64 protein-coding genes, 1 tRNA gene and 1 pseudogene (2 of these 66 cut by a window edge) are annotated in these 53,510 nt (G+C 68.2%); 39 read left to right on the forward strand and 27 right to left on the reverse strand.

What is annotated here, in order from left to right; translation table 11 throughout:
- From cysS to J2753_RS00565, 3 genes are all read right to left on the reverse strand, one after another.
- Positions 1 to 598 carry the beginning of a cysteine--tRNA ligase gene (cysS, locus tag J2753_RS00555; RefSeq protein ID WP_209489412.1) on the reverse strand. Its footprint begins 881 nt before the window's first position, so only the first 598 of its 1,479 coding nucleotides appear in the window; it begins with the start codon at positions 596 to 598; its stop codon lies off the left edge, out of view.
- A gap of 66 nt (positions 599 to 664) precedes the next feature.
- Entirely contained in the window at positions 665 to 1,174 is a 510-nt protein-coding gene (locus tag J2753_RS00560; protein ID WP_209489413.1) for a DUF7523 family protein, read from the reverse strand.
- Between the two features lie 111 nt (positions 1,175 to 1,285).
- On the reverse strand, positions 1,286 to 1,834 hold the full coding sequence (locus J2753_RS00565) for a DUF7524 family protein (RefSeq protein ID WP_209489415.1): 549 nt from the start codon (positions 1,832 to 1,834) through the stop codon (positions 1,286 to 1,288).
- 123 nt (positions 1,835 to 1,957) lie between these two features.
- On the opposite strand from J2753_RS00565, the gene J2753_RS00570 reads away from it, so the two are divergent.
- Entirely contained in the window at positions 1,958 to 2,104 is a 147-nt protein-coding gene (locus J2753_RS00570) for a hypothetical protein (RefSeq protein WP_209489418.1), read from the forward strand.
- A gap of 15 nt (positions 2,105 to 2,119) precedes the next feature.
- Here J2753_RS00570 and J2753_RS00575 read toward each other — a convergent pair whose 3' ends face one another.
- Together J2753_RS00575 and J2753_RS00580 are read right to left on the reverse strand one after the other, a co-directional pair.
- Entirely contained in the window at positions 2,120 to 2,515 is a 396-nt protein-coding gene (locus J2753_RS00575) for an OsmC family protein (RefSeq protein WP_209489420.1), read from the reverse strand.
- A 55-nt stretch (positions 2,516 to 2,570) separates the two neighbouring features.
- Positions 2,571 to 3,293, reverse strand: coding sequence for a metal-dependent hydrolase (locus J2753_RS00580; RefSeq protein ID WP_209489422.1), 723 nt, complete (start codon positions 3,291 to 3,293; stop codon positions 2,571 to 2,573).
- A gap of 99 nt (positions 3,294 to 3,392) precedes the next feature.
- Between J2753_RS00580 and J2753_RS00585 the strand changes: the two are divergent.
- The 10 genes and pseudogenes from J2753_RS00585 (at position 3,393) to J2753_RS00630 (ending at position 14,319) form a co-directional block, all read left to right on the forward strand.
- Positions 3,393 to 3,960: pseudogene (locus tag J2753_RS00585) on the forward strand (IS6 family transposase).
- Between the two features lie 202 nt (positions 3,961 to 4,162).
- Positions 4,163 to 6,070: an ABC transporter substrate-binding protein gene (locus tag J2753_RS00590; RefSeq protein ID WP_209489424.1), complete on the forward strand. Its 1,908-nt coding sequence runs from the start codon at positions 4,163 to 4,165 to the stop codon at positions 6,068 to 6,070.
- 202 nt (positions 6,071 to 6,272) lie between these two features.
- On the forward strand, positions 6,273 to 7,247 hold the full coding sequence (locus tag J2753_RS00595) for an ABC transporter permease (RefSeq protein ID WP_209489425.1): 975 nt from the start codon (positions 6,273 to 6,275) through the stop codon (positions 7,245 to 7,247).
- On the forward strand, positions 7,247 to 8,467 hold the full coding sequence (locus J2753_RS00600; RefSeq protein WP_209489427.1) for an ABC transporter permease: 1,221 nt from the start codon (positions 7,247 to 7,249) through the stop codon (positions 8,465 to 8,467). Before J2753_RS00595 ends, J2753_RS00600 begins: the two co-directional genes overlap by 1 nt.
- Positions 8,464 to 9,510, forward strand: a complete 1,047-nt coding sequence (locus J2753_RS00605) for an ABC transporter ATP-binding protein (protein WP_345777175.1) — start codon at positions 8,464 to 8,466, stop codon at positions 9,508 to 9,510. The genes J2753_RS00600 and J2753_RS00605 overlap by 4 nt, the downstream gene beginning before the upstream one ends.
- Positions 9,503 to 10,849, forward strand: coding sequence for an ABC transporter ATP-binding protein (locus J2753_RS00610; protein WP_209489431.1), 1,347 nt, complete (start codon positions 9,503 to 9,505; stop codon positions 10,847 to 10,849). Before J2753_RS00605 ends, J2753_RS00610 begins: the two co-directional genes overlap by 8 nt.
- A gap of 165 nt (positions 10,850 to 11,014) precedes the next feature.
- Complete coding sequence (locus tag J2753_RS00615) at positions 11,015 to 11,371, forward strand: DUF7471 family protein (RefSeq protein WP_209489433.1); 357 nt, start codon at positions 11,015 to 11,017, stop codon at positions 11,369 to 11,371.
- Entirely contained in the window at positions 11,368 to 11,880 is a 513-nt protein-coding gene (locus J2753_RS00620; RefSeq protein ID WP_209489435.1) for a winged helix-turn-helix transcriptional regulator, read from the forward strand. The genes J2753_RS00615 and J2753_RS00620 overlap by 4 nt, the downstream gene beginning before the upstream one ends.
- 68 nt (positions 11,881 to 11,948) lie before the next feature.
- Complete coding sequence (locus J2753_RS00625; RefSeq protein ID WP_209489437.1) at positions 11,949 to 13,259, forward strand: DUF7405 family protein; 1,311 nt, start codon at positions 11,949 to 11,951, stop codon at positions 13,257 to 13,259.
- Positions 13,252 to 14,319, forward strand: coding sequence for a DUF7350 domain-containing protein (locus tag J2753_RS00630; protein ID WP_209489440.1), 1,068 nt, complete (start codon positions 13,252 to 13,254; stop codon positions 14,317 to 14,319). The genes J2753_RS00625 and J2753_RS00630 overlap by 8 nt, the downstream gene beginning before the upstream one ends.
- Positions 14,320 to 14,356: 37 nt before the next feature.
- On the opposite strand, the gene J2753_RS00635 is transcribed toward J2753_RS00630, so the two are convergent.
- Positions 14,357 to 15,424: a DNA-3-methyladenine glycosylase family protein gene (locus tag J2753_RS00635; RefSeq protein WP_209489441.1), complete on the reverse strand. Its 1,068-nt coding sequence runs from the start codon at positions 15,422 to 15,424 to the stop codon at positions 14,357 to 14,359.
- Positions 15,425 to 15,892: 468 nt separating this feature from the next.
- Here J2753_RS00635 and J2753_RS00640 point away from each other — a divergent pair, with 468 nt between their 5' ends.
- Entirely contained in the window at positions 15,893 to 16,726 is an 834-nt protein-coding gene (locus J2753_RS00640; RefSeq protein WP_209489443.1) for an MBL fold metallo-hydrolase, read from the forward strand.
- Positions 16,727 to 16,746: 20 nt separating this feature from the next.
- On the opposite strand, the gene J2753_RS00645 is transcribed toward J2753_RS00640, so the two are convergent.
- A complete protein-coding gene (locus J2753_RS00645) occupies positions 16,747 to 17,427 on the reverse strand; it encodes a carbonic anhydrase (protein ID WP_209489445.1) in 681 nt (226 codons plus the stop codon).
- An 88-nt stretch (positions 17,428 to 17,515) separates the two neighbouring features.
- Between J2753_RS00645 and J2753_RS00650 the strand changes: the two genes are divergently transcribed.
- Positions 17,516 to 18,004 (forward strand): hypothetical protein, encoded by a 489-nt coding sequence (locus tag J2753_RS00650; RefSeq protein ID WP_209489447.1) that lies wholly within the window; start codon positions 17,516 to 17,518, stop codon positions 18,002 to 18,004.
- Here the strand turns inward: J2753_RS00650 and J2753_RS00655 are convergent.
- A complete protein-coding gene (locus J2753_RS00655) occupies positions 18,001 to 18,621 on the reverse strand; it encodes an METTL5 family protein (protein WP_209489449.1) in 621 nt (206 codons plus the stop codon). The two genes, J2753_RS00650 and J2753_RS00655, sit on opposite strands and share 4 nt — an antisense overlap.
- On the reverse strand, positions 18,622 to 19,017 hold the full coding sequence (locus J2753_RS00660; RefSeq protein WP_209489451.1) for a hypothetical protein: 396 nt from the start codon (positions 19,015 to 19,017) through the stop codon (positions 18,622 to 18,624).
- A gap of 198 nt (positions 19,018 to 19,215) precedes the next feature.
- On the opposite strand from J2753_RS00660, the gene J2753_RS00665 reads away from it, so the two are divergent.
- The gene (locus tag J2753_RS00665) at positions 19,216 to 20,178 is read left to right on the forward strand and encodes a transcription initiation factor IIB (protein ID WP_209489452.1); all 963 of its coding nucleotides are present in this window, start codon (positions 19,216 to 19,218) and stop codon (positions 20,176 to 20,178) included.
- Between the two features lie 41 nt (positions 20,179 to 20,219).
- Here the strand turns inward: J2753_RS00665 and J2753_RS00670 are convergent, their stop codons facing one another.
- On the reverse strand, positions 20,220 to 21,983 hold the full coding sequence (locus tag J2753_RS00670; RefSeq protein ID WP_209489454.1) for a flippase activity-associated protein Agl23: 1,764 nt from the start codon (positions 21,981 to 21,983) through the stop codon (positions 20,220 to 20,222).
- 175 nt (positions 21,984 to 22,158) lie between these two features.
- Between J2753_RS00670 and J2753_RS00675 the strand changes: the two genes are divergently transcribed.
- From J2753_RS00675 to J2753_RS00705, 7 genes are all read left to right on the forward strand, one after another.
- On the forward strand, positions 22,159 to 22,455 hold the full coding sequence (locus J2753_RS00675; protein ID WP_209489456.1) for a hypothetical protein: 297 nt from the start codon (positions 22,159 to 22,161) through the stop codon (positions 22,453 to 22,455).
- A 52-nt stretch (positions 22,456 to 22,507) separates the two neighbouring features.
- Complete coding sequence (locus tag J2753_RS00680) at positions 22,508 to 22,963, forward strand: universal stress protein (RefSeq protein ID WP_209489458.1); 456 nt, start codon at positions 22,508 to 22,510, stop codon at positions 22,961 to 22,963.
- A gap of 52 nt (positions 22,964 to 23,015) precedes the next feature.
- Positions 23,016 to 23,363, forward strand: coding sequence for a 2Fe-2S iron-sulfur cluster-binding protein (locus tag J2753_RS00685; RefSeq protein WP_209489459.1), 348 nt, complete (start codon positions 23,016 to 23,018; stop codon positions 23,361 to 23,363).
- Positions 23,364 to 23,371: 8 nt separating this feature from the next.
- On the forward strand, positions 23,372 to 23,998 hold the full coding sequence (locus J2753_RS00690; RefSeq protein ID WP_209489461.1) for a rubrerythrin family protein: 627 nt from the start codon (positions 23,372 to 23,374) through the stop codon (positions 23,996 to 23,998).
- 74 nt (positions 23,999 to 24,072) lie between these two features.
- On the forward strand, positions 24,073 to 24,258 hold the full coding sequence (locus J2753_RS00695; RefSeq protein ID WP_209489463.1) for a hypothetical protein: 186 nt from the start codon (positions 24,073 to 24,075) through the stop codon (positions 24,256 to 24,258).
- A gap of 249 nt (positions 24,259 to 24,507) precedes the next feature.
- The gene (locus J2753_RS00700; protein WP_209490743.1) at positions 24,508 to 25,239 is read left to right on the forward strand and encodes a DUF2797 domain-containing protein; all 732 of its coding nucleotides are present in this window, start codon (positions 24,508 to 24,510) and stop codon (positions 25,237 to 25,239) included.
- Positions 25,240 to 25,291: 52 nt separating this feature from the next.
- Entirely contained in the window at positions 25,292 to 26,017 is a 726-nt protein-coding gene (locus J2753_RS00705) for a ribosome assembly factor SBDS (protein ID WP_209489465.1), read from the forward strand.
- 110 nt (positions 26,018 to 26,127) lie between these two features.
- Here J2753_RS00705 and J2753_RS00710 read toward each other — a convergent pair whose 3' ends face one another.
- Complete coding sequence (locus J2753_RS00710) at positions 26,128 to 26,463, reverse strand: FUN14 domain-containing protein (protein WP_209489467.1); 336 nt, start codon at positions 26,461 to 26,463, stop codon at positions 26,128 to 26,130.
- Positions 26,464 to 26,825: 362 nt separating this feature from the next.
- On the opposite strand from J2753_RS00710, the gene uppS reads away from it, so the two are divergent.
- On the forward strand, positions 26,826 to 27,755 hold the full coding sequence (gene uppS / locus J2753_RS00715) for a polyprenyl diphosphate synthase (protein ID WP_209489469.1): 930 nt from the start codon (positions 26,826 to 26,828) through the stop codon (positions 27,753 to 27,755).
- On the opposite strand, the gene J2753_RS00720 is transcribed toward uppS, so the two are convergent.
- Positions 27,752 to 28,426 carry a hypothetical protein gene (locus tag J2753_RS00720; protein ID WP_209489471.1) on the reverse strand — a complete coding sequence of 225 codons (675 nt, stop codon included), beginning with the start codon at positions 28,424 to 28,426 and terminating at the stop codon, positions 27,752 to 27,754. The genes uppS and J2753_RS00720 overlap by 4 nt on opposite strands.
- 57 nt (positions 28,427 to 28,483) lie before the next feature.
- Positions 28,484 to 29,092, reverse strand: coding sequence for an undecaprenyl diphosphate synthase family protein (locus tag J2753_RS00725; protein WP_209489473.1), 609 nt, complete (start codon positions 29,090 to 29,092; stop codon positions 28,484 to 28,486).
- Positions 29,093 to 29,214: 122 nt separating this feature from the next.
- Here J2753_RS00725 and J2753_RS14330 point away from each other — a divergent pair, with 122 nt between their 5' ends.
- The 3 genes from J2753_RS14330 to J2753_RS00735 all read left to right on the forward strand — a co-directional run bounded on the left by J2753_RS14330 (position 29,215) and on the right by J2753_RS00735 (position 31,516).
- Complete coding sequence (locus J2753_RS14330) at positions 29,215 to 30,567, forward strand: DUF92 domain-containing protein (RefSeq protein ID WP_321168760.1); 1,353 nt, start codon at positions 29,215 to 29,217, stop codon at positions 30,565 to 30,567.
- A complete protein-coding gene (locus J2753_RS14335) occupies positions 30,564 to 30,974 on the forward strand; it encodes a GNAT family N-acetyltransferase (protein ID WP_321168761.1) in 411 nt (136 codons plus the stop codon). Before J2753_RS14330 ends, J2753_RS14335 begins: the two co-directional genes overlap by 4 nt.
- A gap of 68 nt (positions 30,975 to 31,042) precedes the next feature.
- Positions 31,043 to 31,516: a hypothetical protein gene (locus J2753_RS00735; RefSeq protein WP_209489476.1), complete on the forward strand. Its 474-nt coding sequence runs from the start codon at positions 31,043 to 31,045 to the stop codon at positions 31,514 to 31,516.
- Here J2753_RS00735 and dnaG read toward each other — a convergent pair whose 3' ends face one another.
- From dnaG to J2753_RS00765, 6 genes are all read right to left on the reverse strand, one after another.
- Entirely contained in the window at positions 31,517 to 32,851 is a 1,335-nt protein-coding gene (gene dnaG / locus J2753_RS00740) for a DNA primase DnaG (RefSeq protein ID WP_209489478.1), read from the reverse strand.
- Positions 32,852 to 33,009: 158 nt separating this feature from the next.
- Positions 33,010 to 33,384: a hypothetical protein gene (locus tag J2753_RS00745; RefSeq protein WP_209489480.1), complete on the reverse strand. Its 375-nt coding sequence runs from the start codon at positions 33,382 to 33,384 to the stop codon at positions 33,010 to 33,012.
- Between the two features lie 36 nt (positions 33,385 to 33,420).
- Positions 33,421 to 34,419, reverse strand: a complete 999-nt coding sequence (locus J2753_RS00750) for an ornithine cyclodeaminase family protein (RefSeq protein WP_209489482.1) — start codon at positions 34,417 to 34,419, stop codon at positions 33,421 to 33,423.
- A gap of 65 nt (positions 34,420 to 34,484) precedes the next feature.
- On the reverse strand, positions 34,485 to 34,709 hold the full coding sequence (locus J2753_RS00755; protein WP_209489484.1) for a hypothetical protein: 225 nt from the start codon (positions 34,707 to 34,709) through the stop codon (positions 34,485 to 34,487).
- A gap of 173 nt (positions 34,710 to 34,882) precedes the next feature.
- On the reverse strand, positions 34,883 to 35,284 hold the full coding sequence (locus J2753_RS00760) for a DUF3054 domain-containing protein (protein ID WP_209489486.1): 402 nt from the start codon (positions 35,282 to 35,284) through the stop codon (positions 34,883 to 34,885).
- A gap of 55 nt (positions 35,285 to 35,339) precedes the next feature.
- Positions 35,340 to 35,930: a class I SAM-dependent methyltransferase gene (locus tag J2753_RS00765; protein ID WP_209489487.1), complete on the reverse strand. Its 591-nt coding sequence runs from the start codon at positions 35,928 to 35,930 to the stop codon at positions 35,340 to 35,342.
- A gap of 76 nt (positions 35,931 to 36,006) precedes the next feature.
- Here J2753_RS00765 and J2753_RS00770 point away from each other — a divergent pair, with 76 nt between their 5' ends.
- From J2753_RS00770 to J2753_RS00790, 5 genes are read left to right on the forward strand one after another with little or no spacing between them, the layout of a single operon-like run.
- Positions 36,007 to 36,666 (forward strand): GNAT family N-acetyltransferase, encoded by a 660-nt coding sequence (locus J2753_RS00770; RefSeq protein ID WP_209489489.1) that lies wholly within the window; start codon positions 36,007 to 36,009, stop codon positions 36,664 to 36,666.
- 47 nt (positions 36,667 to 36,713) lie between these two features.
- Positions 36,714 to 37,694 carry a flap endonuclease-1 gene (gene fen, locus J2753_RS00775; protein WP_209489491.1) on the forward strand — a complete coding sequence of 327 codons (981 nt, stop codon included), beginning with the start codon at positions 36,714 to 36,716 and terminating at the stop codon, positions 37,692 to 37,694.
- Between the two features lie 49 nt (positions 37,695 to 37,743).
- Positions 37,744 to 38,028: a hypothetical protein gene (locus tag J2753_RS00780; protein ID WP_209489493.1), complete on the forward strand. Its 285-nt coding sequence runs from the start codon at positions 37,744 to 37,746 to the stop codon at positions 38,026 to 38,028.
- A complete protein-coding gene (locus J2753_RS00785; RefSeq protein ID WP_209489495.1) occupies positions 38,025 to 38,399 on the forward strand; it encodes a hypothetical protein in 375 nt (124 codons plus the stop codon). Before J2753_RS00780 ends, J2753_RS00785 begins: the two co-directional genes overlap by 4 nt.
- The gene (locus tag J2753_RS00790; RefSeq protein WP_209489497.1) at positions 38,396 to 38,986 is read left to right on the forward strand and encodes a DUF7504 family protein; all 591 of its coding nucleotides are present in this window, start codon (positions 38,396 to 38,398) and stop codon (positions 38,984 to 38,986) included. The genes J2753_RS00785 and J2753_RS00790 overlap by 4 nt, the downstream gene beginning before the upstream one ends.
- On the opposite strand, the gene J2753_RS00795 is transcribed toward J2753_RS00790, so the two are convergent.
- Complete coding sequence (locus J2753_RS00795; RefSeq protein ID WP_209489499.1) at positions 38,987 to 39,445, reverse strand: hypothetical protein; 459 nt, start codon at positions 39,443 to 39,445, stop codon at positions 38,987 to 38,989.
- 83 nt (positions 39,446 to 39,528) lie between these two features.
- Here J2753_RS00795 and J2753_RS00800 point away from each other — a divergent pair, with 83 nt between their 5' ends.
- The 6 genes from J2753_RS00800 (at position 39,529) to gatE (ending at position 44,445) form a co-directional block, all read left to right on the forward strand.
- Positions 39,529 to 39,804 carry a BolA family protein gene (locus J2753_RS00800; RefSeq protein ID WP_209489501.1) on the forward strand — a complete coding sequence of 92 codons (276 nt, stop codon included), beginning with the start codon at positions 39,529 to 39,531 and terminating at the stop codon, positions 39,802 to 39,804.
- 54 nt (positions 39,805 to 39,858) lie between these two features.
- A complete protein-coding gene (locus tag J2753_RS00805; protein ID WP_209489503.1) occupies positions 39,859 to 41,268 on the forward strand; it encodes a class II fumarate hydratase in 1,410 nt (469 codons plus the stop codon).
- A 52-nt stretch (positions 41,269 to 41,320) separates the two neighbouring features.
- Positions 41,321 to 41,719, forward strand: coding sequence for a type II toxin-antitoxin system death-on-curing family toxin (locus J2753_RS00810; protein WP_209489505.1), 399 nt, complete (start codon positions 41,321 to 41,323; stop codon positions 41,717 to 41,719).
- Between the two features lie 32 nt (positions 41,720 to 41,751).
- Entirely contained in the window at positions 41,752 to 41,922 is a 171-nt protein-coding gene (locus J2753_RS00815) for a hypothetical protein (RefSeq protein WP_209489507.1), read from the forward strand.
- 122 nt (positions 41,923 to 42,044) lie between these two features.
- Positions 42,045 to 42,443, forward strand: coding sequence for a hypothetical protein (locus tag J2753_RS00820; protein WP_209489509.1), 399 nt, complete (start codon positions 42,045 to 42,047; stop codon positions 42,441 to 42,443).
- Between the two features lie 55 nt (positions 42,444 to 42,498).
- Entirely contained in the window at positions 42,499 to 44,445 is a 1,947-nt protein-coding gene (gene gatE / locus J2753_RS00825; RefSeq protein ID WP_209489511.1) for a Glu-tRNA(Gln) amidotransferase subunit GatE, read from the forward strand.
- Between the two features lie 21 nt (positions 44,446 to 44,466).
- On the opposite strand, the gene J2753_RS00830 is transcribed toward gatE, so the two are convergent.
- Positions 44,467 to 44,952, reverse strand: coding sequence for an Lrp/AsnC family transcriptional regulator (locus J2753_RS00830; protein WP_209489513.1), 486 nt, complete (start codon positions 44,950 to 44,952; stop codon positions 44,467 to 44,469).
- Positions 44,953 to 45,148: 196 nt separating this feature from the next.
- On the opposite strand from J2753_RS00830, the gene J2753_RS00835 reads away from it, so the two are divergent.
- Positions 45,149 to 46,081: a DMT family transporter gene (locus J2753_RS00835; RefSeq protein WP_209489515.1), complete on the forward strand. Its 933-nt coding sequence runs from the start codon at positions 45,149 to 45,151 to the stop codon at positions 46,079 to 46,081.
- A 13-nt stretch (positions 46,082 to 46,094) separates the two neighbouring features.
- Here the strand turns inward: J2753_RS00835 and J2753_RS00840 are convergent, their stop codons facing one another.
- From J2753_RS00840 to J2753_RS00855, 4 genes are all read right to left on the reverse strand, one after another.
- Entirely contained in the window at positions 46,095 to 46,958 is an 864-nt protein-coding gene (locus J2753_RS00840; RefSeq protein WP_209489517.1) for an RNA methyltransferase, read from the reverse strand.
- Positions 46,955 to 47,533 (reverse strand): hypothetical protein, encoded by a 579-nt coding sequence (locus J2753_RS00845; protein ID WP_209489519.1) that lies wholly within the window; start codon positions 47,531 to 47,533, stop codon positions 46,955 to 46,957. Before J2753_RS00845 ends, J2753_RS00840 begins: the two co-directional genes overlap by 4 nt.
- Positions 47,534 to 47,649: 116 nt before the next feature.
- Positions 47,650 to 49,869: a PAS domain S-box protein gene (locus tag J2753_RS00850; protein ID WP_209489521.1), complete on the reverse strand. Its 2,220-nt coding sequence runs from the start codon at positions 49,867 to 49,869 to the stop codon at positions 47,650 to 47,652.
- 340 nt (positions 49,870 to 50,209) lie between these two features.
- Positions 50,210 to 50,283, reverse strand: a tRNA-Lys gene (locus J2753_RS00855).
- Between the two features lie 99 nt (positions 50,284 to 50,382).
- Between J2753_RS00855 and J2753_RS00860 the strand changes: the two genes are divergently transcribed.
- Positions 50,383 to 51,831, forward strand: coding sequence for a DHH family phosphoesterase (locus J2753_RS00860; RefSeq protein WP_209489523.1), 1,449 nt, complete (start codon positions 50,383 to 50,385; stop codon positions 51,829 to 51,831).
- Between the two features lie 188 nt (positions 51,832 to 52,019).
- Here the strand turns inward: J2753_RS00860 and J2753_RS00865 are convergent, their stop codons facing one another.
- Entirely contained in the window at positions 52,020 to 52,310 is a 291-nt protein-coding gene (locus J2753_RS00865) for a PRC-barrel domain-containing protein (protein ID WP_209489525.1), read from the reverse strand.
- Between the two features lie 86 nt (positions 52,311 to 52,396).
- Here J2753_RS00865 and J2753_RS00870 point away from each other — a divergent pair, with 86 nt between their 5' ends.
- Positions 52,397 to 53,137, forward strand: coding sequence for a proteasome assembly chaperone family protein (locus J2753_RS00870; RefSeq protein WP_209489527.1), 741 nt, complete (start codon positions 52,397 to 52,399; stop codon positions 53,135 to 53,137).
- Between the two features lie 6 nt (positions 53,138 to 53,143).
- Here the strand turns inward: J2753_RS00870 and J2753_RS00875 are convergent, their stop codons facing one another.
- Positions 53,144 to 53,510, reverse strand: the 3' portion of a protein-coding gene (locus J2753_RS00875; protein ID WP_209489528.1) for a hypothetical protein. The gene runs 155 nt beyond the window's last position; the window shows 367 of its 522 coding nt (coding positions 156-522); its start codon lies beyond the right edge, outside the window — the gene reads right to left on this strand; its stop codon occupies positions 53,144 to 53,146.

Raw genomic sequence — 53,510 nt, forward strand, 5'->3', positions numbered from 1 at the left:
TTCGGTGCTCTTCGACCGCATCGGCGTCGACGCCGTCGGCCTTCCAGAGTGCGAAGTCTGCGGGGCTGCGCTTCTCTTCCCGCTCCTCGGGGTCGCCCTGCTCCTCGACTTCCTCGATCTCCTGGTTCGAGAGTTTGCCGTACTCCGGGAACTCGGCCACGTCGAAGTAGACCGAGCCGTTGGACTCGTAGGCGTACCCGCGCTCGACCAGCGTCTCCACGAGATCGACGATCTCCGGAACGTGCTCGGAGACCCGGGGGTAGACCTCGGCGCGTTTGAGGTTCAGGTCCCGCATCCGCGAGAGCACCTCGTTCGTGTAGTGGCCGGCCACGTCAGTCTCGCTGTCCCACTCCTCGCGTTCGCCGACGCGGGCAGTGATCTTCTCGTTCACGTCGGTGACGTTCTCGACGTGGCGCACGTCGTACCCCTCGTGGTCGAGCCAGCGGTGGAGGATGTCGGCCTGCGCCCAGAGGCGCGCGTGGCCCAGGTGGGGGTCGTCCGAGACCGTCAGCCCGCAGACGTACAGCAGGACCGAATCGCCGCTCGGTTCGAACGCCTCGCGCTCGCCCGAGAGCGTGTCGGTCAGCGACAGAGTCATGCAGAGGGCTTCTCCGGCCGGCGGTTTCAAGGCGTCGGATCCGGCGCTGCCGGCGGCCTCCGGCGCTTAGACCGGGACGTTGGCCAGCGCGTCCTCGACGGCCCGGAGCGCCGACACGCCCGCGCGACGATCCACGACGACCAGCAGCGTCCCCTCGGCGACGGCGGCGGCTTCGGCGTCGATGTCCTCGGCGTCGAGGCGGCCACAGACTGCCGCGAGCGCGGCCACATCCACATCGCCCGTTGCGAGCACCGCTGTCATCGACCCCGCGTCCGGAACGACGGCGGCACCGCCGATGGAGAGGAGGACTTCGGTGTCGTCGCCGGCCTCACTTGCAGACTCGGCGTCCTCGATCACACCTACGCCGCTCTCCATCCGGACGCGGGCGTCCGCGTCGCGCGTCTCGAACTCGGGAAGGTCGTCGGCGAACCGCCGGAGCGCCGTGGCGACTGGCTCCGTCTCGCCAACGTCGAGGAACGCGGCGGCGGCAGTGTAGTTGACGACGCCGGCCCGGAGCGCCTGTAGAAGGAAGGGATGGTCGCGGACCGCTTCGCGGGTCGCGGCTGCGGTGGACATGTCTGAGCGTGACCGGGGCGGCGCCAAAAGTCCATCCACCTGCGGGCGTCCGGTGGCGGGTGGCGCAGTGACGGCGCCACCGTGGGTTGCAACTCACCAGCGAAAGAAGCGTCAGGCCAGCGCGATCACGACCCCGACGACGGTGATCAGCGCGACCAGCGCGGCGGCGGCGACGACGATCTGACTCTGGATACTCACCGCGACGATGGCGGCCGCGAGGAGCGCACCGACGGCGAGCGTCAGTAGCCCGACCGTCTCCGCATCCGGCGGCCAGATGCTGGGGTCGGGCTGTGGTTCCGCGAGCCGCTCGTCGACGTCCACGCCGAGGCTGTAGCCCTCCGCTTCGGAGGGTTCGACCCGAACGTTGACGGCCGTGGTTTCGGCGCCGTAGCCCACCGAAATCGTTAGCTCACCTGAGACCGGCTCCTCGACTTCTCTGGTGTCCACCCGGACATGGCCAGTCGCGCCGCTTCCGACGAACGCGTCGCCGTCGCGGATCCGAGCCACCGCCGAGAGCGCCTCGTCCAACTGAACGTGGACGTGCGAGCCGTCGCCGTGGTTCTCGATGGCCACGTCGAACGACTCGTCGGCGACGAACGACGCCGGCGCGTCGATGCCGCGCGGGCGGCCCCGGTTCAGGTGGACTGAGAGAGCCGACACGTCGGTGGGTGTGCCCCCCGGGAGCAAAAAGCTTCACCTCCCGCTACCGAGAACCGGCCGTAGATCGCCGCTCGTGGCGGTTTGGGCAAAGACTTATACCCTCTCCAACCCGAAGCCGTGAGTATGGGTAGCAGTCCCACACCGCCCGTCGTTCGTGACGAACCGTCCCGTAAGCACGGCCCGGACCTGTCGGCCGTCGGTACCGACCTCGTCATCTGCGACGGCGAGGCGATGACCTACGGGGCGTACCGACGGGGCCGGGAGGAGTAGCGGCGTTCTGCCGCGCTAGAAGGCGCCGCCTTCGAACGTCGTTTCTGCGTGGAGGTCGGTCTTGAGCGCGTCGTGGACCTTACAGAGGTCGAACGCGCGGTCGATGGCCTCCTGGCCCGCTTCCTCGCTCACGTCGGCCTCGACGGCGATGTCGAACTGGATCGCGGCCAGTTTGTCGTCGTCGTTGAGGTCGCCCGTGATCGAGAGTTCGATCTCACCCAGATCGCCCACGTCGCGCTGCTGGGCGCCGACGCGGAGCGCCGGGACGTAGCAGGCGCCGTAGGAGGCGAGCAGCGACTCCAGCGTGTCGGGTGCGGACTCGCCGCCGGGGTCGATGTCGACGGAGAAATCGCGGATCTCGGTCGTGGATTCGTAGCCGGACTCGGAGACAGTAGTGACCTGTTTGCTCATCGCGACCGGGAGTTGGGCTGGTCGGGGCCTAAATCTTGCTGCCCCGGCCGACCGATCACTCCGCCAGCGTGTACGACTGGTCGCCGTCGAGGACGACCACGTCGGCGTCGCTACCAGTCGCCTTCACCTCCCGGACGAACTCGTCGGTGTCGATCTCGATGGGCGGGAACGTGTCGTAGTGCATCGGGAACGCGGTGTCAACGTCGAGCCAGTCGACCGCGACGGCGGCCTGTGCCGGCCCCATCGTGAAGTGGTCGCCGACCGGCACCGCGGCGGCGTCGGGTTCGAGGAACGGCCCGATCACGTCCTTCATCTCGGAGTGCAGCGAGGTGTCGCCGGCGTGGTAGAACGAGATGGAGTCGGCGTCGTGCTCCTGTGTCGGCTTCGTGTCGCTGACGACGAACCCCGCGGGCATCCCCCCGGACGCGCCGTAGCCGGTGTCGATGCCGTTGGAGTGGTCCGCACGGACCATCGTGACGAACGCGTCACCGAGTTCCACGGTGCCGCCGAGGTTCATCCCGGTCGACTGCTCGATCCCGTAGTTGTCGGCCAGATAGCCCGTGATCTCCGGGGTCGCCACGAAGTGGGTCCCCTCGAAGCGGTCGGCGTCGCCGATGTGGTCGGCGTGGCCGTGAGTGATGAGCACGTGGTCCGGGTCGAGCCCCGCCGGATCCGTGTCGGTAAACGGCGTGTCGAAGAACGGATCGATCAGCAGCTCCGTGTCGTCGACGGTTACGCCCCAGGTCGAGTGACCGTACCACGTGAGTTCGAAGGTCATGCGGTCGACAGTCGGGCCGGAGGCGCCGTGAATCTTGTCCCCGTTTCGGCGGCGGTGTTCAGATAAGGATGAAGAGTGAGGCGGTTCGTTTTCTGAGTGATATATGCCCGAAACGACCGCCTCGACGGGTGTTTGAGCAGGATCGAGTTAGGTTTATGAAACGAGAAGCAACACCGACGGAGTTTATGAAGCTCGGTGTCCAGCTCCATTTGCGAGGGCTATGCCTACCGCTTGACCTCCGCCTGAAGACGGAGGTATGCGCTATTGGTCTCCATCACTTTCGAATACCGCCTCAATTCTCGGTGAATCCGGTGTTGGCCGAGCTCAGTCTACTGCTCACAACTGGGTTCACAAGGCCGATGTACAGCCGGAAGACGGTCGAAATCCGGATCACGTCGCAGTTGACGAGACGGTGAGCGGACTCAACGATGAGCAGTGTTGGCTGTACGCTGCTGTCGATCCGGAAACAATTTGCCGCATACAAAGTTCGAACCGGTTAGAAACGCTTTAGATACGAAAACATGGAAATCTGAACAGCGTCGAACGTGTCTTTCGCGAGGTAAAACGGAGAACCCTACGTTTCTCGAACTGTTTCAGCAACGCCGAGACAGAAACTGCAGACGAGTGGGTGAGATCGTTCCCCTTCGCATGGAATCGGCTTATCTGAACACTACCCCGCGGCGACGCCCGCTCCGTATTCAGCAACGCCCGACCGGCTGGTGATCGGACCAAACACGCTGAGTGTGTATTTGTTGCCTACCACCATGAAAAATAAAGCGTATCGAAGTTTGGGTCGGCTACCTTTGGGTAAAGAGACCATGGTACTAAGCGACAAGTTTATCATCAGCATGCAATAATACGAGAGTCACATGTCTGACCCGTTCGGACGACGTGGAGACGACAAGAACTCGACTATCGACCGCCGCCGTTGGCTCCAAGCCGTCGGCGTCGCTGGCGCAGCCGGGATGGCCGGCTGTACCGGTGGTGACGGCACCGACACCGAGACGACCACCGAAACCACCGAGGGGAACGCGCTCGGGACTGAGACCGCGACGCCCTCCGGTGAGCAGGATCTCCCGGAGGTCGGCGGGACCTACCGAACCGTCAGCAGCAGTCCTGCCGAGACGCTCAACCCCCTCTACAACACCGAAAACGGCGCGGGGAACCTGATCGGCTACGCGCTCGACATGGGGTACACGTTCAAGCCGGGCAACGAGGTGATGCCCCAGCTTTACGACCTGACCACCGAGGACGGTGGGAAGACGTGGACGGGGACGGTTCGTGAGAACCTCCAGTACAGCGATCCCTACGGGCAGGTCACCGCTGAGGACTTCGTCTATCAGGTTCAGGAGCTCCACCAGGCCGACTGGGCGTCGACGGCAGACTCCAGCGCCTGGCCCAGCGAGGTCACCATCGAACAGACCGGCGAGCTCGAGTTCCAGATCACGCTGCCGAGCGCGAACCTGCTCTACCCGCAGACGTACGACCCGCTGCTCTACCCCATCCCGAAGGACCTCATGCAGCCGTACGTCGAGGAGCAGGACGACGCCGGCCTGCAGGAGGATCAGGAGCTGCTCAACCTCGAGTTCACCGGGAACCTCGGCGCGTACACGCTCGAAGAGTGGAACCGCTCCAGCGGTCAGACGTACAGCCGTAACGAGGACTACTACCTACAGGAGGCGACCGACCAGTTCGCGCTCTTCGAGAACGCCCCCTACTTCGAGAGCCTCGAGAACTCCGTCGTGCAGGAGCAGGCCTCCCGCCTCGGCGCGCTCGAAACCGGCGAGACCGACGCCGCCGCGGTCCCGCCCGAGCGAGTCCAGGAGTTCGACAACCTCGAGAACGTCGATGTCTACCTCATCCCGCAGCCGTACAACGAGGTCTGTGTGTACAACATGCGGGAGAACGGATGGAACGCCGGTCCGGGTAACCTCTTCCGTGAGAAGAAGTTCCGCCAGGGGCTCGGCTGTGCCGTCGACAAGCAGACCCTCGTCGAGGGTGTGTTCCGTGGCTACGCCAACGTCGAATACACGTGGCAGCCCCGTTGGTCCCGCTGGTACCCCAGCGACGCCGACATGATGGAGTTCGGGACGGGCGACCTCTACGGCTCCGAGCCCGCCCAGAGTCGCATCGAGGAGGCGATCAGCAACGTCGACCACGAGTACAGCTACGACAGCAACGGGAACCTCCTCAACCCCGAGGGCGACCAGTGTACGATCACGCTCTACCACAGCGCCGGCCAGAACACCGAGCGCTCGATGGCGGAGTTCATCGGCCAGGAGTTCGAGGACAACGCCGGGATCGCCGTCGAAGTCAACGCGATTCAGGGCGCTCAGTTCTCCCAGGAGTACTGGCAACAGGAGGTCCCCGAGAACGCCGACGACCTCGAGTGGTCCAACGGCTCGTACAACGCCGGTCCGCGTGACGTGGCCACGAGCGCGAACGCGTGGGACATGACCGTCGTGTTCGGCCTGAACACCTACCCGCTCAACCCACTCGCCGGCGAGGTCTTCTTCCAGAAGGACTCGTTCTACAACCCCTACGGCTACTACCCCTCCTGGGACGCCAAGGATCTGTTCGAGCAGGCGAACAACGCCGAGAGCCCCGAGGAGCTCGAGGAGATCTTCGGCGAGATCTTCGTCAACATCGCCGAGGACCAGCCCATGGCGATGCTCGCGTTCCCGAGCGGCCGAACCGGCTACTCGTCGGACATGGTCGGGCCCGCGGAGAACTTCTTCAGCGGCTGGAACTTCCCCGGCTGGTACCGAGAGGAGTAAGCCGCAGCCGCGGGCGTTTTTTGCGGACGCGGCGGGGTCGTCCATCGAAACACACATGGGATAAACATCCCATATCGGATAACACCGCTCGGTAGTTGCCACTCATACACACAGTGATGGCGGCCGGCGCGACGCAGACGGGAAACGGGCAGCCGAACAGACGGATGGAGTTTACAACATACACATGAGGTCGCGATAAGCAATGGGAATGGAATGGTACATCGTCCGACGGGTCGCGTGGGCGGCCATCGTGACGTTCATCATCGTTTCGGTCACGTGGGGGCTGATGGCAGCGGCGCCGAACCCCGAAGTCCAGAAAGCTGCCACACAGGCGGCGATGGACGGCGAGGACCCGGCCGCAGCCGCCGATCTAGCGAGACAGCGCGCACAACTCGACCGACCGCTCCACGAGCGATTCATGGACTACGTCGTCGGGGTCTACACGCTCAACTGGGGCTGGTCATCAACTCGGAACCAGCCAGTGACGCAGGCGCTGATTGAGTCACTCCACTACACCGTCCAGTACTCCGTGCCGTGGACGATCCTGACGGTGTTGATCGGACCGCTCGTTGGGCTGTACTCCGCCGCGAACCAGTACAGCTGGAAGGACCATGCTGCGACTGGCTTCGCGTTCTTCGGCTACGCGATCCCGAACTTCTTCTTCGGGATCATACTGCTGTTGTTGTTCGGGGTACAGTTACGATGGATCCCGATCGTCTACAACACTGACGTTGCGGTGTTCAGCGTCGAGAACGCCATACAGCTCAGCGTCCCCATCTTCGTGTTGGTGACGGGCTCTATCGGCGCCATCATGCGCGTCTCGCGTAACGAGTCCGCGGAGTACACGAACGCCGACTTCGTGAAAACCGCGAAGGCGAAAGGTGTCTCCACCTATCGGATCTACTTCCGGCACGTGCTTCGGCCGACGATGGTGCCACTGTCGACGACAATCGTCGGCTACCTGCTGGCGCTGTTCACGGGGTCGTCCCTGCTGGTGGAGGTCGTGTTCGGGATCCCCGGACTGGGGCGAACGCTCTACGACGCGGTGATCGCACAGGACACGAGCCTCGTGCTCGGTTCGGTCCTGTTTTTCACCTTCGTCGCGACCATCGGGAACCTGATCCAGGACATGGTGTACACAGTGCTTGACCCGCGTATCAGCTTCGAGGATCGATAATGGCGGCGGACAAACAGACGTTCGACGAGGTCGACTGGGGACAGATCACCGGCGAGTCCGACCGTGAGCTCTCGCCGAACTTCCTGATCCTGCTGGCCGGAACAGCGATGTTACTGCTGATCGCCGCGTTCGACTACTTCTTCGTCACCGGGACGTACGACGCGGCGATCGGGATGGACTTCGGGAACCAGTACACCCCGACGTTCGACATCATCGGCTGGGGGTACGACGTGACCCAACTCGACTGGCTGTTCGCGTTCTCCCTGCTGCTGTTCGGGGCGTACGTGGTCCTCCCGCTTTACCAGAACCCGCGGATGAGCAGCTACTACTGGCGGGAGATGAAGCGGAACCGGCCGGCGATGGTCAGCCTCGGGTGGCTCATCTTCATCTTCGTCATCGGCGTGCTCGGCCCGGTCGTGATCGCCGCGCCGCGGGCCGACCTAGCCGTGCAGTACCAGCCGCCGGTGCTGCTCTCTATCGACACGGTCTACCCGATCCGCTGCGTGGGCCCCGTGATCAACGGCGCCTGCCAGGGGACGCTCCAGTACCCCCTCGGGACGACCGGGGACGGCAAGGACATCTTCAACATCATCGTCTACGGGATGCAGATCAGCATGAAGATCGGCTTCATCGCGACGCTGATCGTCGTCTCCATCGGCACCGCCGTTGGCACCGTCGCGGCGTACGCCGGCGGGCTGGTCGACGAAGTGCTGATGCGCTACGTCGACGTCCAGCAGTCGTTCCCGACGTTCATCCTCTACCTCCTGATCCTCTACATCTGGGGGGCGAGCCTGTTCCTCTTCGTCGTCCTCTTCGGGCTGTTCGCCTGGGAGGGGACCGCACGCTACGTGCGGAGTAACGCGCTCGCCAAGACGGAGGAGGAGTACATCAAGGCCGTACAGCTCAGCGGTGCGAGCACGTACCGGATCGTCCGGGCGCACATCGTGCCCAACACCGCGAGCAGCATCATCACCGACATCACGCTGCTGGTCCCGACGTTCATCCTCGCCGAGGCGCAGTTCGCGTTCCTCGGGCTTGGTGACTCGACGATCCCGTCGTGGGGCGTGCTGATCGCGGCGGGTCGCTCGGACCTCGCCTTCGCCCCGTGGATCACGCTGGCGCCCGGGATGTTCCTGTTTTTCACCATCCTGGCGTTCAACTTCCTCGGTGACGCGCTGCTCGACGCGCTGAACCCCGAAGCGGAGGCGGAGTCAGAATAATGTCCGAAGAACCACTACTCACGGTCGAGGGACTCACGACGGAGTTCACGACCGACAACGGCGTGCTGACGGCCGTCGACGGTATCGACTTCGAAATCGAACGCGGGGAGACGCTCTGTCTGGTCGGCGAGTCCGGGTCCGGCAAGACCGTCGCCAGCGAGTCGATCACCCGGATCGTCCCGACGCCGCCCGGCGAAGTCACCGGGAGCGTCACGTTCGACGGGCAGGAGATCATCTCGATGAGCGAGTCCGAACTCAAGGAGATCCGCGGCGGGCGGATCGCCCACGTGTTCCAGAACCCACAGGACGCGCTCAACCACTGCTACACGGTCGGCTGGCAGATCGTGGAGGCGATCCAGACCCACGAACCCAACACCAGCAAGCAGGAAGCCCGCGAGCGCGCGGTCGGCCTGCTCAACGACGTCGGCGTCGCCAACGCGGCGGCCCGACTCGACGACTACCCACACGAGTTCTCCGGCGGCCAGAAACAGCGCGTGATGATCGCGATGGCGCTGGTCACCAATCCGGACCTGCTGATCGCCGACGAGCCGACGACGGCGCTCGACGTGACCGTCCAGGCGCAGATCCTGAACCTCCTCGAGGAGCTGCAGGAGGAGTACAACATGTCCATCCTGTTCGTGACCCACGACCTCGGCGTCGTCGCGGGGATCGCGGACCAGGTGGTCGTGATGTACGCCGGGAAGGTGATGGAGCGAGGCGGCGTCCACGAAATCTTCGACGAACCCTCGCACCCCTACACGCGCGCGCTACTCGAGTGTCTCCCCGGGAAATCACGGTCGGCGGAAGGGATCCCGGGATCGCTCCCCTCGCCGATCAGCCCCCCGGACGGCTGTCGGTTCGCGCCGCGGTGTGACTACGCGGTCGAGGAGTGCCGTGCGGGCGACCAGCCACCCGAGGAGCCGCTCTCGGAGAGCCACGCTGTCTCCTGTGTCCACTACCAGCAGGGGTACGACCCTGCCGTGATTCGCGAGGAAGTCGTCCAGGAGGACGGCGCAACCACCGGAGGTGTTTCCAGTGACTGACGAACCGCTGCTCTCGGTCCGAAACCTGAAGAAGCACTACCCGATCACCGAGGGAATCCTCTCGAAGCAGGTCGGCGCCGCCAAGGCCGTCGACGGCATCAGCTTCGACATCGAGGAGGGCGAGACGCTCGGCCTCGTCGGGGAGTCCGGCTGTGGGAAGTCCACCGCCGCCTCCTCGATCATCCGCCTCGAAGAGGCGACCGACGGCGAGGTTATCTTCAACGGCGGCGGCCGACAGGGCCGCACCCGGAATCAGGACGGCAGCCACCCCAACGACATCACGCAGTTCGAGGACGAGGAGCTGAAGGCGTTCCGCCGGGACGCCCAGATGATCTTCCAGGATCCCTCCTCCAGTCTGGACCCGCGGATGACCGTCGGGAGTTCGGTCGCGGAGATGCTGCTGGTCCACGGGATGACCGACAAGGAGCGCCGCCGCGAGATCGTCGAGGACCTGCTCGAACGCGTCGGCCTCGAAGCGGAGTACTACGACCGGTACCCCCACGAGTTCTCCGGCGGCCAGAAACAGCGCATCGCGCTGGCCCGCGCACTCGTGCTCAACCCCGAGTTCATCGTGGCCGACGAGCCGGTGTCCGCGCTCGACGTCTCGATCCGCGCGGAGATCCTCTCGCTGCTGAACGACATCCAGGAGGAGTTCGGGCTCTCGATGCTGTTCATCAGCCACGACATGAGCGTGGTCCGGGAGGTCTGTGACCGGGTCGCGGTGATGTATCTGGGCGAGATCGTCGAGATCGGCGACACCGAGGACGTGTTCTCGGACCCACAGCACCCCTACACGGAGGCGCTGCTGTCGGCGATCCCCACCCCGGACCCGACGCTGGACCGGGAGAACATCGAACTCAAGGGGACCGTCCCCAGTCCGATCAGCCCGCCCTCGGGCTGTCGGTTCCACACGCGGTGTCACAAGGTGATCCAGTCCGGCGAGTACGATCTGGAACAGTCCGACTGGCGCGCGTTACTGACGTTCCGGGACAAGGTCCAGACCGGCGAGATCGACCCGTCGAGCATCCGCAACGCGCTTTCGGGTGAAGATATGGATCCGTCGGACGTCGACGACGAGACGGTGAAAACCCAGCTCAGAGTCGAGTTCGACCTGCCCGAGACGCTCTCGGACCGGGACGCGGAGTCGACGCTCCAGACCGCCATCGACGCGCTGGCGGAGGGTCGCATCGAGGACGCGAACGAGGAGCTCTCGGTGTTCTCCACGCCGTGTGAGAAAGAGGAGCCGGCCGAAACCGACCACGGCAACGGCCATCTCTCCTCCTGTCTGCGAAACCAGTCCGCGGCCGAGCGGGCCGAACCCGCCCCGGCTGACGACTGAGCCGCCTCAGTTCTTTCCGTTCTCCACTGCCGTTCGCACCGTCTCGGCAGTGACCGGCATATCGACGTGATCGACGCCCGGGAGTGCGTGGACCAGCAGGCGCCTGGCCGCGACGGTTACCCGCGGATCGAGAGGCGTATGCCCCCGGGGTCCCAAGTGAGGCCGATGATCGACGGCGTCCCACTGGCCGGCACCCACGGACAGGACCCGGTCGTGTTCGCGCTGCTGACCCTCGCCGGGATGCTGGCGGCCGTCGTCGCCGGCGTCGCCATCGCGGCGTTCGTCCGGCGGCGCTCGCGGCGCTACCTGCTGGTGGCGCTCGCGCTGTCGACGCTGGTCGGCCGGAGCGCGGTGGGACTGGGCGCCTACGGCGGCATGATTGGGCCGAGGCTGCACCACCAACTGGAGCACGGCCTCGACGCGGCGATGGCCGCGCTGGTGATCGCCGCCGTCTATCTGGTCGGCCGACCCAACCGCACGGAAGCCGCTCGCGCGGGCGGCGACGGGGAGGGGCGCCGATGAACGAGACCCGCGAGCGCCTGCTGGATCACGTGCGCGACCATCCCGGCCGCCACGCCAGCGCGCTGGGCCGGGAGTTCGACCTCGCGACCGGCCAACGCCAGTATCACCTCCGGCGCCTGCGACGCGACGGCGCCGTCGTCGCCGACGAGCGCCACGGCCGCACGCACTACTTCACGCCGGGCTACGACGACCGCGAACGCGAACGGCTGGCGCTGGCTCGGCGGGAGACCTCCCGGGCGGCACTCGCGGCGCTGCTGGCCGCCGGGGAGACGCCGGCCGCCACCCTCGCCGAACGGCTGGACGTCGCCCGGAGCACGCTCTCCTACCACGTCGACCGCCTCCGAGACGCCGGACTGATCGCTGAGCGCCGCGACGAGCGCGGCCGGGTCCACCTCTCGCTGGCCGACCCCGGGGCGACTCGCTCGCTGCTGGCGACCGTCGAGCCGTCGACGCCCGACCGACTGGTCGACCGCTTCACCCGACTGGTCGACGAGCTACTCGACGGGTAGGCCCCCTGAGTCGGAGGTTTCGAGAGGCGCACCAGAACCCACTTTCCCCTGGCTCCCCAGCCCCGGGTATGAGCGACTCATACGGTATCGACCGGCGGGAGTTCGTCAAGGCCGCCGTCGCCATCGGCGGGGCGTCGGCGCTCTCGGCCTGCCTCGACCGCGGCCCCGAAATCGACGTGCCGCGGGGCCCCGAGGACCCCGCGTCGGCGTTCCCCGAGCGCCAGCACGCGTGGAACGCCGCGCTCCCGACCGACGACGCCGGTAACAACCACCACCCGCGCCACCGCGTGCTCCTTCCACTCTCCTATGGCGACGGGATGCCGACCGACGCCGAGCGCGAGACCGTCGAGGCCGCGCTCGCGGGCCTCGAGCGCGCCTACGAGCGCTCGGCCGCGGGCCTCCTGCTGACGGTTAGCTACTCCCCCTACTACTTCGACCGGTTCGACGAGAGCCTCCCCGAGAGCGTCGACCTGCCCGAACCGCGGGCGCTCGCGGATTTCGAGGACCCCGACGCCGACGACATCGACGCCATCGTCCACCTCGCCAGCGACCACGGCGAGGTGGTGATGGGCGCCGAGGAGGCGCTGAAAGGCGAGGTGGACGAACTCAACGGCGTCTCCCAACCCGACGCGTCGCTGACGGACGTGTTCACCCTCGGCGAGCGCCGGACGGGATTCATCGGCGACGGCCTGCCCGCCGAGAACCAGGACGTGGACGGCGTTCCCGACGACGGCCCCGTTCCCGAGGACGCCCCGCTGTACATGGGGTTCGAGTCGGCGTTCCAGGGGAATCAGCCGGGCGAGGACCGCGTGACGATCCAGTCGGGACCGTTCGCGGGCGGTACCACCCAACAGCTCTCAACGCTGACGCTCAACCTCAAGCAGTGGTACGAGCAGGACAGCCGGGACCAGCGCGTCTCCAAGATGTTCTGCCCGCACCACGCCAGCGAGGGGACCGTCGAGGGCACCGGCGAGAACCTCGGCACCGACCCGCAGATGGACGACTGCGGCGACCCGACCGAGACGGCCCGGAGCGAGGGCGTCGTCGGCCACGGCCAGAAGATGGTCGACGTGCGCGAGGACGACGCGCCGATCATCCTGCGGCGGGACTTCGACTCGACCGATCAGGACCGCGCAGGCGTCCACTTCCTCTCGCTCCAGCGCACCATCGAGGACTTCGTGACGACGCGCGAGGCGATGAACGGCGATGACGTGGCCAGCAACTCCGCGGTCGGCCAGCGCACCAACAACGGCATCCTGCAGTACATCGACACCGTGCGCCGGGGGAACTTCCTGATACCCCCCCGCTCGCTGCGCGCGCTCCCGCCCGCGAATCCCGCGGACGACGCCGCAGAGAACGCGGAGGTGGCTCATGCATAAGTCCCGCCGGGCATTCCTCGCGGGGGTCGGCGCCGCCGGCGCTGCGGGGCTGGCTGGCTGTAGCGGCTTCGAACTCCAGTCGGGCAACCGGGAGCCGCCACTGGTGGAGAACCGCCCCGACGGCGTCTACGTCCCGACCCACACCGAAGGAATGGGGATGGCGTCGATGCAGAGCGACGGGGGGTACAGCTGTGCGCTGACCTACAGCTTCCCCCACCGCTTCTGGACGATCACCGGCAGCGACACGACGATGGTGGAGGTCGGGAACAGCGACGCGCTCCACCTGATGCCCATCGTCTGGCACAGCGAGACGGGGATCGTCCCCTCGGACGTGAACCCCACCGTCGACATCAGCCGGGACGGCGAGTCCGTCGTCGACGGCCTCAGCCCGTGGCCGATGCTGGCCCAGCGGATGGGTTTTCACTTCGGCGATAACGTCGAACTCCCAGAACAGGGCGAGTACGACGTAACCGTCTCCATCGGCGAAGGCGGGAACCGCCGGACGGGGTCGCTCGCGGACGCCGGCGCCGCCGAGTTCGAGTTCACGCTCGACTACCAGCTTTCCGAACTCAATGACCTCCCCTTCGAGGACATCCCGCCCGCGAGACAGGGGACGCTGGGCGCGGTCCAGCCGATGCAGATGGATATGGTCCCGCTGATGCAGGCCCCCACCGAGGACGAACTCCCCGGGACGGTCCGGGGGACGGCCGAGAGCGGCGACGCCCAGTTCGTCGTCACCACCATCGACGACGCCGGGGCGTTCGGCGACGACGCGGACCAGCAGCATCTGGCTGTGTCGGCGCACACGCCGTACAACCGCTACCCGATCCCGCTGATGTCGCTCTCGGCGACGGTGACTCGCGACGGCGAGACGGTGTTCGACGGCTACCTCAACGAGTGGCAGGACGGCGACCTCGGCATCCACTACGGCGCGCTGCTCGATACGGTCAAGGAAGGCGACGAACTCACGATCACCGTCGACTCGCCGCCGCAGGTCTCGCGCCACGAGGGGTACGAGACCGCCTTTTTGAACATGTCCGACGCGACGCTAACGCTCTGAGACGCCGCACTGACCATCGCCGACTGTTACCGGCGAGTCACTCCCCGTCGGTCCGGAGGTGGTGGAACACGTACGTCTGGGCGTAGCCCGCGTAGGCGTCGGCGCCGCTCTCGCCGAACACCTCGTCGCGCTCCGGTAGGTCGCCACCCAGTTTCTCGCGGATGGCCCGCGAGGTTTCGGCGTAGTTGCCGCCCTCGCAGTCGGGGAAGTAGTCGCCGATAGCGGTCTGGATCCACGTGTCCAGCGGGATGGCCTGCAGGTAGCCGAGCGCGAAGAGGGCGACGCAGTCGGCCACCTTGTCGCCGACGCCGACGAACTGGGTGAGCGCGTCGCGAGCCTCCTCGTAGGGGAGGCCGCGTGCGTCAGCGGGATCTGCCTCGCCCGTGGCGACCATCTCGGCGGTGCGCTGGACGTACGGCGCGCGGTAGCCCAGACTCAGGTCCCGCAGTTCCTCCTCGGTGGCGGCAGCGAGTGCCGCCGGAGTCGGGTAGGAGTAGAGGGTACGGTCGCCCACTGCGACGGGGGTGCCATACGCCTCCCGGAGCGCGTTCTGCATCCCGAAGATCCGGCTCACCCGCATCTGTGCCGAGCAGATAAACGTGATCAGGCAGGGAAACGGCGGGTCGCGCGGGAGCCGCATCCCGGGGTAGCGCTCGAACGCCCGCTGGAGTAGCGGGAGGTCGCCCGTGGCCTCGTAGATGGCTTCGAGGTCGTCGTCAAGGCGGAGCAGGTGCGTGAGAATCGCCTCCCCGTCGACTGATTCGGTGGGCTCGGCGGCGCCGGCGGCGTCCACGTCGGCGGGGACCGCGCCAGCCTCCCACTCCAACGTCCCGCCGTCGACGTGATCGGACTGCGTCCGATCGGCAGACGAGCGTCGCTCGTCGACGCCGCCGATCTGGCGGACGCGGACGACGGTCGGCAGGTCGGTGAGTCCCGGCGTCGGCGGGAGTACGGTCTCGTACCACGCGTCGCCGCCGTGGGCGGCCGACTCGGCGTAGCCGTCGCCGTCGGCGCGCTCCCAGAGGTACGTCTGGCCGCTCTCCAGCGTCGACTGGAGGTCGAACGGTCCGGCAAGCGAGGCAACGTCGATGCGACCCGACTCCATTACCCGAATTTCGGCGACGGGTGGGTTTCCCCGTTTCGATAGCGACCCCAGTCGCGGGGCGTGACCCGCGGGGACCTCCGTGTCGTCGCGAGGGAACTCATGCCCCGACTGTGCGACGTCGATCACCGCCGCAGCGGTTCGTTCCGCGCGCGGGTCGCGCGTCGCGGGGCAGCCACGAGAGCACGAGGCGGAAACAGCCGAAGGCGGCGCCGAGAAACGTGCGTTTGGTCACTCGGTGGCGATCCGAACGGCCCCCTCAAAAGCCTCGCGACGGCTCAACCGCCGTACAGGCGGCGACCCGCGCCGTCGGCGACGGCGCCGGCAGCGGTCTGCATCGCGTGGCGCATCTCGGCGAAGGCGGCAGTGCGGCGTGTGGCGGTGTTCATGCCACCGGCTGACACGGGCGAGCCTTGAGTATCTTCGGGGGGTGTCACAACCGCTATGGGGCGGGCGCTCGGAGCCGAACCCATGATCACGAGCGACTGGGGCGACTGGCTCCCGCGCGCAATCGACGCCGCGGACCCGGAGAGCGTGGCGGTCTGGTACCTCGGCTGCAACGGGTTCGTAGTCAAGGGCAGCAACGGGACGACGCTGTTCGTCGACCCCTACCTCGGCACCGGCGACCCGCCGCGGACGGTGCGGATGATCCCGGTGCCGTTCGACCCCGCGGACGTCGTCGACGCCGAGGCGGTGTTCGCGACCCACGAGCACAGCGACCACGTCCACGGCGAGTCCCAGGCGCCGATCCTGGAGTCGACTGGCGCCCCGTTCGTCGCGCCGGACGCCTCGCTCGCGGCCGCACGCGAGGACCAAGGTTGGGAGGATCGCTGGGACCTCACCGACGAGCAGTTCCGCGAGGTCAGCGAGGGCGACGTACTGGAGATCGGGGAGTTCACCGTCCACGTCGTCGAGGTGAACGACCCCGACGCCGAACACCCAGTGGGTTACGTGTTCGAACACGACGAGGGCACCGTGTTCCACCCCGGCGATTCGCGCCCGGCCGACTCCTTCGCGGCGCTGGGCCGTGAGTTCGACATCGACCTGGGCATTCTCGCCTTCGGCACGGCGGGGATGATCCCGGACAAGCAGACCCGCGAGCCGACGTACACGAAGTGGTACAACGACGAGGGCGAGGCCGTCGAAGCCGCCAGCGCGCTCCGACTCGACCGCCTGCTCCCGAGCCACTGGGACATGTGGAAGGGGCTCACGGCCGACCCGACTGCGCTTCACGAACACGTCGCGTCGTTCGAGCATCCGAAGCGGCTGGATCTGGTGGAAATCGGCGACCGCGTCGATCTCTGAGGCCGTCCCGTTACTGTCGATCAGTACGTCCAGCGACGCTGGACCCGCGAATCGATCTCCGGGTGGCGCTCCCGGAGTGCGTCGGGATCGGTCTCGCCGTCGACGTTGATCACGTGGACCTCGCCGCGCTTCCCGTCGTAGGCGTCCTGGAAGTCGTAGACCGCACCGACGGCCTGCACCGATTCGGGCACGTCCTCGCTCTCCATGAGGAACTCGACCTGGCGGTCGACGTTGTACTCCACGAGGTGGTTCACGGCGTCCTCGCGGGCCAGTTCGTCCGGCAGCAGATCGACGCCCGGTTCGAGTCCCGGCGCGAGCAGGTCGAGACAGTGTTCGATGCCCGGCGGCTCCGAACTGCCGTCGGTGAGTTTGTCGTACGTCGCCGTCACCGCGCCACAGCCCGTATGGCCGACGACGACGGCCACGTCGGTGTCGGTGTGGGCCAGCGGGTAGAGCACGTCGCCGGAGACGCGCGGCCCTTCCTCGGTGCGCTGGACGACGCGGTTGCCGATGTTGCCACAGCTGAACTGCCGCCCCGGCTCGTCGTTGCCCCAGAGGTGGTCCTGGAGCACCCGGGAGTCAGAACAGCAGACGGTGACCGCCTCGGGGTGCTGTTCGTGTTCGAGGCCGTCGAAGCGGTCGTCGAACGCGTCGGCGTGCCCGGCGTTACGGTCGAGCATGGCGAGGAACGTCTCGTCCATACACCCACCCGCGGGCGCGTCCCGAATAGCTCCGACGGTCCCCGCCGGGGGCGAAACAGTTAGGCCATTGACCTGAGTACGGACGTGCGTGGCAGACGGTCCCCGACAGCTGACCCGGGCCGTCGTCGCGCTCGTCGGCGCGACGGCCGTCGTCAGCGCCGAACTCGCCGGGCTCGCGCTCTCCACGCGGCTCTCCGTGGCCACCGCCGACGGCGCCCTCCCAGGCTCCGTCCCGCCGGTCCCGGTTCTCGCCGTCAGCGTCGCCGCCATCGGAACGGTCGTCGCCGTCCACCGGCACACGAGCGAAGGTAAGCGACTCACCGGGTCGGGCGCGGCACTGATCGTAATCGCCCCCGTCACCGCGTTCGGCGGCGGCTGTGGGTTCGCCGGCGGCGGCGTGACGATGTTCCGCAGCGGCGTCCGGCTAGCCGTCGCCGTCGGCGAGTGTGTGACGTTCTTCAACGGCGCCCTGCTGGTGCTCGGCTACGCGCTACTCGCGGCCGGGCTGTGGCTCGCGGCCGAGGAGCTACGGCTGCCGAACATCGCCGGTCTGCGGTCGCCGAAGCTCTCGGATTAGTCCCACGCGATCCGGAACAGTTCCACGTCGATCTCCTCGCGCTCGCGCTCGTGATGCTCGTAGAGCCGCGGCACCTCGAACGCCGCGGCGAACGCGTGGGTGACCTCGCCGCCCTCGTCGGCGGCGAAGGACTCGACGAACGACTGGCTGCCGGCGTTGTGGATCGAGTAGGAGACCGAAGAAACGGACGCAGCGGTTTCGAGGAACGCCCGGTCGGCCCCCTCGTTGCCCGTCCGGGCGCCGAAGGGTGGGTTCGTGACGACCGTCGACACGGAATCCTCGGGCAGCGGCGCCCGGGTAGCGTCGCCACGCACCCAGTCAACCGGCGTCTCGGGTTCGACCGCGCGCTCGTTCTCGCGGGCGGTCGCGAGCGCGTCGGCGTCGCGTTCGAGGCCGAGCACGCGAGTGGGTGCGCGGCAGGCGGCCGCGAGCGCGAGCATGCCTGTCCCGGTGCCCAGATCGAGCACCGACCGACCCGCGATGTCGCCCTGTAGGTCGGCGAGGTGGAGAAGGTGTGCCGCCAGATCCGGCGGCGTCGGATACTGTTCGAGTTCGATGTCGGGGTCTGAGAACCCCGCGAGCCCGTGAAGTCGTTCAGCCAGCGCCCGCTTGCCCATTCAGGCCGAAACGTCGAGGCCGTCGACCGAAAGGGTGACGCCTTCCCGACGGGCGCGCTCCTCGAGCGCCGAGAGCGCCGGGCGGACCTTCTCGGCGTTGCTCAGGTCCTCGATTTCGACGCGGACGACGCCGACGCCGAGGAACGCGCCCGCGCGGACCAGATCCCGCAGGCGGTCGGCCTCCTCCTGCGTGGCGATGGAGCAGTCCTCGGAGAAGCAGGCCTCGACGGAGAGTTCCGCGGGCTGGTAGCCCTCAGCGGCGAGTTCCGCTTTCAGCTCTCGCAGGTACTCCGGCGCGGTCGTCGACAGCGACGACGCGGTGAGTTCGACGGGTTCGACGTTCGACGGGCGACAGGCCGCAACCGCGGTGTCGACTCGTGAGGGGCTCGTGCTCATACACACCCATAGCCACTGGTTATTCAAAAAGCTTTCTCAATACGCAGTAGTAATCGCGCGTCGGCGGTGGCCGGCGCGGAGACGTGTCGGCCCGCCATCACCGCCCGAGAGCCACCCCGACGCCCGCTACCGGTTCGATTTGTGTTCCGATAGAGGACGAAAAAAGCCTTATCTGTCGCGGTCACCAGAAACCTTTTAATGGAACGTCCGAGCCGGGAGCGACAGCGGGAGTCCGAATCCGAGGACGAGTCCGAGTCGGCCGAGGAGATACTTACCTGCCCGGAGTGTGGTTCCGACGAGGTCGTCACGGACGACGATCAGGGTGAACTCGTCTGTGACGACTGTGGGCTGGTGCTGGACGAGCGCCAGATCGACCGCGGGCCCGAGTGGCGCGCGTTCAACCACTCCGAGCGCCAGAGCAAGTCCCGCGTCGGGGCGCCGATCACGGAGACGATGCACGACCGCGGGCTGACGACGACCATCGACTGGAAGGACAAGGACGCCTACGGGCGCTCGCTCTCCTCCGAGAAGCGGAGCCAGATGCACCGTCTGCGCAAGTGGCAAGAGCGGATCCGGACGAAGGACGCCGGCGAGCGCAACCTCCAGTTCGCGCTCTCGGAGGTCGACCGGATGGCCTCCGCGCTGGGCGTCCCGCGCTCGGTCCGCGAGGTCGCGTCGGTGATCTATCGGCGCGCGCTCAACGAGGACCTGATCCGCGGGCGCTCCATCGAGGGCGTCGCCACCGCCGCGCTGTACGCCGCCTGCCGGCAGGAGGGGATCCCGCGCAGCCTCGACGAAGTCGCCGAGGTCTCTCGGGTGCCCCAGAAGGAGATCGGCCGCACGTACCGCTACATCTCCCAGGAGCTCGGGCTCGAGCTCAAGCCGGTCGACCCCAAGCAGTTCGTCCCACGGTTCGCCTCCGAACTCGGCCTCAGCGAGGAGGTGCAGTCGAAGGCGACCGAGATCATCGACGTGTCGGCCGAACAGGGGCTGCTCTCGGGGAAATCCCCGACCGGCTTCGCCGCCGCGGCCATCTACGCCGCCTCGCTGCTCTGCAACGAGAAGAAGACCCAGCGCGAAGTCGCCGACGTGGCCCAGGTGACGGAGGTTACTATCCGGAACCGCTACCAGGAACAGATCGAAGCGATGGGCTTCCGCTAGACTCCCGCGGACGCTCGTTTTCTCGGCGCAGCGTTCTCGGTTCAGCCGCTCACGAACACGACCAGCCGTCGGTTCGTCAGCCCCGTGGTCACCTCGTAGCGCTCGTAGCCCGATAGCTGCCGGCTCAGCGTCGCAGCGTGAGCGGGTGACGTGACGACGACCGGCGGGGCTGGCTCGGCGACCGCAGCGGACGAGGCGACGCTCGCAGTCTCGGCGTCGGCGCGCTCGGCGTACCACGCGAACGGGAGGCGCGCAGCGAACGCCCCCCGGTCGGCTGCGGGCACGGGCGGGCGGTCCAGCGTCGCCTCGTCGGCGACCGCGAACTGCTCGCCGACGTAGAGCACGTCCGTCCCGCCGTTGGCGGTGATCGCGACCTCCATCGCGGCCACCACGTCGTGCAGGTCGGCGTCAGGCTGTGCGTAGCCCGGCAGCGAGTCGTCAGCCGCGGGCGCGTCGTACACCTCGCCGGCGACGACGGCGCCGGTGTGGATGCCGACCCCGGAGAGCAGCAGCACCGCCGCAGCCACCCGCGCGGCGTCGCCGGAACGCTCCGCGCTCCGGCTGGCGAACGAATCGCTGCGCGATTCGTCAACGTCGCCGGCGTCGACGGCCGCCGTCGCGTGGTTCCAGAGCGCTGCGAGGCCGACCGCTGCGGGCACGGCCGCGGGTGCGAGCACGTGGACCGCCACCCACGGCTCGCTCACCTCCGTCGCCATCGGGTAGATCAACAGGCCCGCGCCGGCCCAGTAGGTGGCGAACGCGACCGCGGGTCGGGAGCGGCCGGCGTAGCGCTCGCGGAAGAACCCATAGACGGCGAGGCCGACAACCGGGAGCGCCGCCGCCACCAGCACCTCGACGTTGTCGGCGACAAAGGGGAGCAGCGCGTGGTCGTTGGCGTGCGTCGGCGGCGCGTGGCGGCCGAGCACCCGAACCGCGAGAAATCGCTCGAGGGCGCCGACCGTCCCCGCCTCGAGCGCGGAGAGCAGCGTCGCCGGCCGGGCGAGGTCGATCCAGCCCCGCGGGACGTAGAACACCAGCGCCACGCCGACGGCGACGAGGACCCCCCGGATCAGCGCGACCTGTCGGTCGACGAGCCACGAGACGACGTTGTGGGCGCGCTCCCGGACCGCGACCGGGTCGGTGCCGCGGATCCGCGCCTCGTCGACGGTGAGCACCGCCGCGAGCAGCCAGCAGATGATCGTCGCGAGCACGAACCCGGAGGTGGTGAGCGCCAGACCGAACGCCCCCGCGGCGGCGTAGAGCGAGCGGCGGTCGCCCCGGTGGCGCCAGCGCAGCGCGAAGCCGACGGCCACGAGCGAGAACGCGGCCAGCGGGAGGTCCCCGCGCAGCACACGGGAGTAGTAGAGTAGTGGCGGCGCCAGCGTGAGGAGGATGGCGAGCGAAACCGTCTCGGCGTCGGAGAGGCCGATTCGTGGTGGATGTTCGGCAGCGTCGGAACGGGATGGTCGTCCCAAGTCCGCCGCGCCGTCGACGACCAGCGTCGCCCGGCGGAACAGCAGCGCGGCCAGTGGGAGCAGCCCACCCACGAGCGCGACGGGCACGCGCGCCGCGGCGTCGCTGGTCAGGCCCAGCGAGAACAGCCAACGGCCAACGACGTAGAGGAACGGCCCGCCCGCGACGGGGCGGTAGGCGTAGACGCCGGTGTCGAGCGAGCGCAGCGTCCAGTAGCCCACGCGGGCCTCGTCCCAGTGGAACGGCCGGGCCCCGAGGCCGAGAACGCGGGCCAGCACCGCGAGCGCCGTCAGCGCGAGGACGGCCCGCTCGATCCGGTCGAGTCGGCGCATGCTCGTCCCTGCCGCGCGCTGTGGCATGAAGGTTCGGAAGCGGCACCGCCGCGAGGGAACGTTCGGAAGCCGCACCGCCGCGAGGGAACGTTCGGAAGCCGCACCGCTGCGATCAGCAGCTCGGCGACCCGCCCGCCTTCGGAACCCCCTTCCGCGCGAAGCCGTATCTCCGGCTATGAGCGTGCTCGACTCCCTGCCGGATCGCCCGCTGACCGATGCCGAACTCGCCTCGTTCAACCGTTCGGACGCGCTCGATATCGCCGTCGACGTGGCCGACCGCGATAGCCCCGACGACGGCGGGATCGTCGGCCTGCTGCTCGCGACCGAGGACTGGGTGAAAGGGCTGGCGTACGACGACGTGGAGGGCGAGGGCTGGCGCGTCGTCGAGACGACGCCGCTGGGCGACGACGAGAACGAGCGCTACGAGGGCATGCGGGCGGGCGAGGCCGCGGTACGGGACGCGCTCGACTGACGCCTGCCGAACCGGGGTTTCTAACCCCTGCCGCTCGCAACCCCTGAACGAGATGTACGACGACATCCTCGTTCCGACCGACGGGAGCCCCGCCGCGACCGCCGCCATCGAACACGCCGTCGACCTCGCGAAGACGTACGACGCGACGATCCACGCGCTGTACGTCGTCGACGCCAGCGCGTTCTCCTCGATCGAAGCCGGCTCCGAACTCGTGATCGACGCGCTCGAGGAGGAGGGCCAGCGCGCCGTGGAGGAAGTCACCGACGCCGCCGCGGAGGTGGGCGTCGACGTGGAGACCAACGTCGTCTCGGGCACCGCCTACCGCCGCATCCTCGACCACATCGACAGCGAGAACGTCGACCTCGTCGTGATGGGGACCCACGGCCGCAGCGGCGTCGAGCGATTCCTCCTTGGCTCGGTCACTGAACGCGTCGTCCGTACTGCCGACGTACCCGTGCTCACGATCCGCCACCAGGACGAGGAGGAGCAAGCAGCGGAAGCGGAGTAGTCGCGAACTCAGGCATAAACCCTTTTCTCGACTCCGCACCCAGCCCCGGAGTATGACCGAGCACACCGTGGAGTTCGTCGGCACCGGCGAGACCATCGACGTCCCGGAGACGCGTCCGATCCTGCAGGTCTGTATCGAGGAGGGGATCGCCCAGGAGTACTCCTGTCGCGTCGGGATGTGTCTGGCCTGTTCCGCCGAGATCATCGAGGGCGAGGTCGAGCAGACCATCGTCGAGCAGCGCGCGCTGACCGAGGCGGAGGCCGAGAACTACGCGCTGACGTGCATGGCCCGGCCAAAATCCGACCTCAAACTCGACCGCGGGAGCTACCCGCCGAGCATCGAGGACGCCGAGGCCGACGCCGCCGACGGCGCGGGCGCCGCGGCCGACGACGACGACTGATCGGCCAGATGGACGGCGCCACGCTCCGCAAGCGAGTCGTCGCCGACAAGCGGGACGCGCTGGCACGTCTCGCCGATTCTGAACTCCTTCTCGCCCTCGCTGACGGCAACCCGTCCCCGAGACGGGTGCTCGAAGCCGCCGCGGACTCCGAGCACGCCGCCCACCGGACCTTCGCGCAGTGGGCCGAGGACGAGCCAAACGACCACGCACGCGACCTGTTCGAAGCCGTCGCGGCGCGCGAGGCAGAGCACCGCGAGCGCGTGCTGGCGGCGATGGACGGGGAGTACGAACCACGGGACGGCGGCGCACTCCACCGCTATCTCCGCGGGCGCGAGGGTGCGGTCGTCCGAACGGCCGCGGGCACGCTTGGCCGCGGCCTCGTCGCCGATCACGCGCACGCGCAAGTCATCTCTTACTTCGAGGAACGCGGCGACTCGGCACGCGCCTCACTGTTCCGCTTGCTCCGTGAGGAGACCGAGGCGGGCACCGAGCGCGGCCTGGATCTCCTGGAGACGCTCTGTGCGGACGAAACAGATCGGGCGGACGCCCACGGCGTCGCCGGCTACACCGTGCAGATCGCCGTGGACGACTACGCCGACGCCCTGGAGCGGGGGCGCGGCGACGCCGGCCGGTGATCCCGGCGTTGTAGCTGCGTACGACCCAGCCCAACGTTGAAAAGCCTCGGCACGCAACTGCGAGCTTAGAGGGTATGAGCGTGGGATTACTGAGTTCTCTCTCGGACGCGATCTCCGGTGGGTCAGACGGTGACGACGACGTGTTCTCCTATCAGTGCGCGTCGTGTGGCACCGAGTTCGACCTGCCCAAAACGCGCATGGTGGGCGTCCGCTGCCCGGACTGCCGGTCGATGGACGTCCGCGACGCCGACGAGCGCTGATCGCGTCGACGGCCGATCCGACGTTCGCTTCTCCGTTTTTCCGCTCTCGATAGCCGCAGCACCGGGGCGCCGAGTCGGGGGGGCCGCGATGGACAGCCATATGCGGGCCGATAGCCAAGACAGCGTGTGCAGTTCGTGGGCTACGACTCGGGCGACGTCGACGAGAACCAGAGGCTCTCGTCTGCCAGGGAGGGACACTGTCCCTCGGGCAACCGGAAGCCGGCGGCTTCCGGTGACAACCAGAACGCTTTGCGTTCTGGTGACGGCGACCTCCTCCTCGCCGATGATGGCGAGGTCGAGTACGTCGATCTGACGCCCGGCACCGAGATCGCCTACACGCTGGGAGAGCGCCACTGCGCCGGCATCGTCGACGACGACGGCCACACGGCCTGCGGCGCCGACGGCGCCCCCTACTGCGACCAGCACAGCCACGTCTGGGTCTGTGCACGGTGTACCGGCGACTGTCTCAAAGACGAGATGGACTGCTTCGAGGACCACGCCGTCTACCTCGCGGCGTTCGCCCCCGACACGTTCAAAGTCGGCGTCACCCGGGAGTGGCGCCTCGAAACTCGCCTGCTGGAGCAGGGTGCCGACCGCGCGGCCCACATCCGGACCGTCGACGACGGCCGCGCCGCACGGCGGATCGAGGCCGGCATCGCCGAACGCATCCCGGATCGCGTCCGTGTCCCCACGAAGATCGACGGCTTCGGGCGGCACGTCGACGAGGCGGCGTGGCAGGAACTTCTCACGGAGTTCGACCCCATCGAGACGTTCGAGTTTGACTACGACCTTGACCTCTCGGGCCGGCCGGTGAGCGAGACGATGGCGACCGGTACCGTTCGCGGGGTGAAAGGTCGGGTTCTCTTGTTGGACCGCGGCGGCAGCACCTACGCCGTCGACCTGCGACGGCTGGTCGGCCACGAAGTCACCGAGGGTGCCACCGACCGCGAGATGCAGTCGAGTCTGGGCGCGTTCGGCTGATTGGCGTCCCCGAGGGCGACTGTTTAAGGGGGCGGCCGTGGAACCGGTAAACATGATTCCGCTCGACGAAGCCGTCACGGCACGGCTGGAGTCCCACGGCGAGCGCTTCGAGGTGCTCATCGACCCCGACGCGGCCCTCGAGATGAAGCGTGGGGAGTTCGAGGGTGACCTCGAGGACGTGATCGCCGCCGAGGACGTGTTCGAGAACGCCTCGCGGGGCGACCGGCCCGCCGAGAGCGCGCTCGAGGAAGTGTTCGGCACGACCGATCCGATGGAGATCGTCCCGAAAGTCGTCGAACGCGGGGAGATCCAGATCACCGCCGAGCAGCGCAAGGAGATGGAGGAACAGAAGCACAACGCGCTGGTCAACAAGATCGCGCGGAACGCGGTCAACCCACAGATGGACAACGCGCCCCACCCGCCCGAGCGCATCGAGCGCGCGCTCGAGGAGGCCGGCTTCTCCATCGACCCGATGGAGCCGGTCGAGGCACAGGTCGACGACGCCCTCGACGCGCTGCGGCCGGTGATCCCCATCCGCTTCGACGAGGTGACCGTCGCAGTCAACGTCCCGCCGGAGTACGCCGGGAGCGCCCAGGCGAAGATCCGGCAGTACGGCGACCTCGAACGCGAGGAGTGGCAGGCCGACGGCTCCTGGATCGGCGTCATCACGTTCCCCGCGGGGATGCAGAACGACTTCTACGACATGGTCAACGAGGAGACCAGCGGGGAGGCCGAGACCAGCATCGTCCGGGAGAAAGACGACCTCAAGACGCGCTAACCTCCGGGCGAACACACCGCCCTCCCCCGTATTTTTCGGGCAGCAGCAGGACTCGAACTCGAAGGTGTGGCAAAATTCGGCGGGCAGAACCACCTTCGGTTTCCGACCGATCAGGCGCGACGCCAGCCGACGTAGAAGCCGCCGGTGAAGCCGGCCGAGACGGAGACGGTCGAGAGGATGGTCTGGAGCCACGACGGCGGCGTGCCGGCGGCGGCGTCCTGTCCGGCGCCGACGATGCCGGCGGTGAGTCGGTCCCAGTCGACGGTGAGGATGCCGCGGGACTCGAGGAACTTGAACAGGGCCATCTCGATGCCGACGAGTACGGCGATGATCTTGGCGACTTTCTTGGCGGCGAACCCGATCAGCGCGCCGACGAGCGCCCCGGAGCCGGCTTCGACGCCGAGCTGCCGGAAGTCCAGATCGAGCTGCAACACGAGGGGATCCATAGCGGCTACTGGGTCGCTCGGCGTTAAGACGTTTGTGGGCCGGCAGCGAAAAATTAAGTCGCGAGTAAGCCCGCCCTACCCGAAAAAGTCGTCATCACAGGGGAAAGTTCAGTGATAGCGATGGTGGCGAAGTTCCATATCTCGACCCGACGGTCGCTGTGGTCACGCGCCGCCGCCGTTGCCCACGGCCACGGCGAAGTCTCCGCGGCGACCGCCATCGCGGTCGCCGGTCGCAAGCCGCGTCCTCGGTACGTCACACGACGGCGGCGTCAAGTTCCGTGCAGCGACTCGACGGTCGCTGCGGTCACGCGCCGCCGTCGGTCGTCACAAGACTCATACGCGGCGCCAGCCCACAAACAGCCATGAAGCAGTGGGTCAACCGTCAGGTCACCCGCGCCTACGAGCGGCTCCTCCGACGCGAGGGAGCAGGTGGCCCTTCCCACGTCGCGATCATTCAGGACGGCAACCGACGCTACGCCCGCGAGCGCGGCGGCGACGCCGCCGAGGGCCACCGGGCCGGCGCCGAGACGACCGAACAGGTGCTCGAGTGGTGCCAGGATCTCGGCGTCAAGGAACTCACCCTCTATGCGTTCTCCACGGAGAACTTCAAACGCCCGCCCGAGGAGCGTGAACACCTCTATGACCTGCTCTGTGAGAAGCTCACGAGCATCGCCGACAACGAGCGCATCCACGAGAACGGCGTCGCCATCCGCGCTATCGGCGAGATCGACCGCCTGCCCGAGCGCGTGCGAGGGGCCATCGACTACGCCGAGGCCGAAACGGCCGACCACGCGTCGTTCCGGCTGAACGTCGCGCTGGCCTATGGCGGTCGGAACGAACTCCTCCGGGCCGCTCGCGACGTGCTCGACGACGTGGATGCTGGCGATCTCGACCCCGACGCCATCGACACTGACCTCGTCGACGACCGACTCTACGGCCGGGAAGTCCGGGACGTTGACCTGATCATCCGCACCGGCGGCGACGAGCGCACCTCGAACTTCCTGCCGTGGCACGCCAACGGCAACGAGGCCGCGGCGTACTTCTGTGCGCCCTACTGGCCGGCGTTCTCGAAGATCGACTTCCTCCGGAGCATCCGCACCTATCAGTCCCGTGAACGCTCGTGGCAACGCACCCGCAGCGAGCGCGGGGCCGCCATCGTGCGCGCCGTCGCCGAGACGGAGTTCGAAGAAGCCCGGGGCGTCGCCGGCCGCCTGCGCGAGAAACTCCCCGGCGCGGCCGCCGCGGAGATCGACGCCGAACTCGACGCTCGGGGCACCGAGTCGGCTGATTAGGTCAGGAGCCGCGCGAACCACGTCCGGACGCCCGGTGCGCCAGAATCAGACTCGACCGCGACCGGATCAGTCGCCACGTCGAGGCTCGTCCGCTCGCTGCCGTTTTCGCGGGTCCAGACGATCGTTCCGGAGTCAGTCGACTCGGCGTCACCGTGGAGGTCGTACCCCGCCGGCGCGCGGAGCGTGAATCGGTCGGTGCCGAGGTAGCGCGGCCCCTCGCCGCCGATAGCGAACGGGCTACTGGGCCCCTCCGGCGTTAGCGGCGTGAACACGACGGCGCCGACGTGACGCTCGGTCGCGCCGTCGTCACGGTAGCGGACGATGAGCGCCTCACCGCCCATCTGACTCCGCACCTGCTCCGGATCAGCGATACTCCGGCCCATCGCCTCGTCGACGACGGCCCGGCGGAGCGACCCGTTCTCGGCGAGTACGTCGCTGCCGGCGGTGAGTTCGACTCGTGCTTCCCACGCCGTGGTGCCGTTCTCGTGGATCGACACCGTGAGTTCGCTCTCGCCGGCGGCGACGGCGGCGCCGTCGACAGTCGTGTCGACCGAACAGACGCCACAGACCGGCGTCGGCGGCGCCCGCGCGTCGGCCACCGGAACCGCGGCGACGGCGGCGAGCGCGAGGAGGAGGACAACCGCGATCAGGGGGAGGCTGCGGGGACGCATAGCTGGCAGTTCGTCGGCGCGACCGTAAAGTTGCCCCCGGCTACTTCCCGCCCCCAACTACTCCCCGAACCGACGCTGGCGGTCCTCGAACTCCCGGACGGCCCGGAGGTAGTCCCGCTTCCGGAAGTCCCGCCAGTTCACGTCAGTGAAGTAGAGCTCCGAGTACGTCGACTGCCAGATCAGGAAGTCCGAGAGCCGCTCGGCGCCGGTCTTGATCAGCAGATCCGGCTCCGCCGGGAACACGAGGTGGTCGGTGACTGTCTCCTCGTCCACGTCCTCTGGATCCAGGTCGCCCGCTTCCACGTCCTCGGCCATCTCCTGGACGGCGCGGGCGAACTCCCCGCGCCCGCCGAGGCCGAGGTTGATCCGGATCGGCGCGTCCGCGCGCTCGGCGTCGTCGGGCCCCCGGACCGCGACCGGTCGGGGGGCGTCGATAGCCTGTAGCTCCCGTTTCAGCGTCGGGACGACCGCCTCGTCGAGCACCGACACCGAGACGGTGACCCGCTCGGCGCCGTAGTCGAACGCCCAGCCGAGCGTGCGCTTGAGGGTTTCGTAGGCGCCCTGCTCCAGCAGGTCGCGCTCGGTGAGCACCAACGCGACGTGTTCGGGGCCGTCGGCGTTAGCGAGGCGGTGGCGGAGGGCGAGGTAGGCGTCGTACGCTCCCACACCCCTGATTGCGCTCGTGCGCTCGAAAACCCTTCGCTGCGGCGGCCTCGCCGGATCACCACCAGCGGCAGGGGTCGGTGGCTGTCGGGAGCGTTAAGTACGCGTCGGGGGTAGCCGGCGACGTGAATCGGACGCTCAAGCGCGACACGGGGTTCGCCGCCGTCTCCCTGCTCGCGCTCACCGCGCCGGTGCTGGGCTGGGCGACGGTGCTCCCGTTCCTCGCTATCGCGGGCGCCGCGGCGTTCCTGATCGAGGAGGGCCCCGCCTTCGAGCTGTTCGCCCGGCCGCGCGACTGGCAGTCCGGCCGACTCTACGGCCTCGCGGCGTTCGCGCTGTCGGCGGCCGTTCTCGCCTTTCTCGCGGCGCCGCCGCCCGCCGTCGCCGCCACCTACACCATGCCGCTGCCGGCGTTCGCCGCGAGCGTCGTCACCGTCGGCGTCGGCACCCTCGGCGCCACCGCACTCCGCGAGCGAGTCGACGAGGCGTTCATCATCATTTCGGCGTTCGCCGTTGCCGGCTTCGTCGCCGCGCTGCTGGCGCAGATGCTCGTCGTCGCCCTCGGGAACTCCCCCGTTGGCGTCGGTAGCGTCGACGCCGTCGGCCTCCCGACCGTGACGTTCCACGCCGCGCTGGCGGCGCTCGTGGGCGCGCTGACTCGCTCGCTGCTCTCGGCTGACGACCGCGCGGCAGCGACGTTCGCCGTCGGCGCGTCGATGCTCGTGATCGGCGCGCTCTCCCAGCCGGTCCACATGGTCGACGTTGGGCTGGCGCTGGGCGTCGCCCTCTTTTTGGGCATCGTCACCTACGCCACCGGCACGGCCTCCGTCGAGGGGATGCTCTCGGGCGTGCTGCTCTGCCTGGTCACTATCGTCCTCGGCGGGCCGGGCTGGTTCGCGCTCCTCCTGACCTTCTTCGGTCTCGGCACGCTCTCGACGAAGTTCCGCTACGAGGACAAAGCCCAACGCGGCGTCGCCGAGGAGAACGAGGGCGCCCGAGGGTTGGGGAACGTGCTCGGCAACGCCGCCATCGCGCTGCTGGCAGTGGTGGGCTTCGCCGCGGCGGGCGACCTCCCGGTCGATCCGGACCTGTTCCGGGTCGCGTTCGCGGGGTCGCTGGCGGCCGCGATGGGTGACACGCTCTCCAGCGAGATCGGGGGGCTGTTCGACAAGCCACGGCTGGTCACGACCGGCGAGCGCGTGCCACCCGGCACTGACGGCGGCGTCACCTGGCAGGGCGAACTCGCCGGACTCGTCGGCGCCGCGCTCGTCGGTGTGTTGGCGAGCATGCTGCTCGCCGTCTCCGCGCCGATGCCGTGGCTCGTCGCCATCGTCGCCGCCGGCGGTCTCGCGGGGATGACCGTCGACAGCCTGCTGGGGGCGACCGTCGAGGGCGACCGCATCGAGAACGAGACGGTGAACCTGCTCGCGACGCTCGCGGGCGCGCTGGCGAGCGTGCTGCTCCTGTTGCTCGCGTGATCCGGGACGCCCGCCCGGCCGACCGGGCCGCCATCTCCCGCCTCCAGCAGCGCCTCCCTGAGCCGGCGCCGGAGCTACTCGACCCCACCGCCGGCGGCGAACTGCTCGTCTCGACAGCCGACGGCGCCGTCGTCGGCTACCTACTCTGGTTCCCCGGCGACCCGACCTACGCCGCGGAGGTGGTCGTCCACCCCGACTACCGTCGGGAGGGCCGGGGGCGCGCCCTGTTCGAGGAGATGTTCGACCGCACGCCCGAGGGGACCGCCATCGAACTCCGCGTCGCTGCCGAGAACGAAGGGGCACAGCGACTCTACGACGAGTTGGGCTTCGAACGCGTCGCTGTGGAGCCAGACGCCTACGATTTCGGGGCCGGCTACCGGCTTCGCGCGGTCGTCGACGGCGACTGAGGGGGCGCCCCGGCGGCCAACCGCCCGGTACCAATACGGTGGTGGAGCTACCAGTAGTGTGTGAACCCATGCCGAAGAAGCCAGCCGACTCCCGGGCGGTGCGTTACCTCTCGGAGCACGGCCCTTCGCCGCGGGAGGAGCTCCCGGTCCAGAACCTCGCGAAGAACGTCCGCGCGCTCGTCGGGACGCTCAACATCTCCGGGGGGCCGGGCGGCGGCGGCTCCACCGCGGGCGTCGCGGGGGGGCTGACCGGCATCGCCTACCTCCGCGAGGACCACGACCTGCGGGAGGTGCTAGAGGCGTGGCTGGCCGAGAACGAGCCACAGGTCCAGCAGATATCGTCGGACTCGGTGCGGCGGCGCCTCCGCGCCTCGGTCCCCCACAAGCAACGCGATGTGGTCAGCGAGGTGCTCTCGGAGGCGGGCTACGAGGTTGACTACACCGACCGGGGCGGCAAACAGACCGAGCCGTTCGAGTGCAGCCTCTGTGGCGAGTCGGTGCCCGACATCGCCTCGCACCTGCCGGAGTGCCCGGAGGGCTGATCAGGCCAGGAAGCCGTCGACGGCCCGGACGTGCGGGAGCGCCGGCTGTTTGACGAACTCCCCGGTCTCGCGGGCGACGGCGTGCTGCAGGTCGCGCTCGGCCGCGGCGTCCAGCGTACGCTGGTCGAGTTGGCCGTCGAGCACGAGCGCGTGCGCGCCGTCGCTGTCGTCGACGGCCTCGTAGGCCCGCCCCGCGGGCGCCTCGTGTACCGTCTCCAGGTCGTCGTCGAGCAGTCGGACGATACCCGCGTGCGTGCCGACGACTTCGCGGACATGGTCGCCAAGCGTCGGTGCCGCCGCGGCCTGTTCGCTCTCCGCTTCCGTCTCGTTCTCCGGTTGGACCGGCTCCGCTTCGTCGGTCCCTGCCGCTGGGGCGTCCGCGGCCGTCTCGTCCTCCGTCTCGGTCACCTGATCGCGCAGCGACGCCTCGCCGCCGACGACGGGACTGGGGCCGTCGGTTCGGGCGGCCTCCTGGGCCGCGCCGCCGGTGGCGACTTCCCGTGCCGACTGCGGGTCGGCGGCGTCGCGGGCCTCGATGTACACCTCGTAGGGCGTTTTCTCGCGGAGCGCCGCCAGCAGTTCCCCGCGCTGGAGTTCCTCGACGGATTTCCCCTCGGGCGCGAACGCGACGAAGTCCACGTCGCCGACCTGCCCGAGTTCGCGAAGGATGAGTTGGCCGCCGCGGTCGCCATCGAGGAACGCGGTCGTGGTGCGATCCTGGGTGAGTTCCGCCACCGCCTCGGGGACGTTGGTTCCCTCGACGGCGACGGCGTTCTTGACGCCGAAGTCGAGTAAGCGCGAGACGTCCGCCCGCCCCTCGACGACGACGATGGCGTCGCTGTCCCTGATGTTCGGGCCGGCGGGGTAGCCCGCGTACTCGTCCATCTCGCCGACGCGGACCGACTCGCGGACCTCCTCGTGGAGTTCGTCGCTGGTGAGGACGCTCTCCTCGAAGGAGTCGGCGAGCAGTTCCTTGGCGCGCTGGACGACGATCCGCCGTTTGGCGGCGCGCACGTCCTCGATATCCGTGACTTCGATGCGGGCCTGACAGGGGCCGACCCGGGAGATCGTCTCCAAGGAGGCCGCGAGGATGGCCGTCTCGACCTTGTCGAGCGAGGAGGCGATGGTCACGTCGCCGAACGACTGCCCGCCCTCGGTTTCGACGCTCACGTCGATCCGGCCGACTTTCGAGGCGTCCTGTAAGTCCCGGAGGTCCATCTCGTCGCCGAGCAGGCCCTCCGTCTGTCCGAACACGGCGCCGACGACGTCGCTCCGTTCGATGACGCCGTCCGCCGATAGCTTCGCGTGGATGAGATATTTGGCTGTGTCTTGCATGGTGAACTGCCCCGGTACGGGGCTGAATGGTGATAGTGAACGGCGGCAGCGCCGCCGTGTGAAAACAGGCGACACGACAGGATATAGCTGTCGTCGCGCGGATCTGTCGGGGCGGACGAGGCGGCGTTCAGCGACACCGGGAGCAGCACGCTGTGTCGCTACGGGGCGACCGTCGCCTCACCGAACAGCGGTATCGAGAGCAGATAGAGCAGCACCGCGACGGCGCCGGCGACGGCGGCGAGGCGCCGCCCCATCCCGTCACCGCGGGCGACGACGACGCCAGTAACCACCAGCAGCGCGGCCTGGACCACGGTCTCGGCATGGCTGGTCTGAAGGCCGAACGCGCCGCGGAGCACGCCGACGGTCAGTACCAGTGAGACGGCCGTAAGCGCCGCGGCGACACCGACGGCACTGGGTGAGTCCGTCGCATCTCGAACTGCCAGCGTTAGGCCGACGTTACAGAGCGTCCGGAGGGCGACGATGGCGGCGAGGACCCCCGGCGCGGTCCATCCCGGGAACAGCCAGTCGAACATGCCCTGAGTTCGGGCCGAGACGAGAAAAACGTCGGCCTACTCCCCTGTCAGCGCCTGACTCGCCGGCGAGAAGTCGACTGTCTCGCCCAGTCCCGCCTCGACGGCCTTCTCGTAGAGCAGGTACGCGGCAGCGACCGTCTCGATGCCGGTGCCGCCGGAGTCGAACACCGTGATCTCTTCGTCGTCGGTCCGACCGTCGGCCTCCCCGGCGACGACCTCGCCGAGTTCGGCGTGGATGTGGTCCTCGTCGACGACACCCTCCTCAAGTGCGTGGATGAACGATCCGGCATCGGTCGTCGCGCGGGCCCGGAGGTCAGGGACGTATTTCGCGCGCTCGATGGTCGTCGTGTCGAGTTCGCGCTTGTCGGGGTCGTACTGGCCCATCGCGGTGACGTGCGTACCGGGTTCGAGGTCGTCACCGTCGAACACCGGCTCCGAGGCCGTCGTCGCAGTGATGACCACGTCCGCACCCTCGACGGCGGCCGCCGAGGAGGCGACGGCGGCGACGGCGGCGTCGAGTCGCTCGTTCATCTCGCCCGCGAAATTCTCGCGGGACTCCTTGGTCGGCGAGTAGACCCAGACAGTCTCGAGGTCGCGGATTTCCGCGGTACAGCGGAGTTGGCCGCGTGCCTGTGCGCCCGAGCCGATGATGGCGACGCTGTCGGCGTCCTCGCGGGCGAGTGCGTCGACGCCCACCGCGCCCGTGGCGCCCGTCTTGAACGGGTTCATCGACGCGCCGTCGAGCATCGCGAGCGGTTCGCCCGTCTCCGCGTCGAACAGCGGCGTCGTGAACCACGCGTCGCGCTCTGCGAAGCCCGCACTGTACATGTAGCCCCCCATCGCGCCCGTGTCGGGCAGGACGGCGGCGTAGGTGGTGAGCATCCCCGGCGGGTCCGCGTTGCCGAGTTTGGTTCGTGGTTCGGCGGCGGCACCCTCGCCGCGCTGTCGGTAGCCCTCGCGGACGGCGTCGACGTACGCCGCCGGGGCCGCGAGGCCGTCGAGTTCGTCACTGCGCAGGAACAGCGTCTCGGTCATACACCGAAGATAGGCGGCGAGCGTGTAAAGGGTGTCTGCCGCCACCCGACGGTCGGCCGAACCAATCAGTCGGAATCGGTTCGTCGCGAGTCCGGGTGGGCGTCGACGCTCCGGCGCTCGCCCACGGTCGGCGCGCGCACGAACAGCGCGTGAGCCACTACGAGCGCCGCCGCCCCGCTGCCGACGAACAGCGCCGACAGGAGGGGGATCCCGTACACGGACAGCGCCGTCGTCACGCCAAGCAACACCCCCGGAATCAGGACGAGTACGTAGTCGTAGTAGCAAACCATGATACAGTTGGCAGTTACGCCGCGTTCGTCTTAATTGTTTTTGCGTGAGGTGGCTAGGGGCCACCTGTGCGGTTCAGCAAAGGCACACGGAACCGCCGCTGTGAATTCTCGGAGCGTATGAGCCGGCGAGCGACGCGCTCCCGACCGGGAGAACATGGAGAAAATCACCCGCCTCAGCGGAGTTTGAGCGCGACGAACCGCCAGCCGCCGATGGCGAGGGAGCCAGTGGCCAGCATCACGAGGAGGAAGATGCCCAGGTCCGTGGAGAAGGTGCTCTGGAACGCGCCGCGGAGGACGACGCCGATGCCCGCCGCCGGGATCCACGACCGGAGCGCGAGCGGGACCGACGCCTTCGCGGACTCTGCGGCGCCGGCGGAGTAGGCGCCGACGAGGACGCTCATCAGCGCCCACCCGATCAGGAACGGCGCGGCGGTCTCGAGTAGCGCGACCGGCCCCGTCAGGGACTGGTGACTCGTCATGCCGATAGCGATCACCGCGAGGATGGCGATCACGTCGCCGACCGCCAGCGGCGCGGCCGACCGGTCGACCCGCTTCGAGAGGAACCACTCGCTCATGGCTCCGGCTTTCGCCTCCTCCGTAGTCACTCCTTCGCTCCGCGCTCGCGGGCGCTCACTCGTCGGACACGCGCCCCGCGACCGTGTACATGGTCCCACGGTCGAGCACGCGCGAGTGGAGGCCCGCACGGGTGAGCTGTTGGGCCGCAGCGTCGACGGCCACGAACTGCGAGGCCATGCCGAACAGCGCCTCGGCGTTCGCGATCACGCGGCCGGGACGGGTCGTCGGGTCGAAGTCGCGGATCACCACCACCCCGCCGGGCGCGACGACCCGCGCGGCCTCCGCGAGCGCTGCCTCGCGATCCGGCAGGTGGTGATAGGCGTCGACGACGACGGCGGCATCGACAGCATCGTCCCGCAGCGGCAGGCGGCCGGCGTCGCTCCGAACTGTCTGGAGCCCGCGGGCTGTCGCGCGGCTGAGCATCGGCGCCGACACGTCGGCAACGATGGGTTCGTACTCGGGCGCGAGGGCCGCCGCGACCCGCCCTGTACCGCCAGCGAGGTCCAGCACGCGCTCGACAGGCCGATCCGCGAATCCGAAGGCGTCGGCCGCCCAGCCCATCCGGGGCGGCCACATCAGTGCGTCGTAGAGCCGGGCACCGCGGTCGAAAAACCGCACGTCGCCGCGGCCGAGCCAGCCGGTCATGGGGTCGTAATGGGCCGACGGCGGGATAAATCCATCCGAGCGAACCCTCATAAGCGTCCAGCCGTTTGGCCTACGCATGGAGTTCGCGCTGCTGGGCTGGCCGGACGCCGGGCCGACGCTCCGGCTCGACTTCCGGGAGTTCAGCTACGCGGGGAAGTTCGTGATGAGCAACACGGGGAAAGCCGTCGCGCGCGACCCCGACGGGCCCCGAGAGGCGCCGCCCAGCGTCGACGCCGACCTGGACCGTGCCGACCCCGGCAGCGACGAGGACCCGTTCGAGCGCGACGTGGTCGCCGCCGCGGCGTTCAACGCCGACCGCACCGATCCCGGCGTCCTCTGGATCCGCTACATCACCACTCGCCACGACCGCCGGGGAGAGGGGATCGGCGCCCGACTCGCGGCGTTCGTCGCCGAGCGCGCCGAACGGCAGGGGTTCCGTCGCTGCCGCATCGCGGTCAACAACCCCTTCGCCTACCACGCCCTCTACAAGGCCGGATTCGTGTTCACCGGGCGCGAGACGGGGCTCGCGGAGTTAGTACTCGAGCGCCCCGGGCAGCGCGACGCCGCCACCTACCAGTGCGGGCTGGACACGTTCCGCACTGACGAGGAGCGCAACCTGAGCGACGAGGAGGACGCGTTCCTCGGCCGACTCACCGACGCCGCGGCGCCGGATCTCGTGGCAACGCCGGCGGGCGGAGACGCCGACAGCGACGCCTCGGAACCGGCCTCCCACTGAGCGGCCGGAACCTCCACCTTCAAGCCCGACGGTCGGCTAGCCGACCCATGGGCAACGCGGATCTTCGCGACGTCGCGGTCATCGAGGACGTCACCTTCGACTCGCTGTCGGGGAGCGTCGTCGCCGTCGACGCGCACAACTGGCTCTACCGGTATCTGACGACGACGGTGAAGTTCACCGCCGACAGCGTCTACACCACCGAATCGGGCGAGGAAGTCGCCAATCTCGTCGGCGTCGTCCAGGGGCTGCCGAAGTTCTTCGAGGCCGACGTGACCCCCGTGCTGGTGTTCGACGGCGGCGTCACCGAACTCAAAAGCGAGGAGGTCGAGCGCCGCCGCGAACAGCGCGAGAAAGCCGAGGAGCGCCGGCAGGAGGCCGAGGCGGCCGGCGAGTCCGTCGAAGCCGCGCGGCTGGAGGCCCGGACCCAGCGCCTGACCGAGACTATCCACGAGACCACCCGCGGGCTGCTGGACCGCCTCGACGTGCCGTACATCGAGGCGCCCGCCGAGGGCGAGGCGCAGTGTGCGCACATGGCCGCCGTCGGCGACGCCGACTACGCCGGCAGCGAGGACTACGACACCATGACGTTCGGCTCGCCGCGAACGCTCCGACAGCTCACCTCCAAGGGCGCGCCCGAACTGATGGACCTCGAGAAAACCCTCGAGAAACACGACATCACCTACGAACAGCTCGTCGACGTGGCGCTGCTGATGGGCACCGACTTCAACGAGGGCGTCAGCGGCTACGGCCCCAAGACCGCGGTAAAGGCTGTGAAGGAACACGGCGACATCTGGGGGGTGATGGACGCCGAGAACGTTTACGTGGAGAACGCCGACCGGGTTCGGGAACTCTTTTTCGACCCGCCGGTCACCGACGACTACGACCTCGACCTCGATATCGACCCCGACCTCGACGCCGCCCGCGAGTACGTCACCGAGGCGTGGGAGGTCGACCCCGACGAGGTCGAACGCGGCTTCGAGCGCATCAAGGAGTCGCTGGTCCAGACCGGGCTGGACGACTGGACGTAGCGGTGCCGAACCCCGGTACACTTATCTATAGCGGGTATCAGCTTCCGCTATGTTCGTCGAGCGCGCGCTCACCATCTCGACCACCCTCGCCCTCGCCGGCTCGTTCGTCTTCTCGCTGATCGCTGCCCGAGGGTTCTGGGACGCGCCGTTCGGCAACGTGCTCCGACCCCTCCCGATCGCGTTCGGTGGGTTCCTCACGGCGGCGCTCCCCACCGCGCTTGGTGTGCCGGTGCCGCTTGCCTACCGCGTCGTCGTCGCCAGCGGCGCCGTGCTCGCCGCGTTCGTCGCCGCCGCTGAAGGGGTCGTCCTACTCTCGGGGTGGCGGCAGGTATGACCGGGGTGACGCCGCTGGGGCTGCTCGCGCTGCTCGACGCGCTGACGCTGCTGGTGACCAGTGCACTGTTGCTCTACCCCGTCGTGCGCTACTCGACCAACGTCGCCCACCCGCGCGGCACCCTCGCGCTCTCGGCTGCCTTTTTCCTGCTGACCGTCGCCGCCGTCGACGCCGTACTGTACGGCGCGAGCCTCCGGCTCTCGGCGGTCGTGCTGCTCGCGTCACTTGCCTCACTCGTCGGCACCGCGGCGTTCGCCCGACCGTTCCTCTCGCTGCCGGCCCGGCCCGGCGACACCGGCGCCGACGCCGGCGACGACGCCACGGAGCCGGCGCCGTTCGAGTCCCAGTTCGGACAGGAGGGTGACCGATGAGCTTCTCCGTGGAGATGGGGCTAGGGCTCGCTCCCGAGTCCGAACAGGGGGTGAGCAGCCGAGCGGCCTCGCGGACCGAGAGCGCGACCGCTTTGCAGCCCGGCGCCCAGACCCTGCTGACGATGCCGTCAATGAGCACCGGGCTGTCGCATCTCCCGGACGCCGCCGGCGAGAACCTGCTCGTCGTCTCGCCGTGGGCGCCAAGCCGGGTCGAGAGCGCGCTCCGGGACCACGAGCTGCCCGTCGGGAACTGCGGGCTGATCCCGGTCAACGGCTCGCCAGTGACGTACGACGGGCCGCTCTGGACCACCGACGCCGTACCCCCGTCGGACCTGACGGGGCTCTCGATGCGCTACTGCGAGGCGATGCGCCACGTCGAACCCGGCGAGGGCTGGGTGCTGATCGACAACGCGCAGGTGCTGTTGATGTACGCCGACGACGAGCGAGTCGGGCGCTTGCTCGGGCGCCTCACCCAGCAGGCCCGCGAGCGTGAGGTGACCGGCGTGCTCGCGGTCGACCGTGGGGCGGTAGCGATGGAGACGCTCGCGCGGCTTCGCAACCTCGTCGACGCCGTCGTCGAACGCTGATTACGGCTGCTCGAACGCGACCGACAGCGCCGCGTCCGCCGACGATGCCGTCAGTGCGATGGCGACCGCGGCGTCGACGCCGTCCGGCTCCCGAACGATCTCGAAACAGTCGATCCGGATCACGTAGCGACCGTCGTCGACAGTGCCGCGCAGCACCGGGCCGGTGCTCGTGAGCACGACGTACGGCGGCGCCGGCACGGGTCTGGCGGGCAGTCGGTCGCCCGCGGCCTCGACGGCGTCGGCGAGCACGCGCGGGTACGTTCCGAGGACGCCGCGGTCCTCGAGTTCGGCACGGAGCGGGGCGACCAGCGCGTCGCGGTCGGTCGTCGCCGGCCGGCCGTCGTCGAGGCGTGGCCAGTCGGCCGCCACTGCGTCGGCGGCAGCGAGGGTTGCGTCGATGGTTGATTCGTGGGCCGCGAGCAGCTGCTCGCGCGCGGCGGCCGCGCGGTCGGCGGGCATGGCCGTCGCTGGGACCGGGGGCGGCTTGAGCCTACCCTTCCCCCACCGACTCGCTTTTCCGCGTCGCCCACCGGGAGTCGAGTATGACCCCCGACGAACTCGAGGAACTCATCGAGGACGGTATCGAGGACGCCGACGCGACGGTCGACCTGCCGCGGGCCCACCACGACCGGAACCATCAGGACGCTCACTTCGCCGCAGTCGTCGTCTCGCCGGCGTTCGAGGGCGAAGGGCTGGTCCAGCAACACCAGATGGTGTACGACGCCGTCGGCGAGGCGATGACCGACAGCGTCCACGCACTGGAAATCGAGACGTACACGCCCGAAGAGTACGAGGCACAGGAAGCGGCCGAGGAGTAGATCGCCGACGCCGACACCGGTGGGTTTTACGCCGTACCGCCCGACAGAGCGCGCATGAGCGAGGACTACCGGATCGAAGAGGACAGCCTCGGCGAAGTGCAGGTACCTGCAGACGCCTACTGGGGCGCCCAGACCCAACGCGCGGTGCAGAACTTCCCCATCTCGGATACCGTGTTCGGCCGACGGTTCGTCCGCGCGCTGGGCATCGTGAAGAAGTCCGCCGCGCGGGCGAACCGCGATCTGGGCCACCTCGACGACGAAACCGCCGAGGCCATCGTCGCCGCCGCCGACGAAGTGATCGAGGGCGAGCACGACGACCAGTTCCCGGTCGACGTGTTCCAGACCGGGTCGGGCACCTCCTCGAACATGAACGCCAACGAGGTGATCGCCAACCGCGCCGCCGAGATCGCCGGCGCCGAGGTGGGCGACCGCGTCGTCCACCCCAACGACGACGTGAACTTCGGGCAGTCATCCAACGACGTGATCCCGACCGCGATGCACGTCGCCGCGCTGGAGGCCCTCGAGAACGATCTCGTTCCCGCGCTCGAAGTGCTCGAAATCGAACTCGAGGAGAAGGAACGCCTGTTCGACGGCGTCGTCAAGACCGGCCGCACCCACTTGCAGGACGCTACGCCCGTCCGACTCGGCCAGGAGTTCGGCGGCTTCCGCACACAGGTCGAGAAGGGCCGCGAGCGACTCGACAGCGTCCGCCCGCGACTGGAGGAACTGGCGCTGGGCGGCACCGCGGTCGGGACGGGGCTCAACACCGACCCCGAGTTCCCCGAACTCGCCGCGGAGTACATCGCCGAGGAGACCGGCCTCGGCTTCCGTGAGGCCGACAACCACTTCGAGGCACAGTCGGCCCACGACGCCATGAACGAGGCCCACGGCGCGCTCCGTGTGATCGCCGGCAGCCTGAACAAGATCGCCAACGACCTCCGCCTGCTGGCATCCGGCCCGCGGAACGGCCTCGGCGAGATCGAGCAGCCGGAAAACCAGCCCGGCAGTTCGATCATGCCCGGCAAGATCAACCCCGTCGTCGCCGAGGCGGTGAATCAGGTCCACAAGCAGGTCGTGGGCAACGACGCCGCCGTCTCCGCGGGCGCCGCGGAGGGCCAGATCGACCTGAACCTCTATAAGCCCGTCATCGCACACAACTTCCTCGAGTCCGCGGAGCTGCTGACCAACAGCGCGACGACGTTCGCCGAGAAGTTCGTCGCGAAACTGGAGGCAAACGAGGCCCACTGCGAGGCACAGGTCGAACGCTCGATGGCGCTGGCGACGGCGCTGAATCCGGCGATCGGGTACGACAAGGCGTCGAAAGTGGCGAAGAAGGCGCTCGCTGAGGGCAAGTCGGTGAAAGAGGTCGCTGTTTCGGAGGGCTACCTGACTGAAGCGGAGGCCGAGGAGGTGCTGGATCCGGAGAAGATGACCCACACCGGGATTCTGGGCGACGAGGACTGAACCGGCCTCCCAGTAACAACGGTTATTCGGCTCGATGATGAATCGGGGGACTGTGGCGGACGAGTTCGCGTACCCCTCCCCCGAAACGGTCCTCGACCTCCACGAGCAGATCGTCGACGAGAGAGATGCAACCGAGCCCGGCGTCCGATCCGAAGCAGCCGTGGAGTCGGCTATCGAGTACGTTTCAGCGGGGTTCTTCGGGAAGGTCCCGAAATCGATCCACGAGAAAGCCGTCCACCTGATGCGGCTACTCGTCGCGGACCATCCGTTCGTTGATGGGAACAAGCGAACCGCACTCCGGACCGTGGTCGTCTTCTACATGCTGAACGGGTACACCTTTGAGTACGGCAACGAGATCCGTGCGTTGCTTCGACGCTTCGCAACCGACGAAGCCGAGGTCGATGTCGAAACGGCAGTCGTCTACTTTCGGGCGTGCGCCCGCCGGAACTGATAAACGGTCACACCGAATACGTGTCCCCAGAGATGGCGTCCAGTAGCGACTCCGCTACGGCTGTCGACGAGGAAGCGCGTCGACTGTACGAGCGGTATCAGGCAGCCGAGACCGACGAGGAGCGCCGCGAGATCGCGTTGGAGATGGGGAAGCTCGACGGCCGGCGCCACGAGGAGATCTACGCTGCACTCGAAGACGAGTGATCGTCAGTACGTTCAGTTGGTGATCAGAACTACGGGCACCGACGGTTGACGGGTCGGGGCGCTTCGCTTCACTTTTGTCGTGGAAAAAAAGACAGTTACCGAGACCGGCGGTGTCGGACGACGTGAAGAACCACTGGTCCCTGCTGTTCGTTCTGGCCGTGCTGGTCGGCGTCATCCTCGCCAGCGTCGGCAGCTACTTCCTCCGGGAGGCGTACGTCTGTTCGTCGACGGGGATGGTCTCCGTCGAGACGGCCACGAGCAACGCCGCGGACGACGCCGTCGCGTTCGACTGCCTCTCCGACCGTCAGCAGGAACTGTTCGGCCGAGCGCTCAGGAACGGCCACGTGACTGTTAACGACGAGTTCGAGATGCCCCGCAGGGTAGGCTACGAGAACGAGACATACGCTGTCTACAGAGCTCACGGCGACCGCTGCTGGATGATCACGGTTCCTGCCGCACCCGTTGCCCTGCTCGGCCTCCTCCTCGTCGGCTTCGGCGGCCGCCGACTCGGGCCGGAGTAGCCACGACCGCCCGCGACTGACACCCTTTTTACCCCCGCCGCTCCCCAAACTACCCATGAGCGACGACGCCCGCGACTACGAGGACCTCGGCCTCGTGGCCGGCCTCGAGATCCACCAACAGCTCGACACCGAGACGAAGCTGTTCTGCGAGTCGCCCACGGACCTCCGCGAACCGGCGGAGGCGACCCACACGATCACCCGGGAGCTCCACCCCACCCGGAGCGAACTCGGTGAACTCGACGAGGCGGCGATGGAGGAGAGCCGCGTCGACCGCACGTTCGAGTATCTCGCCTACGACACCACCTGTCTGGTCGAGGAGGACGACGAGCCGCCCGCCCGCATCGGCCAGGAGGCCCTCGACGTGGCGATGGGCATCGCCGACCTGCTCGACGCCACCGTCGTCGATCAGGGCCACGTGATGCGGAAACTCGTCATCGACGGCTCGAACACCTCGGGCTTCCAGCGCTCGATGCTGTTGGCCCAGAACGGCGAGATCGAGACTGACGAGGGGAGCGTCGGCATCGTCGACGTGATGCTGGAAGAGGAGTCCGCCCAGCGCGTCGAGGAAACCGACGAAGGCGTGCGCTACTCGCTCGACCGCCTCGGCATCCCGCTGATCGAGATCGGGACCGCACCGGACATCAGTACGCCCGAGCAGGCCTACGAAGCAGCCGAGCATATCGGGATGCTCCTGCGCTCGACGGGATCGGTCAAGCGCGGTCTGGGGACCATCCGGCAGGACGTGAACGTCTCCATCGAAGACGGCGCCCGTGTCGAAATCAAGGGCGTGCAGGCGCTGGGCGACATCCGCGACATCGTCGCCGGCGAAGCAGACCGGCAGGTCGAACTGCTCGAGATCCGCGAGGAACTGGAGGCCCGCGACGCCGCGGTCGGTGAGGTCGAGGACGTGGCCACCGTCTTTTCCGACACCGACTCGGGCGTGATCCGCGGCGCACTCGACTCGGGCGGCGAGGTGCTTGCCGTGCCGCTCTACGGCTTCGACGGCCTCGTCGGCCGGGAGATCCAGCCAGACCGCCGACTCGGCACCGAACTCTCCGATCACGCCAAGCGCGCCGGCGCGGGCGGCATCTTCCACACCGACGAACTGCCGGCCTACGGCGTGACCGAAGAGGAGGTCGAGGCCCTCAAGACCGCCGTCGACGCCGGGGAGAACGGCAGCGAGGAGCAAAGCTCCTCGGGCAACCGGAAACGGACCGTTTCCGGTGACAGCCGGCCGGAGGCCGGCGACGCCGTCGCGCTCGTCGCCGCCAATTCGGACGTTGCTGGACAGGCTATTCAGGCCGCCGCCGACCGCGCCCGGACCGCTATCGAGGGCGTGCCCGAGGAGACCCGCGGCGCCAACGACGACGGGACGACCCGCTACCTCCGGCCGCTCCCCGGCGCCGCGCGGATGTACCCCGAGACCGACGTGCCGCCGGTCGAACCGGACCCGAGCGAGGTCGAGACGCCCGAACTCCTCACGGAGCGCGTGAAGCGCTACGCCGAGGAACTGGGGCTGGATGAGGGTCTCGCCGAGCAGGTCGCCTACGGCCGCCGGATGGTGCTGTTCGAGGAGGCCGTCGAGGCGGGCGTCGACCCCACTTTCGCCGCCTCGACGCTGGAGTCCACCCTCACGGAACTCAGTCGCGAGGGCGTCGACGTGGAGTCGATCCGCGACGACGCGCTGCTCGGGACTCTCCTGCTGGTCGAGGAGGGCGAACTGCCGAAAGAGGGCGTCAACCCCGTGCTGACGGCGTTGGCTGAGGACCCCGAACTCACGCCCGAGGCGGCGATGGAGGAGGAGGGCGTCGGCGGCGTCAGCGAGGGGGAAGTCCGCGAGGCGGTGCAGGAGGTCGTCGAGCGCAACGCCGAGCAGGTCGAGGCGGAGGGGATGGGTGCCTTCTCCGGCCTCATGGGCGAGTGCATGGGCGCGCTGCGCGGGCAGGCCGGCGGCGATCTCGTGAGCGAGGTGCTGCGCGAGGAGATCCAGAAGCGCGCCTGATCGGTCGAGCAGTCCGTTTTCCTACTCGTCGGCGAGCATCTCGATCAGCGAGTCCAGTGAGTAGCTTTCGAGGGGTCGCTGGCCGTCCCGCAGCGACTTGATCACGAACGTCGAGTCGGTGCGGTCGATCTCCTCGACGTCCTCGAACGCCCGGATCAGGCGCTCCACGTCGTCGCTGTCGGCCAGACGGGCGACGACGACGAAGTCGGTCTCGCCCATCGTGAAGTACGCCTCCGTCACCCCCTCGATGGAGAGCAGGCGTTCGCTCAACTGCTCGTGAGAGCCGCTGTAGTCCGCGAGCACCTCGATGACGACGGTGACCCCGAGTCCGAGCGCGTCGAGGTCCAGATCGTACAGATCGTTCTCGATGATCCCGTCTTCCCGGAGGTTGTTCAGCCGGTAGTGGATCGTCGAGACGGGGATGTCGGTCTCCTCGTGGAGGCGTTCGGGGCTGCCGGTGCCGAGGTCGGAGATGGCCTTCAGCAGGCGCACGTCACGCTCGTCCATATCTCCCGGTTCGGGACCCGAACTCAAAGGGATTGGGGTGGATTGAACTTCTCGAACAATAGAACCGCGTATTTTCGAAGCAGAGTCAAATTTTCGACCTACCGCAGAAGACAAGCATAAGTACGGGCCTCGATTCGGTACAAACACGAAAATGAATGCGATTCGCTGGAGTCGCGGCCAACTTCTGGCCGCTCTGTTGTTCGTTTCCCTTGCGTGGCTGTGGGGCGGGGCGTTCGTCGCCATCGAGATGGGGCTGGGGTCGGTGCCGCCGCTGTGGTTCGCGGGTCTGCGCTACCTGCTTGCGGGCGCGGTCATCTCGGGCGTCGCCGCCGCGACCGGCCGGTTCAAGCCGAAAGACCGCAATGAGTGGCTCTCGGTCGGCGTCGTCGGGATCCTCGTCGTCGCCGGCTACCACGGGCTGCTCTATCTCGGGACGACCGTGATCTCCGGGTCGGTCTCCTCGGTGATCGTCAGCCTCTCGCCGGTGCTGACCACCGTCGCCGCCGGCCTGCTGCTGGCCGACGAGTCGCCCGGCATCGTGGACGGCCTGGGGCTGCTGTTCGGCCTCGCGGGCGTCGTCGTCATCGCCGATCCGGGCGGGAGTTCGGTCCCCCTCTCGGGGGTCGCGCTGGTGTTCGTCGGCGTCGCGCTGTTCGCCAGCGGGTCGGTCGGCCTGCGCGCGCTGGAGTCGGAGCTCCCCGCCGCGGCGCTGCAGGGCTGGGCGATGCTGCTCGGCTCGTTGGTGCTCGTCGGCGGCGCCGTGCTCCGCAGGGAGTCGTTCCCCGTCCACGTCGCCCGTGGCGAGTCCGCGCTCCCGTTCGTCTACCTCGTGCTCGGTGCCGGTGTGCTCGGCTACCTGACCTACTTCGAACTGCTCTCGCGAGTCGGCCCGGTCCGGGTGAACCTCGTGGCCTACCTCGAACCGGTGACGGCGGCGATGGGCGCGTGGGCCGTGCTCGGCCGTGCGCCGACGACGACCACCGCGGCAGGGTTCCTGCTCGTGGCCTGCGGCTTCGTGCTGGCGACGGTCGAGAACCCGCTCGAGAAGCTCGGAATCGGGGGGTCGGAGGAGGTCGTCCGGAGCGACCTCTCGGAGAACGGGAGCGTCGAAATCCACTACGCCGACTGAGCCGACCGCCGCCTCAGCGCCGCAGTTCGTCCGGTTCGTCGAGTTCGTCGAGCAGTTCCCGGCGCTCGTCGAGTTGGTCGGTCGCGCGCCGCAGGACGCCCAGCAGCGTGGTGACCTCCCGGTCGGTGGGGTTCGCGCGGCCGACGAGGCGGCGGAACATGCGCTCGGTCTTCTCGTGTTTGTGCTCGCGGTGGCCCATCGCCGTCAGGAACTCGTCCCAGTAGTCGTGCAGGCGCTCGACTTCGGCCGGGTCGGCGCGGTGGGCCTCCATATCGGGCAGTTGGGTCCCGCTGTCTTCGAGGGTGAGCGTCCGGAGTCCGTACAGCGTCACCGTCGCCGCCTGCCCGAGGTTCATCACGGGGTAGTCGGGGTCGGCGGGGATCGACGCCACCTGATCCAACTGCTCCAGTTCCTCGTTCGAGAGGCCCTTGTCCTCGCGACCGAACACGAGCGCAACAGGGGCATCGACGCCGCGTAGCTGATCGGTCAGCTTCTCGGGCGTGGTGTAGGGGAACCGGACGTGCTTGCGGCTGTCCTCGCCGGTGATGGCGGTAAAGCCGACGGTGTGGTAGTTCGCACAGACCTCCTCGAACGTGACCTCCTCGGCGCCGGGGAGGATATCCTGCCGGGCGTGGCCGGCGAAGCCGTACGCCTCCCCCTCGGGTTCGATTTCGGGCGGATCGACCAGCAGCAGGTCCTCGAGCCCGAAGTTCTTCATCGCCCGGGCGATGGTGCCGACGTTGCCCGGCGTCTGGGGCTCGACGATACAGACCGAGATGTCGGGGGCCGCGCCGGTCTCCGTGTCGGCTTCCGTGCCGGCACCAGCGTCCGCATCGGCGTCGATACCGTCGTCGTCGCGGGTCGCGTCCTCGCTCATCCGCTGGGGTACTCGGTGTCGAGATCGAGGTCGTCCATGTCGAGGTCCTCGGTCGCCCCCTCGTCGTCGCTCTCGGGGACGCGCAGGTCGTAGCGCTTCTCCTCGTAGTCCGCGGCGTCCTCGAGGCGGCGCTGGGCCTCCTCGGGCGTCGGGAGGTTCGGGAGCGACTCGGGCGCCTCCTCGACGTGCTCGTCGGGGCCGTACTCCTCGGGTGCCCGGTTGCCGGCGGCGAACCACTCGTGGAACAGGTCGCGGAACTGTTCCTCGCCCGTGCGGTCGCTGCCGCCTTCCTCGCGGAACCAGTAGAGGAAGTCCGCCTCGTGGTGCTCACAGAGCAGCACCTCGTCGCCGGGTTCGCCGTAGACGATGGCCGCGGGGTTGGCCTGCTGCTTCGCTTCCTCGCCGTGCTCGAGGTAGCAGGCGTCACACGGCTGGTCGAGCAGCATCCCCAGCCGCAGCAGTCGGTTCCGGGTGTCGTCGCTCATCTCGTCGAGCGGGGCCCACTCCCCGTCGTCGGTGAACACTTCTTCCTCGTCGAACCGCCAGCCGCGAAGGCCGACGCTCACTTTCGCCATTATCGTCGGTTCCCGCTACGCGGCCAAAAAGGGCGCGCTCCCGGCCCGTCCGGTCACACACTCGCTGTGGCGGTCCCCAAGAATCGGCCCCATGTCGGCTCTGCTCGGTGCGTCCGTCAGGCGGTCTCAACGTCCGTGATCTCGAAGCGCGCCCCGCCGGCCTCGCTCTCGGTGACCGAGATCTCCCAGCCGTGAGCGACCGCCAACTGCCGGACGCTCGCCAGTCCGACCCCCTGCCCGCCGCTTTTCTCGGTACTCCCGATGTCGAACACGTTCTCGCGCTCCGCCTCGGGGATCCCGGGGCCGTCGTCGGCGACGTAGAAACCGCCAGAGAGATCGCCGACGGTGACGGTGACTTCCTCGTCGCCATCGACGGCGGCGTCAGACAGCGTCTGGCTGCCAGTGCCGCCGTGCTCCACGGCGTTTTTGAGGAGGTTCTCCAGCAAGCGCGTCAGCGCGCCCTCGTCGGCACGGATCGATCGCTTGGACTCGACGACGAGGGTCGCCCCCGCCGTCTCCAGTGAGTCCCAAGTCGAGCGAGCCACCGCCGCGAGGTCGACCGTGTCGATGTCGCTCACCAGTTCACCCTCCCGCATCACGCCCGCCAAGTCCTCGATGAGTTCGTCGAGGCGGTCGAGCGCCGCCTCGGCCTGTTCGAAATGCTCGGTCTCCCCGGTGTCTCGGGCGAGTTCGAGCCGTCCGCGGACGACGCTCAGCGGCGTCCGGAGGTCGTGGGAGAGCACGCTGGCGAACTCGTCGAACTGCGTTAGCTGTCGTTCCAGCCGGCGTTCGCGGCGCTTCCGATCCCGGATGTCCCGGCCGATCCCCGCGACGTAGACGTTCCCCTCGTCGTCGATGATCCGGCGTTTCCGGAACTCGAAGGGGATGGTCTCCCCGTCCTTGGTCAGGATCGGCGCCGCAGTCGTCGCCGAGCCCGTTTCGAGGGCGTGCTGGATATCCGACTCCACCTGCGGGCGGGCGTCGGGCGGGAACAGCGCCAGCGGCGACATCGCGAGCAGTTCCTCGCGGCTGTAGCCGGTCACGGTCGCCTGCTCGCCGATCCGGACGATGTTCCCCTCGGGGTCGAACAGGTAGAACACGTCGTCCAGCACGTCGAGCGCGTAGTCGAGCAGGTCCTTCGACGCGTCCGGCGAGGACTCGCGCTCGTGTTGTTCGGTCGTGTCCCGAGTCACTTTGAGGAACCCCTGATGGGTCCCGTCGTCGTCGAACACGGCAGTGATGAGCACCCTCCCCCAGAACCGCGAGCCGTCCTTGCGGACACGCCAGCCCTCGTCCTCGATGGAGCCCTCGGCCAACGCCTGGTCCAGTAGCTCGTCGGGGTAGCCCATCTCGGCTTTCGACTGCGGGTAGAACACCGAGAAGTGGCGGCCGAGGATCTCCTCGCGCTCGTAGCCCTTGAGCCGCTCGGCGCCGCGGTTCCAGCTGGTGACGAACCCCTCGGTGTCGAGCGCGAAGATGGCGTACACCTCGACGGCGTCGATGAACTGCTCGAAGCGCTGGCGCTCCCGTTCGAGGGTCTGCCGGACCTCCTTCTGCTCGGTGATGTCCTGTACCAGACAGAGCAGCGTGCCGTCGTCGGTGTAGGTGAGCGCGTGGTCGATAACCAGCCGGTCGCCGTTCTTGCAGCGCTGGACGCTTTCGCCGCGCCAGCGGTCGTTCTCCGGCACCGCCGGCAGGATCTCCTCGTACACCTGCTGGACGTGCTCCTCGGGGTAGAGCATCTCCCAGTGCTCGCCGACCATCTCCACGCGGTCGTAGCCGAAGATGTCGGCGTAGGCGGCGTTGACGTAGAGGAAGGTACCCTCCTCGTCGAGAAAGGCGATCCCCTCGCGGGCGGTCTCGAGCGCGGAGAAGCCGCGTTCGACCTCCCGGGTTGCGTAATGCTGCTCGACGGCGTTCTCGACGCGGTGGGCGAGCACGGTGTACTGGTCGGTGCCACGCTCCTTCTGGAGATAGTCGGTCACGCCCGCGGAGATGGCTTCGCTGGCGATCTCCTCGCTGCCCTTCCCGGTGAACAGGATGAACGGGACGGCGAGCTCTCGCTCCCGAACGGTCTCGAAGAACGCAAGCCCGTCCCGTCCGGGCATCTCGTAGTCGCTGACGATACAGTCGACATCGACGCGGTCGAGGCAGTCGAGCGCGTCGGCGACGGTCTCCTCGGTCACCACCTCCAGGCTGTCGCTCTCGCGTTCGAGATAGATCGACACGAGTTCGGAGAAGTCGGGGTCGTCGTCGACGTGGAGCACCGTGATCGAACGCTGCGACGGTTCCCCCGGGATGCTGTAGTTCGGCGGCGCCTCTGGCGACGAGCGCATACGCCTTCCTTCGGGAACGAACGGGAAAACCGTAGGGGGGTTCGTTTCGGATAGAAGCGGGCGGAAGGGATTGTGAACTACGTCGAGACTCGCTGCGCTCGTCTCGCCTCGTTCAACCTCCCTTCCGCCGACGTGCCACACGCGACACGGCCGACTCGCGTTGTCGCCGGCTTCGCAGGGCACCAGCGAGACCGACAGTCTCGCATTGATCGTCGACGGTGCGTCGCGGGAAATGTCGGCGGGCCGGAAGGGATTTGAACCATGGTCGTTCGCTGTCGCTCACTCCCCGGTTCAGAATCCCTTCGTGGCGTTTTCACTGCTCACTTCGTTCGCAGGAAAACGGGCCGGAAGGGATTTGAACCCTCGACCGACGGATTAAGAGTCCGTCGCTCTCCCTAACTGAGCTACCGGCCCTCACAATCACATCCCGGCGGCGTGATAAAGAGGGTTTCCTTTTCGAACCGAGCCGAACGGTGGACCTTAAGTGTCGTCCCGCGGAACCACTCCCTACACATGAGCACCGGGGTCAGTATCTCCTCGATGTCGTCGTACGCCATTCTCGGCTGCGGGAGCGTGGGCCACGCCGTCGCCGAGTCGCTCGACGCCGAGGGGAAAGACGTCCTCATCCTCGACAAGGACGAGGACCGCGTTGAGGCACTGCGGGACCAGGACCTCAACGCCGTCGTCCAGGATATCGCCGGCCCCGGCGTCGTCGACGCCGTCGCCGACCGGGACGTCCTGCTGATTCTCGCCTCCGACGTGGAGGCAAACAAGGCTGCTGTCGAGTCGATCCGCCAGCGCAGCGACGACCAGTTCATCGTCGGCCGGGCCTCCGACCCCGTCAGCGGCGACGAACTCCGGGAACTCGGCGCCGACGTGGTGATCAACCCCTCCGAGGTCATCGCCGACTCCGCACTGCGGACCCTGGAGTCCGGCGAGATGGAGTACAAGGCGCGCCAGTTGGCGGAGATCCTCCGGAACGCCGACGGCGACCTCGCGATCCTGACCCACCACAACCCGGATCCTGACTCCATCGCGAGCGCGGTCGCGCTCCGGGCCATCGCCGAGAGCTACGACGTGGAGGCCGACATCGTCTACGACGGCGACATCGGCCACCAGGAGAACCGGGCGTTCGTCAATCTGCTCGGGATCGAACTCACCGACCGCGAGGACGCGCCGCCGCTCTCCTCCTACGGCGGCCTCGCGCTGGTCGACCACATGAAAAGCGGCGAACTCGAGATCGACGCCGCCATCGACGTGTTCATCGACCACTACGAACCGGACGAGGCCCTCGACGCGACGTTCGTCGACGTCCGGCCCAACGTCTCCGCTACGTCGACGATCCTGACGAAGTACCTCCAGGAGTTCGACATCTCCCCCAGCGAGGCCGTCGCGACGGCCCTGCTCTACGGCATCCGCGCGGAGACGCTGGACTTCAAACGCGACACGACGCCGGCGGACCTGACCGCCGCCGCCTATCTCTACCCCTTCGCCGACCACGAAACCCTCGAACAGGTGGAGTCGCCGTCGATGTCTCCCGAGACCCTGGACGTGCTCGCCGAAGCCATCCAGAACCGCGAGGTCCAGGGGAGCCATCTGATCTCCAACGCGGGGTTCATCCGCGACCGTGACGCGCTCACGCAGGCGGCCTCGCACCTGCTGAATCTCGAAGGCATCACCACCACCGCGGTGTTCGGCATCGCCGAGGACACTATCTACCTCTCGGCGCGCTCGAAGGACATCCGCCTCAACATCGGGAAGGTGCTACAGGACGCCTTCGGCGACATCGGCGAGGCCGCGGGGCACTCGACGCAGGCCAGCGTCGAGATCCCGCTGGGCGTGTTCGGTGGTATCGAGACCACCGAGGAGAACCGCGACACGCTGCTGTCGCTGGCCGAAGAGGCAGTTCGCCGGAAGCTGTTCCAGGCGATGGGTGTTGAAGGCGAAAGTAACGGGTCGTGAACTGACGTCGCGGCAACCGTCAGCCGCGACGGTAGGAATCGACATCGCGGCGACGGGCAGCCGCGACGGTAGGAATCGACGCCGCGGCGACGGGCAGCCGCGACGGTAGGAATCGACGCCGCGGCGACGGGCAGCCGCGGTGGTGAGAATCGACATCGCGGCAACCGTCAGCCGCGACGGTGAACGGACTACGCCAGCGGTTCTTCGGTCTCCTCGGGGCCGCGGAGTCGCTCGATGATGTCGTTGATCAGCACTACGTCGCCGACGGCGCGGACCCAGCGGTAGGGGACCATGACGCCCTTGCCGGACTCGATGTTGCCCTGGAACAGTTCGTTGTTCAGATCCGCGAGCGCGAGCCCCGTCACCTGTTGGGCGCCGAGGTCGAGTCGCACGTCCTCGACTTCGCCGACGAAAACCCCGTTGTTCGAGTAGACCTCCCGGCCGACGAGCGCCGTGATCTCCTGGGAATCGACGTTCATACCTCCGCCGAGGAACCCGTGAACAATAATACTTCGCTGTCCACGCCGCCACAACGCACTTCCACCGGGCGGCCGACCCGCCCAGTATGGTCGAGATCCGCGTGACCGACGAGGCGGTCGATCCGGAGGGAGCGACGCTGATCGAGGGGATGCCGGGCGTGGGGCTGGTCGGCAAGATCGCCACCGACCACATCATCGAGAGCCTCGGAATGACCCAGTTCGCCACCGTCCGGGGCGAGGGCATCCCCCCGGTGACCGTGTTCGACGGGAGCGACCGGGACGTCCACTCCCCGATACGGCTCTACATCGACGACGACGAGGAACTGGTCGCGCTCCGTAGCGACGTACCGGTCCACGTGATGGACGCGCCGCTGTTCGCCGAGCGACTGACGGAGTGGATCGTCGATCACGACGTGCTCCCGATCTATCTCGGCGGCCTTCCCGCGGATCGGGATGCCGACGAAGTCCCCGCCGTCGAAGGAATCGGCGTCGCGGAGGGGCAGACCAACCTCGACGACGCCGCCGTCGCGCCGCCGGAGGACGGCGGGATGATCTCCGGCCCCTGTGGCGCGCTGCTCTCGGAAGCCGTCGACCAGGGCGTCGACGCCATCGGCCTCATGGTCGACACGGACCCGCGGTTCCCGGACCCGCAGGGCTCCCACGCACTGATCAAGCAGGGGATCAACCCCGTCGCCGGCGTCGACGTGGCGACCCAGCGGCTGGTCGACGAGGCAGAGGAGATCATGGAGCAGCGCCAGGAGTTGGCCAAACGGATGCAGCAGGCCGACCAGCACGAGGCCTCGCAGGTCTCGCGGACCTACCAGTAGTCAGGATCAGCTAACCGTAATTCCGCCGTGGACGGCGTCGTTGGCGAGCATCCCGAGCCAGCCGAGCCCGCCGCCGAGCATACAGGCCAGCGGCAGGAACGGCACCGCTATCACGGCCCACGCGCCGACGCCGCGCCAGACCATCTCTATCTGCCAGCCGACGCCGATGCCCGAGAACAGCAGGAACCGGTCGATCATCGCCGCGACGACCGGAATCGGGGCGCCAACGGGGACCGAGAGCATCCCCTCGAGCGCGCCCACGAGATTCTTTCTCCGGGCGAGATAGCCCGCGAGGAACGCCCCGGGCGCACCGACGAGGAACGGCAGTCCCGTCTCCAGTATCCCGGGCCCCTCGTTCGACGTGGTGCCCGTC

The organism is Halolamina salifodinae (assembly GCF_017874235.1).
In the GTDB taxonomy this organism is placed as follows: Archaea; Halobacteriota; Halobacteria; order Halobacteriales; family Haloferacaceae; genus Halolamina; species Halolamina salifodinae.

Coding starts and splice junctions, on each gene's coding strand:
- J2753_RS00560 (WP_209489413.1), bottom strand. CDS start 1,174: ATGTCCACCGCAGCCGCGACCCGCGAAGCGGTCCGCGACCATCCCTTC.
- J2753_RS00570 (WP_209489418.1), top strand. CDS start 1,958: ATGGGTAGCAGTCCCACACCGCCCGTCGTTCGTGACGAACCGTCCCGT.
- J2753_RS00575 (WP_209489420.1), bottom strand. CDS start 2,515: ATGAGCAAACAGGTCACTACTGTCTCCGAGTCCGGCTACGAATCCACG.
- J2753_RS00580 (WP_209489422.1), bottom strand. CDS start 3,293: ATGACCTTCGAACTCACGTGGTACGGTCACTCGACCTGGGGCGTAACC.
- J2753_RS00590 (WP_209489424.1), top strand. CDS start 4,163: ATGTCTGACCCGTTCGGACGACGTGGAGACGACAAGAACTCGACTATC.
- J2753_RS00595 (WP_209489425.1), top strand. CDS start 6,273: ATGGGAATGGAATGGTACATCGTCCGACGGGTCGCGTGGGCGGCCATC.
- J2753_RS00600 (WP_209489427.1), top strand. CDS start 7,247: ATGGCGGCGGACAAACAGACGTTCGACGAGGTCGACTGGGGACAGATC.
- J2753_RS00615 (WP_209489433.1), top strand. CDS start 11,015: ATGATCGACGGCGTCCCACTGGCCGGCACCCACGGACAGGACCCGGTC.
- J2753_RS00620 (WP_209489435.1), top strand. CDS start 11,368: ATGAACGAGACCCGCGAGCGCCTGCTGGATCACGTGCGCGACCATCCC.
- J2753_RS00625 (WP_209489437.1), top strand. CDS start 11,949: ATGAGCGACTCATACGGTATCGACCGGCGGGAGTTCGTCAAGGCCGCC.
- J2753_RS00630 (WP_209489440.1), top strand. CDS start 13,252: ATGCATAAGTCCCGCCGGGCATTCCTCGCGGGGGTCGGCGCCGCCGGC.
- J2753_RS00635 (WP_209489441.1), bottom strand. CDS start 15,424: ATGGAGTCGGGTCGCATCGACGTTGCCTCGCTTGCCGGACCGTTCGAC.
- J2753_RS00640 (WP_209489443.1), top strand. CDS start 15,893: ATGATCACGAGCGACTGGGGCGACTGGCTCCCGCGCGCAATCGACGCC.
- J2753_RS00645 (WP_209489445.1), bottom strand. CDS start 17,427: ATGGACGAGACGTTCCTCGCCATGCTCGACCGTAACGCCGGGCACGCC.
- J2753_RS00655 (WP_209489449.1), bottom strand. CDS start 18,621: ATGGGCAAGCGGGCGCTGGCTGAACGACTTCACGGGCTCGCGGGGTTC.
- J2753_RS00660 (WP_209489451.1), bottom strand. CDS start 19,017: ATGAGCACGAGCCCCTCACGAGTCGACACCGCGGTTGCGGCCTGTCGC.
- J2753_RS00665 (WP_209489452.1), top strand. CDS start 19,216: ATGGAACGTCCGAGCCGGGAGCGACAGCGGGAGTCCGAATCCGAGGAC.
- J2753_RS00670 (WP_209489454.1), bottom strand. CDS start 21,983: ATGCGCCGACTCGACCGGATCGAGCGGGCCGTCCTCGCGCTGACGGCG.
- J2753_RS00675 (WP_209489456.1), top strand. CDS start 22,159: ATGAGCGTGCTCGACTCCCTGCCGGATCGCCCGCTGACCGATGCCGAA.
- J2753_RS00680 (WP_209489458.1), top strand. CDS start 22,508: ATGTACGACGACATCCTCGTTCCGACCGACGGGAGCCCCGCCGCGACC.
- J2753_RS00685 (WP_209489459.1), top strand. CDS start 23,016: ATGACCGAGCACACCGTGGAGTTCGTCGGCACCGGCGAGACCATCGAC.
- J2753_RS00690 (WP_209489461.1), top strand. CDS start 23,372: ATGGACGGCGCCACGCTCCGCAAGCGAGTCGTCGCCGACAAGCGGGAC.
- J2753_RS00695 (WP_209489463.1), top strand. CDS start 24,073: ATGAGCGTGGGATTACTGAGTTCTCTCTCGGACGCGATCTCCGGTGGG.
- J2753_RS00705 (WP_209489465.1), top strand. CDS start 25,292: ATGATTCCGCTCGACGAAGCCGTCACGGCACGGCTGGAGTCCCACGGC.
- J2753_RS00710 (WP_209489467.1), bottom strand. CDS start 26,463: ATGGATCCCCTCGTGTTGCAGCTCGATCTGGACTTCCGGCAGCTCGGC.
- uppS (WP_209489469.1), top strand. CDS start 26,826: ATGAAGCAGTGGGTCAACCGTCAGGTCACCCGCGCCTACGAGCGGCTC.
- J2753_RS00720 (WP_209489471.1), bottom strand. CDS start 28,426: ATGCGTCCCCGCAGCCTCCCCCTGATCGCGGTTGTCCTCCTCCTCGCG.
- J2753_RS00735 (WP_209489476.1), top strand. CDS start 31,043: ATGCCGAAGAAGCCAGCCGACTCCCGGGCGGTGCGTTACCTCTCGGAG.
- dnaG (WP_209489478.1), bottom strand. CDS start 32,851: ATGCAAGACACAGCCAAATATCTCATCCACGCGAAGCTATCGGCGGAC.
- J2753_RS00745 (WP_209489480.1), bottom strand. CDS start 33,384: ATGTTCGACTGGCTGTTCCCGGGATGGACCGCGCCGGGGGTCCTCGCC.
- J2753_RS00750 (WP_209489482.1), bottom strand. CDS start 34,419: ATGACCGAGACGCTGTTCCTGCGCAGTGACGAACTCGACGGCCTCGCG.
- J2753_RS00755 (WP_209489484.1), bottom strand. CDS start 34,709: ATGGTTTGCTACTACGACTACGTACTCGTCCTGATTCCGGGGGTGTTG.
- J2753_RS00760 (WP_209489486.1), bottom strand. CDS start 35,284: ATGAGCGAGTGGTTCCTCTCGAAGCGGGTCGACCGGTCGGCCGCGCCG.
- J2753_RS00765 (WP_209489487.1), bottom strand. CDS start 35,930: ATGACCGGCTGGCTCGGCCGCGGCGACGTGCGGTTTTTCGACCGCGGT.
- J2753_RS00770 (WP_209489489.1), top strand. CDS start 36,007: ATGGAGTTCGCGCTGCTGGGCTGGCCGGACGCCGGGCCGACGCTCCGG.
- fen (WP_209489491.1), top strand. CDS start 36,714: ATGGGCAACGCGGATCTTCGCGACGTCGCGGTCATCGAGGACGTCACC.
- J2753_RS00780 (WP_209489493.1), top strand. CDS start 37,744: ATGTTCGTCGAGCGCGCGCTCACCATCTCGACCACCCTCGCCCTCGCC.
- J2753_RS00785 (WP_209489495.1), top strand. CDS start 38,025: ATGACCGGGGTGACGCCGCTGGGGCTGCTCGCGCTGCTCGACGCGCTG.
- J2753_RS00790 (WP_209489497.1), top strand. CDS start 38,396: ATGAGCTTCTCCGTGGAGATGGGGCTAGGGCTCGCTCCCGAGTCCGAA.
- J2753_RS00795 (WP_209489499.1), bottom strand. CDS start 39,445: ATGCCCGCCGACCGCGCGGCCGCCGCGCGCGAGCAGCTGCTCGCGGCC.
- J2753_RS00800 (WP_209489501.1), top strand. CDS start 39,529: ATGACCCCCGACGAACTCGAGGAACTCATCGAGGACGGTATCGAGGAC.
- J2753_RS00805 (WP_209489503.1), top strand. CDS start 39,859: ATGAGCGAGGACTACCGGATCGAAGAGGACAGCCTCGGCGAAGTGCAG.
- J2753_RS00815 (WP_209489507.1), top strand. CDS start 41,752: ATGGCGTCCAGTAGCGACTCCGCTACGGCTGTCGACGAGGAAGCGCGT.
- gatE (WP_209489511.1), top strand. CDS start 42,499: ATGAGCGACGACGCCCGCGACTACGAGGACCTCGGCCTCGTGGCCGGC.
- J2753_RS00830 (WP_209489513.1), bottom strand. CDS start 44,952: ATGGACGAGCGTGACGTGCGCCTGCTGAAGGCCATCTCCGACCTCGGC.
- J2753_RS00840 (WP_209489517.1), bottom strand. CDS start 46,958: ATGAGCGAGGACGCGACCCGCGACGACGACGGTATCGACGCCGATGCG.
- J2753_RS00845 (WP_209489519.1), bottom strand. CDS start 47,533: ATGGCGAAAGTGAGCGTCGGCCTTCGCGGCTGGCGGTTCGACGAGGAA.
- J2753_RS00850 (WP_209489521.1), bottom strand. CDS start 49,869: ATGCGCTCGTCGCCAGAGGCGCCGCCGAACTACAGCATCCCGGGGGAA.
- J2753_RS00860 (WP_209489523.1), top strand. CDS start 50,383: ATGAGCACCGGGGTCAGTATCTCCTCGATGTCGTCGTACGCCATTCTC.
- J2753_RS00865 (WP_209489525.1), bottom strand. CDS start 52,310: ATGAACGTCGATTCCCAGGAGATCACGGCGCTCGTCGGCCGGGAGGTC.
- J2753_RS00870 (WP_209489527.1), top strand. CDS start 52,397: ATGGTCGAGATCCGCGTGACCGACGAGGCGGTCGATCCGGAGGGAGCG.